The sequence below is a fragment of the Micromonospora sp. CP22 genome (assembly GCF_009712475.1).
In the GTDB taxonomy this organism is placed as follows: domain Bacteria; phylum Actinomycetota; class Actinomycetes; order Mycobacteriales; family Micromonosporaceae; genus Micromonospora.
The window spans coordinates 172,433-213,027 of record NZ_VCJO01000010.1; the positions used below are offsets into that span (position 1 = coordinate 172,433).

At 71.1% G+C, this 40,595-nt stretch carries 25 protein-coding genes (1 of these 25 cut by a window edge); 8 read left to right on the forward strand and 17 right to left on the reverse strand.

Features of this window, described 5'->3' with window-relative positions; translation table 11 throughout:
* The 3 genes from FF096_RS18085 to FF096_RS18095 form a co-directional block, all read left to right on the forward strand.
* A protein-coding gene (locus FF096_RS18085) for an aminotransferase class III-fold pyridoxal phosphate-dependent enzyme (protein ID WP_309223524.1) crosses the window boundary here: on the forward strand, window positions 1–2,260 show its 3' portion. The gene continues 38 nt to the left of window position 1, outside the view; the window shows 2,260 of its 2,298 coding nt (coding positions 39–2,298); its start codon lies off the left edge, out of view; the stop codon is at window positions 2,258–2,260.
* A gap of 3 nt (window positions 2,261–2,263) precedes the next feature.
* On the forward strand, window positions 2,264–3,856 hold the full coding sequence (locus tag FF096_RS18090) for an FGGY-family carbohydrate kinase (protein ID WP_309223525.1): 1,593 nt from the start codon (window positions 2,264–2,266) through the stop codon (window positions 3,854–3,856).
* A 242-nt stretch (window positions 3,857–4,098) separates the two neighbouring features.
* On the forward strand, window positions 4,099–5,754 hold the full coding sequence (locus tag FF096_RS18095; protein ID WP_196222567.1) for a hypothetical protein: 1,656 nt from the start codon (window positions 4,099–4,101) through the stop codon (window positions 5,752–5,754).
* A gap of 28 nt (window positions 5,755–5,782) precedes the next feature.
* Here FF096_RS18095 and FF096_RS18100 read toward each other — a convergent pair whose 3' ends face one another.
* From FF096_RS18100 to FF096_RS18115, 4 genes are all read right to left on the reverse strand, one after another.
* Window positions 5,783–7,261: a cation:proton antiporter gene (locus FF096_RS18100; protein WP_309223526.1), complete on the reverse strand. Its 1,479-nt coding sequence runs from the start codon at window positions 7,259–7,261 to the stop codon at window positions 5,783–5,785.
* A gap of 50 nt (window positions 7,262–7,311) precedes the next feature.
* On the reverse strand, window positions 7,312–7,539 hold the full coding sequence (locus tag FF096_RS18105; RefSeq protein WP_155219874.1) for a potassium transporter TrkA: 228 nt from the start codon (window positions 7,537–7,539) through the stop codon (window positions 7,312–7,314).
* Window positions 7,540–7,636: 97 nt separating this feature from the next.
* Window positions 7,637–9,091, reverse strand: coding sequence for a glycoside hydrolase family 43 protein (locus FF096_RS18110; protein ID WP_155219877.1), 1,455 nt, complete (start codon window positions 9,089–9,091; stop codon window positions 7,637–7,639).
* A gap of 252 nt (window positions 9,092–9,343) precedes the next feature.
* Window positions 9,344–9,610: a DALR anticodon-binding domain-containing protein gene (locus FF096_RS18115; protein ID WP_309223527.1), complete on the reverse strand. Its 267-nt coding sequence runs from the start codon at window positions 9,608–9,610 to the stop codon at window positions 9,344–9,346.
* Between the two features lie 234 nt (window positions 9,611–9,844).
* Between FF096_RS18115 and FF096_RS18120 the strand changes: the two genes are divergently transcribed.
* The gene (locus tag FF096_RS18120; protein WP_309223528.1) at window positions 9,845–11,311 is read left to right on the forward strand and encodes a hypothetical protein; all 1,467 of its coding nucleotides are present in this window, start codon (window positions 9,845–9,847) and stop codon (window positions 11,309–11,311) included.
* A gap of 17 nt (window positions 11,312–11,328) precedes the next feature.
* Here FF096_RS18120 and FF096_RS18125 read toward each other — a convergent pair whose 3' ends face one another.
* Window positions 11,329–11,778 (reverse strand): MarR family winged helix-turn-helix transcriptional regulator, encoded by a 450-nt coding sequence (locus tag FF096_RS18125; protein ID WP_155219879.1) that lies wholly within the window; start codon window positions 11,776–11,778, stop codon window positions 11,329–11,331.
* A 57-nt stretch (window positions 11,779–11,835) separates the two neighbouring features.
* Here FF096_RS18125 and FF096_RS18130 point away from each other — a divergent pair, with 57 nt between their 5' ends.
* A complete protein-coding gene (locus FF096_RS18130) occupies window positions 11,836–12,945 on the forward strand; it encodes a GNAT family N-acetyltransferase (RefSeq protein ID WP_155219883.1) in 1,110 nt (369 codons plus the stop codon).
* A 3-nt stretch (window positions 12,946–12,948) separates the two neighbouring features.
* Here FF096_RS18130 and FF096_RS18135 read toward each other — a convergent pair whose 3' ends face one another.
* The 3 genes from FF096_RS18135 to FF096_RS18145 all read right to left on the reverse strand — a co-directional run bounded on the left by FF096_RS18135 (window position 12,949) and on the right by FF096_RS18145 (window position 17,674).
* On the reverse strand, window positions 12,949–15,801 hold the full coding sequence (locus FF096_RS18135) for a LuxR family transcriptional regulator (protein ID WP_155219886.1): 2,853 nt from the start codon (window positions 15,799–15,801) through the stop codon (window positions 12,949–12,951).
* 126 nt (window positions 15,802–15,927) lie between these two features.
* The gene (locus FF096_RS18140; RefSeq protein WP_155219889.1) at window positions 15,928–16,566 is read right to left on the reverse strand and encodes a nitroreductase family protein; all 639 of its coding nucleotides are present in this window, start codon (window positions 16,564–16,566) and stop codon (window positions 15,928–15,930) included.
* A 52-nt stretch (window positions 16,567–16,618) separates the two neighbouring features.
* Window positions 16,619–17,674 (reverse strand): PaaX family transcriptional regulator C-terminal domain-containing protein, encoded by a 1,056-nt coding sequence (locus tag FF096_RS18145; protein WP_309223529.1) that lies wholly within the window; start codon window positions 17,672–17,674, stop codon window positions 16,619–16,621.
* 286 nt (window positions 17,675–17,960) lie between these two features.
* Between FF096_RS18145 and FF096_RS18150 the strand changes: the two genes are divergently transcribed.
* Window positions 17,961–19,322, forward strand: a complete 1,362-nt coding sequence (locus tag FF096_RS18150) for a PHB depolymerase family esterase (protein WP_309223530.1) — start codon at window positions 17,961–17,963, stop codon at window positions 19,320–19,322.
* Window positions 19,323–19,413: 91 nt separating this feature from the next.
* Here the strand turns inward: FF096_RS18150 and FF096_RS18155 are convergent, their stop codons facing one another.
* Window positions 19,414–20,097 (reverse strand): TetR/AcrR family transcriptional regulator, encoded by a 684-nt coding sequence (locus FF096_RS18155; RefSeq protein WP_309223531.1) that lies wholly within the window; start codon window positions 20,095–20,097, stop codon window positions 19,414–19,416.
* A gap of 218 nt (window positions 20,098–20,315) precedes the next feature.
* Here FF096_RS18155 and FF096_RS18160 point away from each other — a divergent pair, with 218 nt between their 5' ends.
* Together FF096_RS18160 and FF096_RS18165 are read left to right on the forward strand one after the other, a co-directional pair.
* A complete protein-coding gene (locus FF096_RS18160; RefSeq protein WP_309223532.1) occupies window positions 20,316–21,719 on the forward strand; it encodes an MFS transporter in 1,404 nt (467 codons plus the stop codon).
* Between the two features lie 354 nt (window positions 21,720–22,073).
* Window positions 22,074–22,910, forward strand: a complete 837-nt coding sequence (locus tag FF096_RS18165) for a TetR/AcrR family transcriptional regulator (RefSeq protein WP_155219891.1) — start codon at window positions 22,074–22,076, stop codon at window positions 22,908–22,910.
* 132 nt (window positions 22,911–23,042) lie between these two features.
* Here the strand turns inward: FF096_RS18165 and asnB are convergent, their stop codons facing one another.
* From asnB to FF096_RS18205, 8 genes are all read right to left on the reverse strand, one after another.
* The gene (gene asnB / locus FF096_RS18170; RefSeq protein WP_155219894.1) at window positions 23,043–24,884 is read right to left on the reverse strand and encodes an asparagine synthase (glutamine-hydrolyzing); all 1,842 of its coding nucleotides are present in this window, start codon (window positions 24,882–24,884) and stop codon (window positions 23,043–23,045) included.
* A 46-nt stretch (window positions 24,885–24,930) separates the two neighbouring features.
* Window positions 24,931–25,719 (reverse strand): thioesterase II family protein, encoded by a 789-nt coding sequence (locus FF096_RS18175; RefSeq protein ID WP_155219897.1) that lies wholly within the window; start codon window positions 25,717–25,719, stop codon window positions 24,931–24,933.
* 9 nt (window positions 25,720–25,728) lie between these two features.
* On the reverse strand, window positions 25,729–27,444 hold the full coding sequence (locus FF096_RS18180; protein ID WP_155219900.1) for an ABC transporter ATP-binding protein: 1,716 nt from the start codon (window positions 27,442–27,444) through the stop codon (window positions 25,729–25,731).
* Window positions 27,441–29,192, reverse strand: a complete 1,752-nt coding sequence (locus FF096_RS18185) for an ABC transporter ATP-binding protein (protein WP_230462709.1) — start codon at window positions 29,190–29,192, stop codon at window positions 27,441–27,443. Before FF096_RS18185 ends, FF096_RS18180 begins: the two co-directional genes overlap by 4 nt.
* Before the next feature lie 157 nt (window positions 29,193–29,349).
* Complete coding sequence (locus FF096_RS18190) at window positions 29,350–30,477, reverse strand: Gfo/Idh/MocA family oxidoreductase (protein WP_155219907.1); 1,128 nt, start codon at window positions 30,475–30,477, stop codon at window positions 29,350–29,352.
* Window positions 30,474–34,796 (reverse strand): amino acid adenylation domain-containing protein, encoded by a 4,323-nt coding sequence (locus FF096_RS18195; protein WP_309223533.1) that lies wholly within the window; start codon window positions 34,794–34,796, stop codon window positions 30,474–30,476. The genes FF096_RS18190 and FF096_RS18195 overlap by 4 nt, the downstream gene beginning before the upstream one ends.
* On the reverse strand, window positions 34,793–39,346 hold the full coding sequence (locus tag FF096_RS18200; protein ID WP_155219913.1) for a non-ribosomal peptide synthetase: 4,554 nt from the start codon (window positions 39,344–39,346) through the stop codon (window positions 34,793–34,795). The genes FF096_RS18195 and FF096_RS18200 overlap by 4 nt, the downstream gene beginning before the upstream one ends.
* A gap of 218 nt (window positions 39,347–39,564) precedes the next feature.
* The gene (locus tag FF096_RS18205; protein WP_309223534.1) at window positions 39,565–40,428 is read right to left on the reverse strand and encodes an alpha/beta hydrolase; all 864 of its coding nucleotides are present in this window, start codon (window positions 40,426–40,428) and stop codon (window positions 39,565–39,567) included.
* Window positions 40,429–40,595: the final 167 nt, after the last annotated feature.

Below are 40,595 nucleotides of genomic sequence, written 5' to 3' on the forward strand. Positions count from 1 at the left end.
GTGCCGCACCATGCTCGCCCGGGGCTACCTCAAGGCCACCGAGGGCAACGTCTCGGTCCGGGTGCCCGGTCACCGGCTGTACGCGGTCACTCCGAGCAACTACGACTACGACCGGATGCGCGTCGAGGACGTCTGCCTCGTGGACTTCGACGGCCGGCACGTGCCCGACGACTCCGGTGTCGGGCTGAAGCCGTCCATCGAGTGCGGGATGCACGCCAACATCTACCGGGAGCGGCCGGACGTCAACGCGATCGTGCACACCCACCAGCCGTACGCCTCGGCGCTGGCCTTCCTGCGCAAGCCGATCCCGGCGCTCACCGACGAGCAGGTGCGCTTCCTGGGCCGCCAGGTGGCCATCATCGACTACGCCCCGTCGGGCACCGGGTTCCTGGCCCGCAACGTGCAGAAGAAGGTGGCCAGCGGGGACAACGCCTTCATCATCGCCAACCACGGGGTGGTCGCCGTCGGCACCGACCCCGACCGGGCGGTGTTCAACATGGCCCTGCTGGAGAAGGTGTCCATCGCCTATCTGCTGGCGCTGACCAGCGAGGCGGGCAAGGTCCACACCATCCCGACCACGATCCGGGAGATCGCCTTCAGCAAGCTGCGAGCCGACGAGAAGCGGATCGCCGCCCAGCTCACCGAGGCGGTCGAGCCGGTGCGGGTACCCGCCGACGAGGAACTGCCCAGCGCCGACGCGGTCGCCGCCGAGATCGCCGCCGACCGGGCGGCGGGCACCCCGGCGGCCCCGACCGAAACGACCGGGACGGTGTCGGACGGGGCCGGCGGCACGCCGGGCGCGGAGTCGGCCCGGCTCGGGTACGCGATCAGCGCGTACCCCGACGTGGACGACGTGATGCGTCGACTCAAGGCGCTGACCGCCCAACCGGTACGCGGACTGCGCCACGACGCGATGCTCGACGTGTTGAACTACTTCGACACCAAGTGCCGGGCCAGCAAGGAGATCACCGACCGGGCCAAGCGTCGGATCCCCGGCGGGGTGCAGCACAACCTGGCGTTCAACCACCCGTTCCCGCTGGCCATCGACCGGGCCGACGGCGCGTACCTGGTGGACCGGGACGGCAACACCTACATCGACTTCCTCCAGGCCGGCGGGCCGACGATCCTGGGCAGCAACTACGGCCCGGTCAACGAGCGGGTCGCCGAGGTGATCCGCGACTGCGGCCCGGTGACCGGCCTGTTCCACGAGTACGAACTCAAACTCGCCGAGATCATCCACCGGTTCATGCCGCACGTGGAGATGTACCGGTCGCTGGGCTCGGGCACCGAGGCGGTGATGGCCGCCGTCCGCGGCGCCCGCGCCTTCACCGGCAAGAAGATGGTGATCAAGGTCGGCGGCGCCTATCACGGCTGGTCCGACACGATGGTCTACGGGCTGCGGGTGCCGGGCACCTACCGGATGAACGCCAAGGGCATCCCGTTCGGGGCGACGGCCCGCACCCGGGAAGCCTTCCCGCACGACCTCGGGCAGCTCAAGCGCAAGCTGATCGAGAACCGGCTGCGCGGCGGCACCGCCGCGGTGGTGGTCGAACCGGTCGGCCCGGAGTCCGGCACCCGGCCCGCGCCACGGGACTTCAACGCCCGTGTCCGCGAGCTGTGCGACGAGTTCGGCGCGCTGCTGATCTTCGACGAGGTGGTCACCGGATTCCGGCTCGGGCTCGGCGGCGCCGCCGGCTACTTCGGTGTCACCCCCGACCTGACCGTGCTGGGCAAGGCCGTCTCCGGCGGCTACCCGATGGCCGGTGGTGTCGGCGGGCGGGCCGACGTGATGGCGGTCTTCGGATCCGGGTTGGACGGTAGGAGCGGGGCGCACATCCAGGTCGGCGGCACGCTGTCGGCCAACCCGCTGTCCTGCGCGGCCGGCTACTTCGCCATCGAGGAGATGGCCCGCACCAACGCCCCGGTGATCGCCGGCCGGGCCGGTGACCGGCTGACCCGGGGCCTGCAACGACTGATCGACTCCTACGGGTTGCCGTACGTGGCGTACAACCAGGGCTCCATCGTGCACCTGGAGTGCAGCGGCGTGATGTTGTTGGACATGCGCAACCCGGTGAAGCTGCTCCGGGAGAACAAGGCCCGCAAGCGGCTGATGGAGCAGATGGGTGCCGCCTACACCGCACACGGTGTGATCACCCTGGCCGGCTCGCGGATGTACACGTCGATGGCCGACACCGACGAGGTCATCGACGACGCCCTCAGCCGATTCGACCAGGTCTTCGCGCTGGTCGAGGGGGTCTGAGCGGTGGCCGCCAGCCCGCCGCAGGTCTTCGCGATCGACCTGGGCACCTCGGCGCTGAAGGCCGCGCTGGTCGCCGCCGACGGCACGGTCACCGGCTGGGCCGAGCGGCCGGTCCCACTGCGGGTGCTGCCCGGCGGCGGCGCCGAACAGGACCCGCTCGACTGGTGGGCGGCGCTCGGGGAGGTCGCCGCCGACCTGGGTCGGGACCACCCCGACCAGATGCGGGCGGTGACCACGGTCTGCGCCTCCACCCAGGGTGAGGGGACGATCGCGGTGGACCGCGACGGCGCGCCGCTGACCCCGTGCATCAGCTGGCTCGACATGCGCGGCGCGCCGCACCTGCGACGGCAGTTCGGCGGCTTTCCCGCGTACCAGGGGATGTCGGTGCGCCGGATCGCCCGGTGGCTGCGGCTGACCGGCGGAATGCCCTCCCCCACCGGCAAGGACCCCGCCGCTCACATGCTGTTCGTCCGCGACACCCGGCCGCAGGTGTACGCGCGGACCGCGACGTTCCTCAACGTGCTCGACTGGATCAACCTGAGGCTCACCGGACGTACGGTGGCCACCGTCGACTCGATCCTGACCTCGTGGGTGACCGACAACCGGCGGCCCGGCGACATCCGCTACTCCCCCGCGCTGGTCGCCGACTGCGGCATCGACGCGGACCGGCTGCCGCCCATCGTCGCCTGCACCGAGGTGATCGGCACCCTGACGCCGTCCGCCGCCACCCACCTGGGCCTGCCCGCGACGGTGCGGGTGGTCGCCGGGTCGATCGACAACACCGCGGCGGCGATCGGGGCCGGCACCACCGGGGACAACGAGCCGCACCTGTACGTCGGGACCTCCTCCTGGATAGCCGCCCACGTGCCCCGGAAGAAGACCGACGTCACCGCCGGCATCGCCGCCGTGCCCTGCGCCATCGGCGACCGCTACCTGATGACCGCCCTCCAGGCCACCGCCGGGGCCAACCTCACCTGGCTCCGGGACAAGATCGTGGAGTACGACGATCCGTTGCTCGGCGCCGGTCGACTCAGCCGCGACGAGGGAACGATCTTCGACGCCTTCGACGCGATCATCCCTACGGTGCCGCCGGGCGCGAACGGTGTGCTCTACACCCCCTGGCTCTACGGTGAACGCGCGCCGGTGGACGACGCGACCCTGCGCGCCGGGTTCCTCAACATCTCCCTCGACACCAACCGCTCGGACCTGTTGCGGGCGGTCTTCGAAGGGGTCGCGTTCAACACCCGCTGGCTGCTCGGCGCGGTGAACCGGTTCCTCGGCGCGCCGGTGACCTCGATGGCCGTCACCGGCGGCGGGGCGCTGTCGGACTCGTGGTGTCAGATCTTCGCCGACGTGCTCGGTGTCGAGATCCGTCGGGATGCCCGACCGCTGGCGGTCAACGCCCGGGGCGCGGGTTGGATCGGCGCGGTCGGCACCGGGCAGCTCAGCTTCGCCGACATCCCGGGGCTGATGCGTACCGACCGGGTCTTCGCACCGGACCCGGCGCACCGCGCCCGCTACGACGAGATCTTCGGCGTCTACCGGCAGGCGCACCGCCGGCTCGCCCCGCTGTACCGGCGGCTCAACCGCAGCTGACGATGCTCCCGAAAGTTTCGGTAGCCATCGACGATGGCTTTTATCCAGTTGTCGATGCGAGGCTAGGAGGTCGGCGACGGAGATCGGCAGGAGGATACGTGCAGGCGATACGTCGAGGTCTTGTCGGAACGCCGTCCGCCGACCCGCAAACCGGTCCGGAACCAGAGGAAACGGAAGCTCCGCCGCGCGACGGGAAAACGTGGTTCACCAAGGCGGCTCGGCTGCTGCGTCACGAGTGGACGATGGCGAGCTTCGCGGGTCTGCTGCTGGCCGTCGTGCTCACCTGGCCGACGTTGCGGCATCCGTGGACCACCATTCCGGGTGACATCGGCGATCCCACGTTGCAGGCGTGGCAGGTCGCCTGGGGCGGGCACGCCCTGGCCACCAACCCGCTCGGCCTCTGGCACTCCAACACCTTCTTTCCGGAGCTGTACACGTTCGCCTACACCGACAACCTGATCGGCTACGCGCCGGCCGGATTGTTCGGCAACGGCATGGAAGCGGCGGTGTTCCGCTACAACCTGCTCTACGTCCTGGCCCACGCGCTCGCCTTCGTCGGGGCGTACGCGCTGGTGCGCCAGCTGGGTGGGATCAGGACGGCGGCGGCCGTGGCGGGCGTCGCCTGGGCCTTCGCTCCGTGGCGGCTCGCCCACAGCGGCCACCTGAACATCCTCTCCATCGGCGGCATCGCGCTGTGCCTGGCGATGCTGGCTCGCGGTCACGGCTGGTCCCTGCGCGAGGGTCACCGGCCCGCGCTGCACCGTCCGGGATGGATCGTGGCCGGGTGGCTGGTCGCGGCGTGGCAGCTGACCCTCGGTTTCGCCGTCGGCCTGCCGCTGGTGTACTTCCTGGCCGGTACCGTGCTGGTGGTCCTCGTGGCGGTGGGGTGGACCCGGTGGCGCACCGGCCGGTGGCTCCTGGGCCGCCGGATGGTGTTGGCCAACCTGGTCGGCGGCGTCGTCTTCAGTGTGGTGTGCGTCTGGTTGGGGACCGCCTTCCTGCGGGTGGTCGAGTTGAATCCGCAGGCGCGCCGAGACCTGGCCTGGACGCAGATGTTCTCCCCGCCGCTGCGCGGCTACTTCGTCGCGCCCGCCGACTCGTGGCTGTGGGGCGACTACTTCGAGGCCGCCCGCGCCCAGTTGTCGTGGCCACCGGAGATGGCGCTGCTGCCCGGCGTCACGCTGATCGTGCTGGCCGCGGCCGGGCTGAGCTACTCGGCGTTCCGGGTCCGCCACCGGGTGGTGCTCGGGCTCGGCGTGCTGGTCACCGGTGCGCTCGGCCTGGGCAGCAACCTCGTCGGCGAGGGCGACCCGGGATACCTGACGCTGTCGCGGGTGCTCCCCGGCTGGGAGGCGCTGCGCACCCCGGGGCGGCTCATGGTGTGGATCAGCCTGCTGCTCGCCATCCTGGCGGCCGGAGCGATCACCGAGTTCGGTCGGCAGCTTCCCAGCCTCCGGTGGCCGAGGATCGTCGGCCGGGTCCTGCTGGTGATCCCGCTGCTGCTGGTGCTGGTCGAAGGGGTCAACCGCACCCCCCACCCCGACGTGCCGACCGCCCCGGCGGCGATGCGCTCCGCCGCCGAGCCCATGCTGATCCTGCCCAGCGACGGGGTGACCGAGGCCCACATCATGCTCTGGTCCACCGACGGGTTCCCCCGCGTCGTCAACGGTCACATCACCTTCGTACCGACCAGTCAGGAGCAGATCCGCGCGGCCAGCGCGACCTTCCCCGACCAGGGCAGCGTGGCGTTCCTGCGGCAGGCGGGCATCCGGTCGGTGGTGGTCCTGCCGCACCTGCTCGCCGGTACGCCCTGGGACGGCGTCGCCACCCGACCCTTCGACGGCCTCGGCATCACCCGGGAGGAGGTCGACGGCGCGCTGGTGTACCACCTCGGCTGAGGCGGGACCCGGCGGTCGGCGCGCCTGCTCACTCCCGGGGAGCGCCCATGGGTTCGCGGACGAGGCTGCCGTCGATGTAGCAGTAACGCCAGTCCTCACCCTCCTCCAGCGACCGGATCAGCGGGTGGCCGGTCTGTCGATAGTGCTCCTCCGCGTGGTTGTTGACCGAGTCGCTGCAACAGCCGACCGCCCCACAGGTCAGACACATCCGCAGTTGCACCCAGTCGTCGCCGCTCTCCACGCACCGCGGGCACGCCTCGGCGTCGGACTCGGTGATGTAGACCCGGTCGAGGTGGGTGCAGGCGGTGCTCATCGTCTCCTCGCGCACGTACCGCCAGCCGCCGTGCAGCAGCCGGTCCGGAATGACCCGGGCCAGGTAACGCGAGTTCGCCGCGAGCAGTGGGCTCGCCACGGCCAGGATCAGCACGTACAGCGCGACGAACGGGCCGAGCCGCCCGTCGAGACCGGCGGCGAGGGCGAGCGTGGCCAGGATCAGCGAGAACTCGCCCCTACCCAGCACGGTCAGGCCGACGTTGGCCGCGCCGCGTTGGTTGAGCCCGAACAACCGGCCGGCGACGAGGCCGGCCAGCACGTTGGTCACGAGGGTCACCAGCACCGCCAGCAGCACCGGCACCGCCACCGAGCCGAAGCCGCCGACGTCGATGCTCAGCCCGAAGACCAGGAAGAAGACCGCCGCGAAGACGTCGCGCAGCGGCAGCACCAGGCGTTCGACCCGTTCCCGGATCGGGGTACGGGCCACCACCAGACCGATCATCAGCGCGCCGATCGCGTCGGAGACGCCGATCTCGGCCGACACCCCGGCGACGAGCACGACCAGCCCGACCATCAGGATCGCCAACAGCTCGTCCTCGTTGCTGTCGATCACCTTGCCGACCAGACGGGCACCGAAGCGGGCGACGGCGAAGAGCACCACCAGGTAGGCGAAGCTCAGACCGATGTGCAGGGCCAGCTCCCCGGCGGAGCCGGCGCCGGCCAGCACCGGCGAGAGCAACGCCAGGTACAGCGCGAGGAACAGGTCCTCGATCACGATGATGCCGAGGATGACCGGCGTCTCCGCGTTGGCCAGTCGACGCAACTCGATGAGCAGCTTCGTCACGATCGCCGAGGAGGAGATGCCGAGCGCCCCGGCGATCACCAACGCCTCGTAGCCGCCCCAGCCCAACGCGAGGCCGAAGAGCAGACCGGCGCCGATGTTCAGGCCGATGTACGCTCCGGCGGCGATGAACAGCCGCCTGCCGCTGCCGAGCACCTGGTCGACCGGGAACTCGACGCCCAGGTGGAACAGCAGCAGCACCAGGCCGAGCGAGGCGAGCAGGCTCAGGTCCTCGGGATGGGCGACCAGCACCGGGCCGGGTGTGCCCGGCCCCAGCAGGATGCCCGCGAGCATGAAGAACGGCACGGTGGGCAGGTTGATCCGGCGACCCGCGCGGGCCAGCAGGCCCGCGATCAGCACGAGGGCCCCGAAGCCGACGAGGTCAGCATGCACGGTGAGGACTCCTGAGGCGGTCTGAACCGTAGACGCGCGGGACGCGAAGGCTACTCGGTGAAGTACGTGCCTGCCAGCAGGGCGCCCACCTTGCGCGCCTGCTCCTCCGACATCTCGATCACGGCCACCGGATCATCGTGCCCGGCGGCGAAGACGTACAGGTCACGGTTGCCGTCACGGCGCACCACCACGGAGATCCGCTGGGTGTTGCTGCCCAGATCGACGTCGTACCGCTTGCCGATGCCCGGCAGGTCCTGCACGTAGATGCCGCTACCCATCGACCCTCCCCGTACGGTCAGCGATCACTGCGCAATGGTACGAGCCCACCGACCGAACGCTCGTCGCCGCGCCGACCGGCCCGGCGACGCCCTCGGGTCACGAGGTGATCCGGAACGTGGCGTCGTTGCGCGCCTGGGCGTCGTTGATCGGATCGAGCCGCAGCAGGTAGTCGTAGTGCCGGATGTACCGGTCGGGGTAGTTGTACGACCGGAACGACGACCACGACGAGTTGCCGAGACCGGCTACCTGCCGGAAGGTGGCGTCGGCGGCGAAGATCGAGCTGCCGTCGTTGGCCGCCAACACGAAGTCGAAGCCGTAGTGCCGCAGGTAGTGGCCGGGGTAGTTGACCGACTCGAACGACACCGCGCTGGCGTCGGCCAACCCGGGCACCACCCGGAACTGGGCGTCCTGGGCCGGGCTGACGTTGGCGTCGATCCGGACGTCGTAGTTGGCGTGCCGCACGTACCGGTCCTGGTGCGTGTACGCCTGGATGCGGTTGGCCGGCGTGGTGGCGCCCCACCGCCCCAGCACCGCGTTCTCCTCGGCGGCGGTGAGGCTCAGGATCGACCCGTGCCGTTTGCGGCTGGCACCCAGCTGGTAGTCCGTCCGGGTCCGGAAGTTGGTGACGCTGCCCAGGTTCGTGGAGGTGACCGGCAGGTAGCCGCGGCCGGTGGCGTACTGGTCGAGCCAGAGCGCCCACTCGTTGCGGCCGTTGAACTGCATCCACATCGGCCCCTCGACCACGTTGCCGCCGCCGGTGCCGTTGGAGATGCCCAGGTGCGAGAGGTTGCCCAGCGTGGTCCACGACCCGAGGATCGAGTTGCTGGCCTCGATGGTGATGTGCCCGTCGGCCGACGCCCGGTAGTAGCGGTATCCGCCCACCGCGCCCGGCACCTCGACGATCTGGGTGTCGATGATGCCCTGGCCCCCGCCGGGGCGCTCGATGTAGAGCTGCGGCGCGGTGAAGCTGCGGAAGTCGCTGGTCCGGACGTACCAGATGCGGTGCTTGGTCACGCCGTTGCGCGCCGAGTTGGTCGCCCAGTAGACGACGTAGTCGCCGGTCGCCTCGTTGTAGATCGCCTCCGGCGCCCAGGCGTTGCCGGCGCCGGGGATGGCCGCCGCGACGTTGAGCAGCCAGGGAGCGGACCAGTTAACCAGGTCTCGGGACTCCCACACCACCAGCGAGGTGCTGCCCCGGTTCGCCGCGTCGTTCCACGATGTGCCGCTGGCGATCCGCAGGTCGGTGGCGACGATCCAGTACCGGTCGCCGGAGGGCGAGCGGAGCAGGGAGGGATCGCGTACGCCCCGGGTGCCGATCGTGGACAGCAGCACGGGTGAGCCGTTGTTCAGGTCACGCCAGGTGAGCCCGTCGCGGCTGTGTGCGAAGTAGACCTGCTCGCCGATGGCCGACTCCCCGGTGAAGTGCGCCATCAGGTAACCGGTGAAGGGGTCGAGCGCGGCGGCCTCGGCACGCGGCGTCTGCACCGCCGACAGGAGCAGCAGGCAAAGGGCGGCGAGCAGGGCACTGGCCCTGGTCAGCACTCGGGACATGTCCGACTCTCCGTCCGTCCGCGCGATGAACGTTAGCGCTAACATCGCGCCACCGACACACCCCAGCTCACTATTTCGGGGGTGTTACGCATCCTCCCCCTCCCATCGACCCCCGTCAACCCACCCCCACCCCACCCCACCCCACCGCGCCCCCACCCCACCCCCACCCGTGTTGATCAAGAAGTTTTCGTCTCCGACACGCGCTCGCCGAGACCAAAACTTCTTGATCAACACGATCGGGCGGGTGGGGGGTCACAGTTGGGTGGGGGCGGGGATGCCGAGCAGGTGCAGGCCGGTACGCAGGGTGTCGCCGGTGAGCCGGCACAGGGCGAGCCGGTTGGCCCGCCGCGTTCCGGTGGCCCGCAGCACCGGGCACCGCTCGTAGAAGGTGGTGAAGGTCTGCGCCAGCCGGTACAGGTAGCCGCAGAGGCGGTGCGGCTCGTAACCGGCGACCACCTCGGCCAGCACGTCGGCGAACGCGATCCGAGCGCGGCCAGATGCCGAGAGTGTACGCCTCACCCGACGGTGGCGTGGGTGAGGTCGACGTGCCCGTTCCCGCCGTGAGCGGTGGGGAAAACCCTGATTCCCCCGCAGCGGACGCTGTCTAGGGTCGACCGCATGGACCGTCCCGGTCCGCACCCCTGCGACCGGCCCTGACGTCGCGGTCCGCGTCGGACCGACGATGGCTGGGCGTACGGCCCAGGTCGGCGGCCTCGACCTGACCACACCGTCCGCGATCCGACGAGGAGTCCCGTGCGCAAGGTTGTCTCGGCTGCGCTCACCGTGGTCCTCGCGCTGGCCGCCACCGGGTGCGTCGGCGGGTCGCCGGGCGATCCGGACGTCGCCGAGGATCCGTACGGCGAGTCGGCGTTGCGCTACGGCATGGCGCCGGTGCCGCACCCCGAGCTGACGTACCAACCGGACGTGGTCCTCGTCGGTGGCGGCGGGCGCTCGGTGCGGTCGGTCACCGCCGACGGGTTGACCTGGCGGCTCGACGGCGACGCGCCCCGCGCCGACGACCTGGCGCCCGGGAAGGTCATGTTCGTCACCGGCCGGGGCGTCGGCCGGGTGCTCGACCTCCAGCGCGACGGCGGCGACCTGCTCGTCACGATCGGCCCGGTCACGGTCACCGACGTGATCCGCGACGGCACCCTCGAACAGCGGGACATCACCATCGAGAACCCGGTCGCCTACCAGGCGGGTGAGCCGATCTGGGCGATGTCCGAGGAGGAGGCCGAGGCGCTGGGCGCCACGCCGTCGGGCCGCGTCGGGCGGGCCGGGCCACCGCGACTCGCCCCGCCGCCACCCCGGCCGAACCAGCCACCACCGGTTCGCGGCGGCGGCGAGGTCAGGTCGGTCGTCGCCAACTTCTCCACCGGTGTCAGCCTCAACGGCGGCGCGGAGGTCAGCTTCCACTACGACCGCGACGGCACGAAGCTGTCCGGCCGGGCCGCGCTCACCTTCGCCCGGCCGAAGGCGGACTTCCACCTGAACGTCCGGGGCGGCAAGGTGACCCGGGCGGATCTAGCGATCAAGGGTGGCTTCGGCATCCGCTACTCGTTCGAGGCCGGTCTCCAGGACGGGCAGAACGTCAGCGCGGTGCTCCCCATCCCGGTGGATTTCAGCGTGCCGATCGGCACCGTGCTCGGCGTACCGCTGGCCCTGACCATCAGCCAGACGCTGAAGGTCACCACCGCGTTCGGCGCGAAGCTGGGAACGATCAAGGGCAAGGGTGAGTTCTCCCTCGCCGGCTCGCTCGGCTACGGCTACGCCAAGGGCACGTTCGGCCCGCAGGTCAGCAAGAACTTCCAGCGTAAGGAAAGCCTGATCAACTCGTTGAGCGGCGTCCCGGTCGGGGTGATGGGCCTGCTCATCGAGCACCAGGTCCGTTTCGACGTCGGCTTCAGCGCGTTCGTGCTCAAGGCCGGGCTGTTCTTCGAGGTGTCCACGGCCTACGGCACGACCATCGGGTCGGCGTTGGGTTCGCCGCTGGCGGTCTGCCGAGGCGTGGGCATCGGCGTGCGTGCCTCGTACGGCATCGGCTACACCATCCTGGCCCCGGTGGTAAAGGTGATCAACAAGTTCCTCCGGCTGGTCAACATCAAGCCGATCAACTCGTCCGGCAAGCTGGGGCCGCCGCCGTACGTCATCCACCGCAACGAGGAGATCATTCCGCCCGGCACGAAGCTCTGCGGCACCCCGACGGCGGCTGGCGGCTGACCGCGGCGCGCAGCCTCTCAGTCGGGCAGGTCGGCGATCCGGGTCGAGAGTTCGCGCAGCATCGAGAGTTCTTCGGCACTCACGTGCTCCAGGAAACGGGATCGCACCGAGACGACGTGGTGCGGGGCCGCCTGTTCGAGGACGGCGAAGCCGTCGTCGGTCAGGTGCAGCAGACAACCGCGGGCGTCCTGCGGATCCGGCTCCTTGTCGATGAGTCCCCGCGCCTGCATCCGCGCGGCGTGGTGGGACAGGCGGCTGCGCGACCACTGCATCTTGCCGGCCAGTTCCCGCAGCGCCCATCGGCGGTCGGGCTTCTCCGACAGCGTGCTCAGCACCTCGTAGTCCGCGGCGGACAGTCCCGAGTCGCGGGCCAGGTCCCGGGCGATCCGGGCGGGCAGGGCGATGAGCAGCCGCCGGAAGGCCCGCCACGCCTGCTCCTCGTCCGCGCTCAGCCAGGCGGTGTCCATGTCAGCCACCCTACCTGTCGTTGACATGTCACTGAAACTGCGCCTACGGTCGTTGACATGTCATCGAACGACCTCCGCGTCCTCGTCATCACCGCCAGCACCCGCCCCGGCCGGCTCGGACCCGCGATCACCGACTGGTTCGTCCGGACCGTCCGGTCGGACGCCGCGTCCGACGCGACCACTGTCGACGTCGCCGACCTGGCCGACATCGCGCTGCCGTTGCTCGACGAGCCCGAGCATCCCGCCAGTGGCAGCTACCAGCACGAGCACACCCGCCGGTGGAGCCGCACCGTCGCTGCCGCCGACGCCTTCGTGGTGGTTACGCCCGAATACAACTTCGGGATGCCGGCGGTGCTGAAGAACGCCTTCGACTTCCTCTATCACGAGTGGGCATGGAAGCCGGTGGCCTTCGTCAGCTACGGCAACACCTCGGCCGGCACCCGGTCGGTGCAGATGGCGAAGCAGGTCGTCACGACGCTGCGGATGATGCCGATCGGCGCGTCCGTCGCCCTGCGCATCGCGGACAGCGTCCATGACGGTCGGGTGGTCGGATCCACGGCGCTCGACGCCGCCGCCCGCACGCTGCTGGTCGAACTGAGCCGGGTGGCCCGCGCGCTGTGTCCGTTGCGCGGCGGGAACGACCCGACGGACGCCGACGGGCCCGTCACCGGTCTCACGCTCCGCGAGGCCCAGGCCGACGACATGGCGGAACTGCTCGTCCTCCAGCGGTGCTGCTGGGTCCAGGAAGCCATCGCCAACGACACCCTCGACCTGGCGCCGCTCCGGGAGACCCTCGACGACCTGCGGGCGTCGACGACGACGTGGCGGTGGTGGTGCGTACGTCGCGACGGCCGTCTCGTCGCAGCGGTGCGGGCGAGGGCGCACCGGCGGGCCTGGCTGATCGGTCGGCTGATGGTGGCGCCGGACCAGGCGGGCAACGGGATCGGCTCCTGGCTGCTGTCGTACGCCGAAGGCCAGGCCCCCGGGGAGACCACGCACTGCACCCTGTTCACCGGCCACCGCAGCACCCGCAACATCAGCCTGTACGAACGCGCCGGCTACACCCGCACCGCGACCGACGACACCCCGGCGGGCAGCGTACGGCTGTCCAAGCCACGCCATGGCCGGCTGGCCGGCGCTGTCCACCACCGTGCCGGTGTGGTGTGACGGCTACACCGGCGACCCGTGGTCGCGGGCACCGTCGGTGAGTCGACGGGCCATCGCGGTACGGGAGCGGACCTGGAGCTTGGCGAAGATCCGGTTCAGGTGCGACTCGATGGTGCGCGGGCTGAGGAAGAGTCGCGCGGCGATCTCCTTGTTGCTCAGACCGGTGGTGGCCAGACCGGCGATCTCCCGTTCCCGGGCGGTGAGGACGGCGTCGACGGCCGGCCGCTCGGAGCGGGTCAGGCCGACGGCCCGGTGTCCGTCGAGCACGGACACGGCCCATCCGGCGCCGCTGGCCCGATAGCCGGCCTCGGCGCGGTCCAACGCCGCAGTGCCCGGGGCACGCCGACCGGCGACCAGGTGCGCGGCACCGGCAAGGTGGTGCGACGCCGCCTCCTCCACCGGGGTGCCGGCCGTCGCGAAGCTGGCCGCCGCGCTCTCCGCCAACGCCGTCGCCCGGTCCGGCACTCCCATCCGGTACGCGGTGAACGCCCGCGCGAACCGGGCCAGCCCGATCTCGTACGGCAGATTCGCGGCGGTGGCCCGTTGCTCCGCCCGCTTACCGGCTTCGGCGGCGGTGGTTCGCTCACCGCGCCCGGCGGCGACCACGGCCGTGACCACATCCCGCGCCACCAGCACCGGAGGATGTCTCGACGGCGGTGTCGCCGGCTCGGTGAGCAGGTCGGCACAGCGGCCCCAGTCGCCCGCGACCGCCCTGGTCAGGGCCAGCTCCACCCGGTTTATCCGCCACCACGCCCGGGACCGTGGCGGCCCGACCGTCGCGCCCGACCGGTCGCCGCTCGAACCAGCGGTCGGCTCGACGGCGCAGCCGGTACCGGTGGTCGGCTCGACGGCGGCGAGCGCGGCGGCCGGGCCGGCGGTCCACAGCACCGGGCGCAGCCGGACCGCCGCCGCCATGGCACCCATCTCCGTACTGCCCACCCGCTCGGCGGCCGCCTGCGCCTCCTCCGCCGCCAGCACCGCGCGGGCCAACCGACCGAGGCGGGTGTGCACCAACGACTCCATCACCAGCAGGTACGGCGAAGCGCTGGTCGGCCCGAGGCCGTCGAGGATCCGTCTGGCCCGGGTGAGATGCCGATCCGCGTCGGCGAGGTTGCCCACCTGGATCTCCACCAGTGCCAGCGGCGAGACGATCTCGGCGTACGGGCGCAGGTCCGCGTCGCTGGTGGCGTCCACCGCCACGACGGCCTCGGCGAGCTGGTCGCGCGCTGACTCGGCGTCGCCGAGGTAGAGGGTGGCGAGTGCACGCAACGTCCGCGCCGCCGCCACGAGCACCGAACGACGCTCGTCCAGCAGTTCCAGCGCGCGCTGCGCGTGGTGCACCGCCGAGGTCGGCTCCTCCCGGAACGCGTCCACGGCGGCCAGCTCCACGTGCAGCTTCGCCTCGTCGGCCGGGTCGAGCCCGCCCCGGCCGAGTCGCGCGCCGAGGGTCGCGGCGGCCTCGGCGAAGTCGCCGAGTTGCCGGGCCACCGCCACACTGAACGTCTCGGCCCGCGTCCGGACCGGGCCCCCGGTGCGGCGTAGCACCTGGAGCACCTCGCGGCTGCGGACCAACTCGCCGCTGCGGCCGAGGGCACGGGCGTACCACATCGCCACCTCGGCACGCCGCTCGTCGTCCGGGCCGGTGTCCGGCATGATGCGCAACGCGGTGCCGAGCCAGCGGGCCGCCTGAGCGGGCGCCTCGTGCGCGAACGCGACCCCCGCGTCGACCAACGTGGCCACGGCGGTCTCGTCGCCGTGGCGGGCCGATCGTTCCGTGTGGTGGGCCACCAACTGCCGGGAGGCCCGCCGCCCGCGCAGATAGTCGGCGGTGCGGGTGTGCGCTTCGAAACGCCAGGCCGCGCCGGTCAACGCGTACGCCGAGGCTCGCATCAGCGGATGCCGGTAGCGCAGCCGCCCACCGTCGGCGTCGAGCAGGCCGAGCCGCCCGAGTTGGTCGACCGCCGCGGTGACCACCGGCATCGGCAGGTCGGCGACGTGTCTGACGAGGTCGATCGTGGTGTGGTCGCCCACCACCGCGGCGATGTACGCCACCTGCCGCACCGGTAGCCGCTGGGCGGTGATCTCCGCGGCGAGACCGGCCAGCACCGACCGGCGCGATCCGGTGAGGCAGTCGACGTCGACCGGGTCGTGCCGACCGGCCAGCGCCGCGACACCGTCCAGTTCGTCGTCGCCCAGCCGGGACAACGCCTGGATGTACAGGGGGTTGCCGAGACTGGCCCGCATGATCAGCTCACGACGGCGGCGGGGCACCCCGGCCAGCAGTACGTCGAGACTGGCCGCGTCCAGCGGTGGGAGGTCGATGAGGGTGGCCGCCGCGCCGAGCCGCGCGATGGCGTTGACCAGCCGGGCCGGTGGGGAGGCGGTGCGGAACGTCACCGCGAGCAGCAGCGGGGTCAGTGGCGGCTTGACGATCAGGTGCTCGGTCAGCTCCAGCGACGCCGAGTCGGCCCAGTGCACGTCGTCGAGCAGCAACGCGACCCCGGGGTGCGACGCCTGGGTGAGCACCGACCGCACCATCGCCGGCACCGACGGTTGCCCCGGGTCCGTCGGCCCGACGCCGACCGGTTCCACCACCTCGGCGTAGAGCCCGAAGGGCACCCCCTGCTCGTACTGGGTGGCCCGGCCGACACGGACCAGCAACCCGGCGTCGGCGGCTCGCCGCGCCAGCTCACGGAGCAGCCGCGTCTTGCCCAGCCCCGCCTCGCCGCAGATCTCGACCACCACGCACCGTCCGCCGAGCACGGTGGCCAGCGCGGCGTCCAGCGACTCCAGCTCGGCCGCCCGGCCCACCAACGCCGGATCGCCGCCGAATCCCACCTCTCGGCTGACTGCCATCTCGCCTCCCCACGGGGAGTGTCACAGCGACAGCCATCGGTAACCATCGACTATCGGCCCCGAACGTCTGTCGGCATCGTCGATGCCGTAACCGGGCGGTGGCGTACCGGCGAGGTGACCCGTACGTCAGGTGGTACCCCACTGGCCACGGTGGACGACCGTGCTGACGTCCCGGCGACGCGCGGCGACCGCCGGGTTCTGCGGTGGCAGGTCCTCGGCCCGGTACCCGACACAGATGCCGCCGATCGGCGTGTACTCGTCGGGGATGCCGAACTCGGCCTTGAAGGCGGCGGTGTGCGCGGGTACGTCCACCTCGGGCCGGAAGTCCTCGCCGGCGGCCGGCGTGATGCCGAAGAAGCACGCGCCCAGCCCTTCGTCGACGGCCGTGAGCAGCATCATCAGCGCCGCCATGCCGGTGTCGACGTACCAGTAGGGTGCCGGCCAGCGGGCCTCCGACCGGTCGGTCCAGCCCTTGTCCGCTTCGGCGTACCGGGCGAGGTAGGCCGCCTTGTGCGCGAGCGGCACGACCACCAGCGGCGCGTTCTGCATGGTGGGGGTCTGCGCCACGCGGGTCGGTACGAACGGCCAGAACCTGGCCCGGTCGTCCGGCTCGGTGAGGGCGAGGAAGGCCCAACCCTGTGAGAAACCGGCCGACGGCGCCCGTAGTGCGCTGGCCAGGATCCTCTCCACGACCTCGGGGCTGAGTGGCCGGTCGGCGTAGTGCCGCACCATGCGGCGACGACGGATAACCTCTGCGAACTGCATGCCGGTGATCTTGCCACCGTCGCCGCCCCGCCGACCACCCGTCTCCGGAGCGTCAGGCCAGCTCGTCCGGGGTGGCCCGCCCGTCGCAGCCGACGGTCGGTTCCAGGTTCCGGCACGAGGCGGGTTGCCCTGCCTCGGCCGGGTGCGCGCCGTCACCACGGATACCGGCGATCAGGTCGGCGGTGGTGTGGGCGCGGATGCCCAGCGGCGCGCTGTCGGTGAACCGGCGAACGACCGCGCGGACGTGCTGCTCGGCGGGCTGGGCGAGACCGTCGTAGACGGCCGCGAACAGTTCCCGGGCCGGCTGCCTGAGCCAGCCGGGTGGCAGCAGTTCCACCGGCAGTTGCGGGTCCAGGGTGGGAAAGCGACGGAAGGTGTCCATCACCTCGGTACGCGCCCGAACCGCCGCCGAACCGTCGACCTGCCCGGACCTGACCAGGGGCAGCAGCGGCGTCCAACGCTCCAGGAACTCCTCGTAGTGCCGGCCGATGGCGTCGACGTCCCAGGCCTCGATCGGGGCGCGCTCGCTGATCGAACCCAGCGCGTCCTGGCGGCCACGGAAGACCGTGACGGTGCCGAGGGTCAACTGTTCGAGCTGCGCCCGCGCCTGCGGGGTCAGCTCGTACGGCGAGATCCACAGGCCGTCGTACAGCGGCGCGTAGCCGAGCCAGCGGAGTTGGCCGCGCAGGGCCCGGCGCTGCGCGCTGCGGTCCTGGGGCAGCGAGAAGGCCACGATGGTCCAGCATCCGTCCCACGGTGCCGCCGCGGCGGCGGAGGTGAGGATCCAGTTGCCGCCGGTGGAGAGGTTCGCGGCGGCGGCGCGGCTGAGCCGGTAGGAGCTACGACGTCCGTGTCGACTGCCTTCGAGCACGCCACGGCGGGCCAGCCGACTGATCGCGGTACGGGCACCGGCGGTGGAGACCCCGGATTCGGTGAGCAGCGCGACGATCGCGGCGGAGGGAAGCGCGGCACGGGTTCGCAGGGTGTAGTCGGCCAGCAACGTCATGGCGAAGCCCTGGGGCGAGTTGCCCACCTGCCGCCGTGGCATCCGGAGCGTGTCGCTCTCGTCGTCGGAGTAGATCTCCTCGATGTGGAACGGGCTAGTCACGGGCGCTCCGGACCTGACTCGGGGACGGGGTATCGACTGTAGATCGACGCCGATTCGCCGGTTCCCCACCAGGCCGGAACGAAGGTCCCAGTTGATCGAGGTGCGTCAATTGACACTTCCTGGACCCGGGAGAACAATATCTGCTACACGACGCCACCCGGAGCCGGGCAGGGCAAGCCAGACGTGGTGGACATGCCGTGATCACCACGCGGGGAGTTGGGCGAACCCGCGAGCACAACGCACAGACCGTCCCCAGCCTGCACCACAGGTGTGCGAAGGAGTCGCCGTGAAAATCAGAAGGAAACTGCTGCTCGGCGTGGCCATGTCACTGGTCGCGGCGGGCCTGGTGGTGCCCACCTACAGTCCCGCGTACGCGGCCTCGCTGACCGAGGTGACCAACTTCGGTGACAACCCCGGCCGGATGCGGATGCACATCTACGTGCCGGACAACCGCCCGGCCAGGCCGGCCACGGTGGTGGCCATGCACGGATGCGGCGGCTCCGGCCCCGGCTTCTACTCCGGAAGCGAGTTCGCCAGCCTGGCCGACCGCCACGGCTTCATCGTGATCTACCCGTCCGCGACCCAACAGGCCGGTTTCGGCAACTGCTTCGACACGTGGTCGGACGCCGCCAAGCGCCGTGGTGGTGGCAGCGACCCCGTCTCGATCATGTCGATGATCCGGTACGCGCAGCAGCAGCACAGCGCCGACCCGGACCGGGTCTACGCCACGGGCAGTTCGTCCGGCGGCATGATGACCAACCACATGCTGGCGCTGTACCCGGACGTCTTCAAGGCCGGCGCCGCTTTCATGGGGGTGCCGTACAACTGCTTCGCCAACGCGGCGGACTACCCGCCCGGCAGCAGCCAGTGCACCGGCGGCAACATGAACCGGACCCCGCAGCAGTGGGGTGACGCGGTACGCCAGGCCTACCCCGGCTACTCCGGTCCGCGTCCCCGGGTGCAGCTGTGGCACGGCACCAACGACACGCTCGTGCCGTACTCGCTGTTGCAGGAGGCCGTCGAGCAGTGGACCAACGTGTTCGGGCTCAGCCAGACGCCGACCTCCACGGACACGCCGCAGGCCAACTGGAACCGCCGCAGGTTCGCCGACACCAGCGGCACCGTTCAGGTCGAGGCGTACAGCATCCAGGGTGCCGGACACAGCCTGCCCTCCGGTGGGATGGCGGCGGTCGCCGTCCAGTTCTTCGGCCTGACCAACCCGAGCCCGACCACGCCGCCACCGAACCCGACCACCCCGCCGCCGAACCCGACCACGCCACCGCCGAATCCCACCACCCCGCCGCCGAACCCGACCACGCCGCCGCCGGGTAACGCCGCCTGTCGGGTGACCATCGATCTCAACGCCTGGAACAACGGCCTCACCCAGAACATCACCATCACCAACACCGGCAGCGCCGTCAACGGCTGGTCGCTGGTCTTCACCCTGCCCAGCGGCCAGACCATCACCGGCGGATGGAACGCCGACTACAGCCCCTCCACCGGGCAGGTCACCGCCCGCAACCTCTCCTACAACGCCAGCATCCCCACCAACGGATCGGTGACGATCGGCTTCCAGGCCACCCACACCGGCAACACCGCGAAACCCACCTCGTTCACCCTCAACGGCGCGGCCTGCACGGTCGCCTGACCCCACCAGCGCTCCCGGGGAGGCATGCTCGCGTGCCTCCCCGGGAGCACGCTCGTCGGCGGCGTACCCATGGGCGCCCCGGAGGGGCCCGCTACCTGGCCGCGACTCCCTGGGCGAGCAGGCCGTCGACCAGGGCGCGCAGGCCGTCGACGAAGGTGTCGCGCGGGGCGAGCACGGCCCAGCGGTCACCGAGCGCGGCGAGGTGCGGCAGCTTCTTGGCGTCGATGCTGCCGAAGAAGTCGCCTCTGCGGTTGATCGCCTCCTGGCCGCCCCGGCGGGCGGTGTGTGAACGGACGAGGATCTCCCCGACCGTGTAGTACCAGATGCTGCGGAAGACGTAGACCGCGTGCTCGGGGGTGCAGCCGTAGTCGACGGCACCGGCCACGACCGCCTCGACCAACCCCAGGGGTGAGTCACTGAGCCGGGCGATGAACCCGTCGGTGGTGAGGACGTCGGCCGCCCACGGCCACGCCGCGAGCGCGTCGTGGATGGTGGTGGCGGCGGCGATGACCCGTTCCCGTGGATCGTCGGGCAGCTCGGGATAGGCGACCTGCTCCCCGTACTCGTTGATCAGCAGGAAGAGCAGGTCTTCCTTGTCCTGTACGTGGTGATACAGAGTCGTCGCCCCCACGCCGATCTCGGCGGCCAACTTGCGGATCGTCAGCCTCTCCCACCCATTGCGATCGATGAGACCTCGCGCGGCGGCCAGGATCTGGGAACGGGAGGTCGTCGGCGGTCTGCCGGCTTTGAGTCGTGGCGCGTTGACTTGGGGCACCGCCCCATCATGCCCCCTCTGCCAACCGGGTTGCTCCGAGGTAACGCGCTAGACAGCCATCAGCGACGATGTTAATTTCAGAACGCGTTCGAAAAGTCGATCGCCATCCTCATCAGTCACGACAGCAGAGGACCGGGTTTGCGGTGACCAACAAGGCACTACTCAACGAACAATCACCAATCGAACGAGGGGCCAGCCCAGGGCTCACCCTCGCCGCAGTGGCCGTCGTACAGTTCATGGTTTCGCTGGACCTGTCGGTCGTGAACCTCGGTCTGCCCGAGATCGCCACCAGCCTCGGCTTCAGCGAACTGGGCCTGACCTGGGTGATCCACGCCTACGCCCTGGCCTTCGGCGGGCTCCTCCTGCTCGGCGGCAAGATCGCCGACCGGTACGGCCACAAGCGCATCCTGCTCATCGGGCTCTTCGTGTTCGGCATCGCCTCCCTCGCGGGTGGCTTCGCCGAGGAGCCCGGTCATCTCGTCGCCGCCCGGGTCGCCCAGGGCGTCGGCGCCGCCCTGCTCGCCCCCGCCGCGCTGGCCCTGCTGACCGCGACCTTCCCCAGCGGCAAGCCCCGGGTCAAGGCGTTCGGCGTGTGGGCCGCGATGAACGCCGCCGGTGGCGCCCTCGGCGTCCTGATCGGCGGTGTGCTCACCGAGTACGCGGGCTGGGAGTGGGTGATGTGGGTCAGCGCCCCGATGGCCGCGGTGGCCGCGGCGCTGACCTGGCGCGGCATCGCCAAGGACGTGCCGGTCCGGCCCGACGGCCGCCCGGACGTGCTCGGCGCCCTGCTGGCCACCGGCGGTATGACGCTGCTGGTGCTCGGCATCGTCCGCACCGACCGGTACGCCTGGAGTTCGATGGTCACCCTCAGCACCCTGGGGGCGGCGCTCGTGCTGCTCGCCGCGTTCGTCTACGTCGAGCGGAACACCACCCGTGACCCCCTGGTCCGGGTGGGCCTGCTGGCCAACCGTTCGGTCGCGGGCGCGAACAGCTACAACCTCATCTTCGGTGCCACCATGGCCTCGGCCTTCTACTTCGTCTCGCTCTACCTCCAGCGGGTGCTCGGCACCAGCCCGGCGGAGACCGGTCTGAAGTTCCTGCCGCTGGCGATCGGCGTCGTCATCGGCTCCGTCATCGCCATCAAGCTGGGTTACAAGGTCCCCGCGCGGACGCTCATGGTCACCGGAGCGTTCGTGAGCGCGGTCGGCTTCGCCGGGTTCGGCCTGATCAGTGCCGACGGCTCGTTCCTCGCCGACGTCCTCGTGCCGTCGGTGATCGCCAGCGTCGGTTTCGGACTCTGCCTGGGGCCGATGGTCTCCACCGCCACCCACGGCGTCGCGCAGCACGAGACCGGCACGGCGTCCAGCCTGTTGAACAGTTCCCGGCAGCTCGGTGCCGCGCTCGGGCTCGCCGCGCTCAGCACCGCCGCCTTCGAGTACTCCGGCAAGGAGGGCACGCCCAGCGCGCTCAGCGACGGGTACGCCTTCGCCCTGACCCTCGGCGCCGGTCTCTGGATCGTCGCCGCCGTCATCGCGCTCGTCGTGCTACCTCGGGTCAACCCGGCTACGCAGCCCGCGCCGGACGACCGCGAGTTGGTCGACGTGCCGGAGAAGGCGGTCTGATCGGAACTCGGTAACCACGCAGAAACCGCGCATCGCGATGTCGGTCGACACGCCGCGACGAGGACCCGGCACCCCCCTTCGGCGGATCCTCCGTCTCTGAGAACACGCTTCGAGACACGCGGCACTGCGTCGGCGGCCGGTACGTCATGAGCGGCTCACTCGGTGCCGGCCGGGGTCGGCCCGCGACGGAACACCCCGTCGCGCGCCGGCCCCGGCCGGGCAACACACCGTCGCCGGACTCGCGTGCCCGCACACGGTCGTCCCACCGGCCCCGGAAGTCCGGCCCGGGCCCGGCCCCGCGACCCGGCGGCCCGCCTCCGCAACGTGGAGCGTGCCGCATCCGAAGGATGGAAAATGCCCACAGACGTACCCCGCAGGCGGGGCGTCGGTCGACCACCACGCCTGTCCCTGGAAACGATCATCGAAACGGCCACCCGGATCCTTCAGGACGAGGGCCTCGAACGGCTGTCGATGCGGCGCCTGGCGCACGAACTGGGCAGTGCCCCGATGGCGCTCTACCACCACGTGGCCGACAAGGACGAACTGCTGGCGCGGGTGATGGAGTCGCAGGCCCAGTGCATCCCCCGGCCCGACCTGCCCGCCGAGCCTCGGGAGCGGCTCATCGCCGCCTCGGTCCTGCTGTACGACCTGCTCGCCGAACGTCCCTGGATCGTCGAGGTGCTGACCGGCGACAACCTGATCGGTCCATCGGCGCTGTGGATCGTGGAGGAGATGCTGGGCGCGGCGGCCGACTACGGCTACTCCCCCGACGAGGCACACCACGTCTACCGGACGATCTGGTACTACATCGTGGGGAACCTGATCATCCGGGTGACCCGCTCCCGACGCCCCGCTCGCACCGCCCACCAGGACGAGATCGTCGCCCAGTTGACCACGGCCACCCACCCTCAGCTGAGCAGGATCGCCGACCGGTGGGCCGACCTGAACGCCCGCGAGCGCCACCACGAGGCGCTGGTGGCGATCGTCGACGGGCTGTTGCCCGCCCGCCCGGCAGCGGCACCCGCCTGCCGCACGGCGGACACCTCAGGTGCGGCGACCACGAACACCAAGCTCGAACGGCAGGGCGGCAGCGAACCGAGTCACCTGGAACTGTTCATCTCGTTGTGCTTCCCGCCGTACGGTTCTCCCCCAAAGTTCAGCATGAACTGGTCCCCCGCCACCCGGGCCTAGGCGCGTGTTCGAGGAGGCTCGCCCGTGGCGAGCCTCCTCGACATCGGTGCTGCGAGCCACGACCGGTCCCGGTCGGTCGCCACGTGCGCGTACCCCGACCACGCGGGTGGTCGGGGTACGCCGTCGCTGACGCTAGAGCTGCAACTGGGGCGAGTGCAGATCCAGCCAGGTGTGCAGGTCGAGGGTCCGTTCCAGCGCACCGCGCATCGCCACCGGCATCCGCGCCGGGTCCTGCGCCACGGCCTGCTGGGCCCAGTTCCGGTCGATCAGCGCGAACACCTTCGCGTCCCGGTCGGCCACCAGTTCCTTCACCTGCTGTTGGAGGATCCCCGCGTACGCCGGGTTCTGCGTCGACGGGTACGGGCTCTTGACCCGCTCCACCACCGACCGGGGCAGCACGTGAGCGGCGGCCTGACGCAGCAGGCTCTTCTCCCGACCGTCGGACACCTTCATCGACCACGGCGTGTTGTAGACGTACTCGACGAGGCGGTGGTCGCAGAACGGCACCCGTACCTCGAGTCCCACCGCCATCGACAGTCGGTCCTTGCGATCGAGCAGGGACCGCACGAACCGGGTCAGGTGCAGATGACAGGCGATCCGCATGCGTCGCTCCGCCGCGGACTCCCCGTCCAGATGCTCCACCTCGGCGAGCGCCGAGGCGTACTGGTCCGCCGTGTAGGCGGCGACGTCGAGCCGCTCCCGCAGGCCCTGCTCGATGTGATCGGTACGCCCCGGCAGGGTCAACGGTGGGATGACGGTCATCCAGGGGAACGTGCCGGCGTTCAACGCCGCCTCGTGATGGAACCAGGGGTAGCCGGCGAACACCTCGTCCGCCGCCTCCCCGGACAACGCCACGGTGGAGTGTTGCCGGATCGCCTTGAACAGCAGATACAGCGACAGGTCGAGGTCACCGAAGCCGTTCGGGATGTCGCGGGCGGCCACCGCCGCGCGGCGCACCGCGGGGTCGGACAGTTCGGCGGGATCGAGCACCACGTCCCGGTGCGCCGACCCGACGTGGGCCACCACATCGCGTACGAAGGGCGAATCCGGGGTGTCCCGCATCTCGTCGGGTACGAAGTTGTCCTCCTGGCCGACGAAGTCCACCGAGAAGCTGCGGACCTGCTCGCCCCGTAGGCCGAGCCGCTGCCCGGCGATGGAGGTGATCGCGCTGGAGTCCAGGCCACCGGAGAGCAGGACGCACTGCGGCACATCGGAGATCAACTGGTGGTCGATCACGTCGGTGAGCAGGTCACGTACGCGGCCCACGGTGTCGTCGAGGCTGTCGGTGTGCTCGACCGCGCGCAGCCGCCAGTAGACCCGCTGCCTGATGCCCCTGCGGTCCACCGTGACCAACTCGCCGGGCAGCACCTCGTGCATGCCCTTCCACAGCGCCCAGCCGGGTGCCTTCGTCTGGGCGAACAGCTCGCGCAGCCCGTCGGTGTCCACCACCTTGGGCGCCAGCGGATTCGCCAGGATCGCCTTGGGCTCGGAGCCGAAGAGGACGCCGTCCGACGTCGGGTAGTAGAAGAGCGGCTTGATGCCCATCCGGTCCCGGATGAGCACCAGCTTCTGGTCACGCTCGTCCCAGATCGCGAAGGCGTACATGCCTTCCAGGTGGTCCACGACGCTCTCCGACCACTGGAGATAGCCACGGAGCACGACCTCGGTGTCGCTCTCGGTCCGGAACGTGTGCCCGAGTGCCCTGAGCCGCTCGCGCAGCTCCCGGAAGTTGTAGACCTCTCCGGAGTACACCAGGGCCACCTCACCGGCCGGCGTGCTCGCGGTCATCGGCTGCACGCCGCCGGTCAGGTCGATGACGGCGAGCCGCCGGTGGCCGAGCGCGGCGTGCGTACGCACGAACACCCCACGGTCATCCGGCCCCCGGCAGGCCATGGTCTCGGTCATCGCGTCGAGCGTCGCGCCCTGACGCGTCAGATCAGCGTCGAACGATACCCACCCGGTAATGCCACACATCTCGTCCTCATTCCACTCGGTCGTAGGCGATGCTCGTCGGTCCGGGTCAAGGGGTGGACGGCCACGGCACCGCCGACGTGGCGGAGATCGCGCGGGCGCGCGCCGTGAGGAGCTCGACCACCGCGTCGCGGTGCTCGTCCAGGTAGAAGTGGCCGCCGCTGAAGGTGCGGAACTCACACCCGCCGTCGGTGGCGGCGCGCCACCCGGCGGCCTCGTCGGCGGTGACCTCCGGATCCCGGTCGCCGTAGAGCACGGTGACCGGTGACCGCAGTCGCACACCCGGCAGCGGCCGATACGTCTCGCTCAGCCGATAGTCGGACCGGATGACCGGCAGGAACGCCTGGATGAGCACCGGGTTGTCGAGGATGTCCAGGTGCGTCGCCTCGGTGCGGCGCAGTTCCTCGATCAACTCGTCGTCGTTACCGAGGTGCACCTCACCCGGGCGGGCCAGGTGCGGGGCGGGATGTCCGGACACCACCAGCGCCGCCGGCGGGTCGCCCGCCGCCGTGAGGCGGCGGGCGACCTCGTAGGCCACGATCGCACCCATGCTGTGCCCGAACAGGACCGTGGGCGTCCGCGTTCCCTCCACCGGCAGGTCCGCCGCCACCGTGTCGACCAGGTCCCGCATGTCCGCCGGGGCCGGCTCGGCGAACCGGTCCTCCCGACCCGGGTACTGCACGGCGAGGAACTCGATGTCCCAGGGTGCCGAGGTGGTCCACGGCCGGTAGTAGCTCGCGCTGCCCCCACCATGGGGAAACAGGATCACCCGAGCACGGGCGTAGGGCCGGGGTGCGAGCCTGCGGAACGCGCCCGGTGACAGCTCATCGGCCGGCATTGTGGCAGCTCACTCGCTCGCGCCGGAGACCATGGAAAGGCTCCAGAAGTCGGCGTAGCGACCACCGCGACCCAGCAGCTCCTCGTGGCTGCCCTCCTCGACGACCTTTCCGTCGTCGACGAAGACGACCCGGTCGGCGCGCTGGATGGTCCGCATCCGGTGCGCGACCATGACCACCGTCCGACCCGCCATCAGGCGTTCGATGCCGTCGTGGACGGCCGCCTCGTTCACCGGGTCGAGCGCCGAGGTCACCTCGTCGAGCAGCACGATCGGCGCGTCCTTGAGCAGCGCCCGCGCGATCGACACCCGCTGACGCTCACCACCGGACAGCGACGCGCCACCTTCACCGACGTTCGCCGCCCAGCCGCCGGGCAGCCGCTCGACGACCTCGTCCAGCCGCGCGGCGGTCGCCGCCGCCCGCACCTCGTCCTCGCTGGCGTCGGGGCGCCCGAGCCGGATGTTCTCCTCGATCGTGCCGTCGAACAGGTAGACGTCCTGGAAGACGATGGCGATCTGGGACATCAACACGGCCGGGTCGATCTCTCGCACGTCGACGCCGCCCACCCGTACCGTGCCGGAGTCCACGTCGTAGAACCGGGCGATCAGCTGGAGCAGGGTGGTCTTGCCGGCACCGGAGGGACCGACGACGGCCAACCGCTGCCCCTGCGGCACCGACAGCGACACGCCGTCGAAGACCGTACGGTCGCCGTGCCGGAAGCTGACCGCGTCGAACTCCAGGTCGAACCGCTGCGGTCGGACGGGCTGAGCCGCCTCGGGAAGCGGCTCGGTACGCAGCACCTTGTCGAGCCGGTCCAGCTCGGCGCGGGCGGTGCGCAGCTTGCCGCCGATGTCCGACAGGGACAGCAGCGGGTCCGCGCTGCGGGCCGCGAGCACCAGGATGGACAGGACCTCCGCGGTACCGATGTCGCCGTCGAGCGCGAGGTAGGTCCCCAGGACCAGCACCGTGGTGAAGACGACCTGCACGATGAGCGTCAGGCCCACCGCGCCGGGCAACACCGACATCGTCTGCCGGCGGGAGGCCCGCTCGACCCCCTGCAACGCGTCGTCGAGCAGACCGAAGCGCTCGCTGCTGCGGCCACCGGCCCGCAGGACCGGCTGGGCCTGGAGGTATTCGATGACCCGGGCGCTGGCCTCGTTGTTACGAGCGGCGTTGTCGGCGTCGTTGGCGGCCATCAACCGCGCCGTCCACCTCTGGGTGAGCACCACGAGCGGTGCCGCCACCAGCGCGGCCAGGCCGAGCTGCCAGTTGAACACCGTGATCACGGCCACGATCGTCAACGGCGTCACACAGGCGGAGATGAACGGCCCGAGCAGGTGGGCCGACACGCCCATCGCCGCGAGCAGACCACGGCTGGCCATCACGGACACCTCACCGACCCGAGCGGCGTTGTACCAGCCGATCGGGAGTCGGGCCAGGTGCTCGCCGAGACCGTGGTACATGCCGCGCAGCATGGTGGTGCCGACCCGCATGCCGGACAGGTCGCTGGTGTACCGCAGGACCGCGTAGACCGCGACGCCGACCCCGAACGCGATCAGCCACGGCCAGGCGTCCGACGGGGTGCTGCCGAACAGTGCCCGCAGCACGGGCACCAGCAGCGCGTAGAGCAGACCCTCCAGCACGGCGGTCACCGTCATCAGGGCGACCGTGCGGCGCATCGGCTTGGCGTACTCGTCGCCGAGCACCCGCAACAACATTCTGATCATCGGGAAAGGTCTCCTTGCAGTACACCACCGCGGGCTTCACTGTCGTCGGCGACAACCGACTGCTGGGTCCGCCAGAACGCGGCGAACTTTCCGTCCTGGGCGAGCAGGTCGTTCGGCCTGCCCTGCTCGACGACCACCCCGTCCTCCAGCATCACGACGAGGTCGGCGTCGGCGATGGTCTCCAGGCGGTGGGCGATGACCAGGACGGTCCGGTCACGCAACGTGGCCAGGGTCTGTCGTACCGCCTGGTCGGTCTGCGGATCGGCGAAGGCGGTCGCCTCGTCCAGCACCAGGACGGGCGTGTCGGCGGCCAGGGCACGTGCGATGGCGATGCGTTGCGCCTCGCCGCCGGAGAGCTTGACCTCCTCGCCGATCACGGTCTCGTAGCCCCGGGGCAGCGCGCGGACGCGGTCGTGGATGTGCGCCAACTGCGCGGCACGCGTCACCTCCTCGGGCGTCGCGTGCGGAACCGCCAGCGCGATGTTGTCCGCCACCGACGCGCGCAGCAGCCGGACGTCCTGCAGGACGAACGAGACGCGACGGTAGAGCTCCCTGGTGTCGATGTCGCGCAGGTCGACGCCACCGAGGCGCACCGAGCCCTCGGTCGGGTCGAAGAACCGGGGCAACAGCTGCACCAGAGTGGACTTCCCACTACCGGACGGCCCGACCACCGCGGTGAGTGTGCCCGGCTCCAACACCAGGTCGATCCCGCGCAGCACCTCGGGGCCGTCGTCGTCGTAGCGGAACCGGACGTCGCACAGCTCCACCCGGTTGTCCTGCGGGGCGGCCGGACGCTCCGGCTGCGGCAGGGTGCCCGCGCCGAGGACCTCGCGGATGCGGCCCACCGCGCGACCGGCGGCCTGCATGTCGTCGAAGCCGTGGCCGAGCGCCGCGACCGGGGCGGTCAGCCCCAACCCGAGCAGCAGGAAGGGCAGCAGGTCGACCGCGGCCATATCGCCGGAGGTGATCCGCACCGTGCCGCCGATCAGCACCACCAGCAGCACGAACGGTGGGGACAACGCCAACTGCATGCCGGCGGCGACCGCGGAGACACCGCGTACCCAACGGGTGAAGATGTCGACGAACTCGTCAGCGGCGGTGAGGAACTTGCGGTGGGCACGCTCGGAGCCGCCGAACGCCTTGACCACGGCGATGCCCTGCACGAACTCCACCACGGAGGTGGCGATGCGGCCCATCGCCGCGTCGAAGTCCTGCTGCTCACGGGTACGCGCCGGAGTCATCAGCAGCGGGACGTGCGCGATGGCCAGCAGCACGGGGATCAGCGTGATCAGGGTGAGCCGCCAGTCGACGGTGAGCAGGTAGACCAGTGACACCAACGGCACCACGAAGGCGGAGACCAGCTCGCCGGGCGCGTGGGCGATGAAGGGGTGCACGGCGGTGACGTCCTCACCGACCACCTTGGCCAACTCGCCACTGCGACGGCGGGCGAGCCAGCCGATCGGGGCCTCCCCGAGGCTGCGGGCCAGCGCCCGGCGCAGCGACAGCTGCACCTTGCCGTCGAGGATGTGACCGAGCCCGGACGACGCTCCGGTGAACACCAGTCTGATGAACAGACCGATCGCACCGATGACCACCACGGTCCACACGCGGTTAGAATCGACTGGGCCGGGCGACAGGAGCGCACGACCCACCTCGATCACCGCGAACAGCGGCGCCAGCCCCGCGACGGCGCCGATGACCTGTAAGACCACGACCACCGCGAAACTCGGCGCATGGGGACGCAGCAACGGCCCCGTGCTCACCGGCTGCCGTGCCGTGGGAGTGCCTCCCGGTGACGGCGTGGACTGCTCTCCTGCCTCAACGGATTGGGTCGCACTCATCGCTCTCCCGTCCCTATTTTCAAACGTGTTCGAGAATCACTCTACCCTGGCCCCATCCACCGATCTACGGTGAACCGGCAGGGTGTGGACGAACAGCGACCGGCTCGGTGCGAAGATCGGCGACCCGCAGCGGGTCGCCCGGGTCCGGGACGGCGACCTCGGGATAGCCGAGGGCCTCGGTCAGCTCCTTCCAGGCGGTGGCGACGGCCAGGTGCCGCTGGCCGCCCCGCAACGGGTCGACCCCCGAGTCGACCCGTTCGCGCAGGTCGTCGAGGGCGGTCAGCACCCCGTCCCCCCACAGCTCACGCACCACACCCGACCAGGTGGGCGACTGCGGCGCACCTACGTAGTCAGCGGTGGGTCCGAGCACGTCCGACCACCGCGTGTCCGCGTCCGCCGATCCGGAGAGGAAGATCCCCTCCGGATCGGCCGGCGCGCGCAGCACCGGACTCCACAGCACCGGGCCATGGGTGTTGGCCAGCATCACGTTACCCGCGTCGGTGCCCACGGTGATCCGGTGCAGCAGCAGGCTCGTACTGTCGTCGCCCGCCTGCATCCGGTTCTCCACCCGCAGCGTCAGCGGCACCCCGGCGACCTGTCCGTCCACGCTGGCCAGCGGGCGTCCGGCGCGGTCACCGACGGCTGACAACGACCACGGACGCAGCCCGTCGAAGACCTGCGCGAGGATGTCGATCAGGTCGAAGCAGACCTGCACCGCGCAGATCGCGTCGACGAAGACCGGCTTGCGCAGCCGGACCAGCGTGCGGGCGGCCGAGATGAACTGCCGCACCGGCTCCACGTGCGGGTAGAAAGTGTTGACCACGTACTGCGCTTCGGCGCGGCGCGCGGTACGCAGACAGTCCGCCAACTCCGCCGGGTGCACCGGGTGTTCCTGCAACACGTGGATACCACGGCCGAGCAGTTCCTTGGTCAGCTCGACGCCCGGCCCGCCGCCGACCGCGGTCGAGACCACCACGCAGGCGGCGTCGACGTCCTGCGGCAGGTCGGCGACCGAGGAGTACAGCGGGACGCCGTACTCCTTCGCCAGGGTCACCGACCGGGTGCTGCCGCGCGCCAGGATGCCGGCGAGTTCGTACCGCTGTGGCGCGCGGGCGATGGCCGACAGGTAGACCTGACCGAACCGGGTGCCGCAGACGACGACCCGCATCGGCCGGGGCGGGGAGTCGCTCACTGGTCCACCACCGTCGCCGCGATCACCGTCGCCACGTTGGGCGGTCGGAGGCAGCTGACGTGGTCGCCGGGGACGTCGACGACGGTCAGCTCGCCGAGACAGACCTCCGGCCAGAAGCGGGCCGCCTCGGCGCCAGCCCCGGGAAGCAGGTCCCGGGCCGCCGTGGGACGCACCAGGGTGATGTCGCCGGCGTACGGCTCGGGCTCGTGCCGGGCCACCGCCTGGAGGGTCCGCCCGAAGACGGCGTGCGCCGTGGCGACCCGCGCTGGGCCACCCCACGCCGGGTCCGTCGCGGCGACCGCCTCGTGCAGCTCGCGGTGCAGCTCGCCGACGGTACGCCGACCGAGGGCACCGAACCGCTCGGCGACCTGGGTCAGCTGCTCGTCACCTTCGAGCGAAGCCATCGCGCCCGCCGGCACCACGCCCGACGATCCGGCCAGTACGGTGGTGACCGCCCGGTCCACCGTCGCCTCGTCGGCGGGCCAACCGAGGGCCGCCGGATCGATGCCGGCGGACCGCCCGAAGGCGTAGTCCGTCACCAGTCCGTCGTCCACCTGGTACGGCACCCGCTGTCCGGACACGACCGTCAGGCGTACTGTCGTCCCGGCCTCACTCAACGCCCGAGCCACCTCCAGGGCGACCGAAGCGCCGAGGCAGTAGCCGATCACGTCCACGTCGTCGAACCCGGCGGCCCGGATCTCGCCCGCGTAGCGCACGGCCAACTGCTCGACCAGCGTGGCCGGGTCGCTGTCCGCGCTGACGGCGTCGTCGGGTGCGACGAGCCCGAAGACCGGCCCGGACGCGCCGAGCCCGGCGGCCAACGCCCGCAGCGCCGTCAGGCTGCCCGTGCCGTCGTGCACGAGCAGTCTCACCGGCCCCTGGGCGGAGCCACCGAGCGGGACCAGAGCCGATCGCCGAGCCGGCTCGGCCACCGCCGGGGCCGGTGTCGTCTCCGCCACCAACCGCGTCGCCAGTCCGGCGACCGTGGGCTCGTCGAGCAGGGCACGCAGCAGTACGTCGAACGGGAACCGGGCGGCCTCGGGCAGCTGTTCGCGTAGCTGGCCGACGAACCGCGCGGCCAGCAGGGAGTTGCCGCCCGCGTCGAAGAAGCCCAGCTCGCGGCTGGCTGGCTGGCCGCCGAGCACCTCGCTCCACAGGTCGGCGATGCGCTGCTCGACACCCGGCCGGGGCGGTTCGGACCGCCCGTCGGGCACTGCGGTCGGCGTGGGCGCGGACTCCAGCAGCCGTTTACGGTCGACCTTCCCGTTCGCGGTCAACGGCAACGCCTCGACGACGCGTACCCGCGCCGGGACCATGTAGGCGGGCAGCCGGTCGGCCGCCCAGGCGACGACCTCGCCGGGGTCGACGGTGCCGCCGGGCCGCTGCGGCACCACGAACGCGACCAGCGCGCGTTCGAGGGTGTCGCCCGCCGCCAGGACCACGCAGCCGCCGACCGCCGGATGTTCGCCGAGCACCGCCTCGATCTCGCCGAGTTCGATCCGGTGGCCACGGATCTTGACCTGTTGGTCGGCCCGGCCGAGAAACTCGATCTCGCCGTTGGGTAGGTACCGACCGAGGTCACCGGTGCGGTACAGCCGTTCCCCCGTCTCCGGGTGGTGGATGAACCGCTCGGCGGTGCGGACCGGGTCGTTGAGGTAGCCGTCGGCCAGCCCGACACCGGCGATGAAGAGTTCGCCGGGGACCAGGTCGGGTCGGTCGCGCAGCGCGGAGTCGAGCACGTGGAATCGTTGGTTCGCCAACGGCACCCCGTACGGGATGCTGCGCCAGTGCGGCTGCACCGTCCGGATGCGGTGGTAGTTCGACCAGATGGCCGCCTCCGTCGCCCCGCCGAGACTGACCAGTTCGGCGCCGGGCACGTGCCGCGCGGCATGGCCGGGTAGCGACAGCGGGATCCAGTCGCCGGACAGCAGCGCCAGCCGCAGGCTGGACAGGTCGGCCGGCTCCACGTCCAGGTAGTGCATCAGCATCTGCAACTGCGCGGGAACCGAGTTCCACAGCGTGACGCCGTGCGCGGCCACCATCGCCGCCCAGTGTGACGGGTCACCTCGACGCGCCGGGTCGGGCAGCACCAGCGCGGCACCCCGGGCGGGTGGGCCGAACAGGTCGTAGACGGACAGGTCGAAGCTCAACGCGGCGAGGCCGAGCACTCGGTCGGCCTCGGTGACACCGAACCGCTCGTTGATGTCGTGCACCGTGTTGGCGGCGGCCCGGTGGCTGATCATCACGCCCTTGGGCGTCCCGGTCGACCCCGAGGTGTGCATGACGTAGGCGAGCCCGGTCTGCTCCGGCCCGGGTTCGTCCGGGATCTCCGTCACGGGCACCGGCGGCGTCCCCGCCACGTCGACACCGGTGACCTCGGGCGGGAGCAGGTCGACCGGGGCGCCCGCGACGACCGCGAACCGGGCACCGCTGTCGACCAGGATGCGGTCCCGACGCACGGCGGGCTGGGCGATGTCCACGGGTACGTACACCCCACCGGCGAGGAGCACCCCGAGCACGCCCACGGCCTGCTCTCGCGACTTGTCGATCAGGACGCCGACGAGGTCGCCGGGTCGGCATCCCCCGGCGCGCAGTCGGGCGGCGACCCCGGCGGCGCGGGTCAGCCAGTCCCCGTACGTCATCGAGCCGGTGGCATCGACGACGGCCACCCGGTCCGGATGCGCGCGGGCGTAGTCGACCAACGGCTCGTGCAGCAGGCCGTCCGGCACGGGCGCGTCGGTTGCGTTCGCGGCGGCCCGGCGTTCCCGTTGCGCCTGCGGCAAGGGCTGTGGGTCGACCGCCGCCCACGACGCGTCCTCGGCGGCCAGCCGGTGCAGCAGGTCCACGAACGCGGTGAACATCTCGTCCACGAGATGATCGGGGAAGACCCCCTCGCGGACGTCCCAGTTCATGTCCAGCCCGCCGAACTGGTCACCCACCTGGCAGTCGATCCACACCTGCGGGGTCTGGCTGATGCCGTACACCGGTCTCGGCTTGCGGCCGGCGACCGACGGCTCGCCGCCGCCGACTCCGACGGCCCCGGTGAACACCACCGGCAACACCGCCGCGGCGTCCCGTCCGCGACGCCGGGCGAGTTCGCGCAGCACCTCCACGCCGCTGAACAGGCGGTGGTCGAGGTCGTCGAAGACCCGCTCGCCGAGCGCGCGGGCCCGCTCGGCGAAGCTCGTGCGCTGCGCGCGCTCCACCGCGAGCACGCTCAGCGAGGTGAAGTCGCCGAGCAGGTGGTCGACGTGCGGATGCAGCGGCATCCGGTTGAGCACCGGCAGCCCCACACAGAACCGCTCGCTGCCGCTCCAACGGGCGATCGTCTCCGTGTACGCGGCCAGCACGGCGTTGGCGGGAGTGACCCCGTGCTCGGCGGCGCGGGCCTTCAGCGACCGCCACACCCGGTCGTCGACGGTGGCCGCCAGGCGCCGGAACCGTGCCGGCCCGGCAGCCGGATCCTGGTCGTCGCGCAGGGGAAGGGCCGGTGCGCCGGGCAGCTGGTCGATCCGCTCCAACCAGTACGCCCGGTCCCGGGCGTAGCGGTCGGTGTCACGCAGCCGGCGTTCGGCCAGTACGTAGTCGCGGAAGGTGGCCTCCAGCGGCGGTAGGACGCAGTCCGGCTGCCGGTACCTGCGGTCCAGTTCGGCCAGCACCCGTTGCAGGCTGAGCCAGTCCAACGCCATGAAGTCCACCGAGACGTGCAGCAGGCTCCGGTCGGCGGCCAGGGTGAGGCGCAGCTCGTACATCGGCCGTTCACCGGTGGGATGCACCCGGTGGGACAGTTCGTCGCGCACCCGGGCGACCGTCTCCCCCACCGCGTCGGCCGGTGCCCCACGCAGGTCGACCACCGTGATGCCGGTGCCCGGCGGCGCGGGCAACACGCGTTGGGTGCCGTCCTGGTCGATGACCGTCCGCAGTGCGTCGTGGCGGCGTACCAGGCCGTCCCACGCCTGCCGCAGGCGATCCGCATCGATCTCCGCCGGGTACTCGAACTCCTGGTAGAGGTGACAGGAGACCCCGCCGTAGGCGAACGCCGGATTGCGTCCGAACAGGTACGCCGACTGGATGTCGGTCAGCGGGAACGCCTCGTCGCGCTCCTGGGGGTGGTCCCGCCACACCGGATCGGGCCCGTGGACGGCGTCGCCGCTGGTGTCGGACATGCTGGCCAGCAGTTCGGCCTTGCTCCCGCGCAGCCGGGCGAGCAGCTCGTCGGTCATGCTGCCTCGGGGAGCACGGAACCGCAGCTGTTCGCCCTCCCGCCAGACCTGGATCCCGGCACTGGCGAACTCGTCGAGCAGGTCGCTGGCGCTCACACCGCACCCTCTTCGAAGTCCTCGGCGGTGTCCCAGCCGGCGGGTCGCGGCTCGCCCTTGGCGTCCCGCAACTCGTCGATGAGCGCGCTCAGCCCGGCGACCGTCGCCGCCCGCATCACGTCACGCATGGGCAGGTCGACGCCCCACACCCCGCGTACCTCGGCGACGAACCGGGTGGCGAGCAGACTGTCACCGCCGAGCCGGAAGAAGTTCTCGTCGCGGCCCACCGCGTCCAGTCCGAGCAGCTTGGCCCAGCGTTCGGCGACGAAGATCTCGGTGCCGCCCCTCGGCGGGGCGCCCACGTCGCGTGGTCGGTCGACGGCCTGTTCGAGGACCGTCTGGATCCGCCGCCGATCGACCTTGCCGTTGGCGCTGAGCGGCAGCGCGGGCAACACGGCGATGTGGGCCGGCACCATGTGCTCGGGCAACCGTTCCTCGGCCCACCGGCGTACCCGGTCCGGGTCGACCCCGCCCGCAGTCGCGGGACGGTCGGCGGTCAACAGGATCTCGCCGGTAGCCTCGGTGCGCAGCACCCGCACGTCGGTCAGCCCCGCCGCGGCCAACGCCTGCGTCCAACGGTCGGGGCCGTGGAGCCAGCCGGCTCGACCGTCGGCGTCGAGTCGTCCCGCCCGCGCCTCCAGTGGCAGCGCGCTGACCAGCGCCAGCGGCGTCGGGTGGGCGCGTTCGAGCAGGTAGAGCCGACCACCGTCGGCGAGCAGCAGCCCCATGGTCGCCGCCGCGGTCTCCGGGTCGGACATCCGGTGCAGGACGTTGTTCGCCACCACGGCGTCGAAGGCGTGCACGTGCGGTGCGGCGACCGCGTCCGGGCCCTGCACCGCCACCTGGACGCGGTGCCCGTGCTCACGCAGCGACGCCTCGGCCTTGGCCAGGGTCGACCGGGCCGCGCCGAGCAGCGTGTAGTCGACCGCCGTCCCGGACAGCGCCGCCAGCAGTCGGGCCGCGCCCCGGCCGCTGTCGGTCTGCCAGTCGGCCACCGCGCACGGTGACGTGCCACCGCGCTCCTTCAGGTCGTGGCCGACCGCGGCGAGGCACTCGGCGGTGGCGGGCATCAGGTCGTTGAGCGCCTCCGGGGCCAGCACCGGGTCGTCCAGCAACGCGGTGGCGTCGGCGTCGCCGGAGAGGATGGCCGTGTAGAGCGCCGCCGCGTACTCCAGAGTGGTCGCGACCGGCGCCAGGCGCGTGCCGTGGGCGCTCTCCCGGACCCGCTTGGCCCAGTTCGCGTCCGTGACCTCGGCCCACCTCGCTGCGGGTACGAACCCGCCGGACGCCCGGGACAGCACGTCGCGCTGCGCCAGGTAGTCGCACCAGACGTCCACGACCGGCCGTTGCTGGGCGCAGACGGCGAACGGCGTGCTCCCGGGCTCGACCAGCGACGCGACGACCTCGGCCAGCAGCACCTCCACCAGCTGATGTTCGAGCAGCAGCGGGTCGTCCCCGGTCGGCGTGCCCGTCGGCGGCAGGAACTCGTCACCGGGCCGCCCGGGAGCCGGCGCGGCGGCCGGACGATCGACGTCCGGTGTCGAGGAACGCTCGACCACCGCGGCGACCACCTCGCGTCGACCGTCGGTGACGACGACGGCGACGGCCTGGGCCACCTCGGGGTACGCGGTCAGGCAGGACTCGATCTCGCCCAGTTCGACCCGGAAGCCGTTGATCTTCACCTGCTGGTCGAGGCGGCCCAGGAACTCCAGGTTGCCGTCGGGCCAGTACCGGCCCAGGTCACCGGTGCGGTACCAGCGCTCGCCGTCCACCAGCGGGAAACGGAGCGCGCTCAGCTCGGCGTCGCCCCGGTAGCCCACCGCCACCCCGGCACCGCCGATCCACAACTCGCCCGGCACCCAGTCGGGACAGTCCCGGCCACGGCTGTCCACCACCCGGAACTTCTGGTTCCGCAGCGGCACACCGTACGGGATCGACCGCCAGTCGGCGGGCACCTCGACGACCTCGAAGGAGTTCGACCAGATCGCCGCTTCGGTGGCACCACCGAGCGAGATGAACCGGCACCGGCCGTCGGTCGCACCGGCCAGCCTGCCGGGCAGGTCGAGACCGATCCAGTCGCCGGAGAGCAGGGCGAGCCGCATCGTGGCGGGCAGATCGGCGTCGTCGGCGGCGGTGAGCAGCATGTCCAGCAGGGCGGGAACCGTGTTCCACACGGTCACCCCGTGCCGACGGCACAGCGCCAGCCACTCGGCGGCGTCGCGTCGGCCGGACTCGGGTACCAGCACCGCGGCGCCACCCACCGCGAGCAGACCGAAGATGTCCCACACCGAGAGGTCGAAGTCCAGCGCGGAAACCGCCAGGACACGGTCGGCCGGGCCGACGTCGAACCGCTCGTTGATGTCCTCGACGGTGTTCACCGCCGCCCGATGGGTGAGTTCGACCCCCTTCGGCAGGCCGGTGGAGCCCGACGTGAAGATCACGTACGCGGCGTCGTCGGGGTCGGCGGAGACCGGCGCGGCCAACGGCTCGGCCGCCTCGGCGGCCTCGATGGTGAGGATCTCGGCAGCCGCACCGGCCGGATCCAGCAGCCCACTGCCGTCGAGGACGACCTGGACGCCGCTGAGTTCGAGGATGCGGGCGCGACGCTCGGCGGGCTGGTCCACCCCGATCGGGACGTACGCCGCACCGGCGGCGAGCACGCCGAGGACGGCCACGATCTGCGGTACGCCCTTGGGCGCCAGCACGGCCACATACGATCCCCGGCCCACGCCACGTTCGGCGAGCGCGCCGGCGACGCGGAGGGCACGCGCGGCGAGTTCGTCGTGGTGCAGCACCTCCTGCTCGCCCCAGAGCAACGCGGGTCGTCCGGCCCGTGCGCCGGCCTCGGCGAAGAACCGGGTGTGCAGCAGGTTGTCGGTCATCGTGCGGGTGGTCGAGTTGACCGCCGCCCGCGTGCGTCGGGTCGCCTCGGGCAGGGCGATCTCCGGTACCGTGCTCGTCCACGCGCCGGCGAGCAGGTCGCGGACCAGCGTCTCGTACGCGGACAGCATCGCGTCCAGCATGCCGTCGGGGAACAGCGCCTCGACAGCGTCCCACACCAGGCGTACGGTGCCGTCGGCGGTGCGGTAGATCTGGTGGTCGAGCCAGATCTGCGGGGTCTGGGAGATCATCCACGTCGGCTCGCCGAAACGGGCGGCGAACTCCTCCGGGATCAGCGGAGCCGACAGGTCCACAGAGAACACGACGGGTGCCGCACGGGGTGCCTCCGGATCCGCGCGGGTGAACTCGCGCAGCACGTCGACACCGGTGTACGCGGCGTGCCCGATGTCCTCGTGCATCTGCCTCTGCAGCGTGCGCGCGCGGTCGGCGAAGCTGTCGCCGGAGAGGTCGACCTCCAACAGCACCAGCCCGGAGAAGTCGCCGACCAGTCGGGGCATCTCGGGATGTACGTCGAGATCACGGTCGAACAGCGGCAGGCTGAGCAGGAAGTGCTCGTCCCCGCTCCACCGGCTCAGCACCGTGGCGTACGCGGTGGCCAGCACCGCCGCGGGCGTCAGCCCCGCCTCGTTGGCACGACGCTCCAGCTCCCGCCACTCGGGCACGGTGAGGTCGAAGTAGCGACGGGCGAAGCGTTGCACGGTGAGCGCGTCCGGGTCGACCGCGAGCGGCAGCTTCGGGCCGCCGGGCAACGTCGGCAGTCGGCGCTGCCAGTACGGGCGGGCCCGTTCCCGCTCGTCGGCACGGGTGCCGGCCTGCTCGGTGAGGTACTGGCCGAAGGTGTAGCCGACCTCGCCGAGCGCCTCCGGGTCGTCGTACAGGGCGACCAGGTCGGAGAGCATCACCCGGAAGCTGGCCAGGTCCACGGCCAGCAGGTCGATGTTGAAGTGCAGCCGGTCCACCCCGCCGGGCAGCCGGGTCAGCAGCACGTCGACCACCTCGCCCCGGCCCACCTCCAGGATGCGGTGGGATAGCCGGTCCCGCAGCTCCAGCGCGGCGGTCGCCGCCTCGTCGGCGCTGCGATCGCGCAGGTCGTGCACGGTCAGCCCGGGCCACGGGGACTCCGGCAGGATCCGCTGGGTAGCGTCCTCGTCGAACCGCGCCCGCAGCATCGGATGGCGGGCCAGCAACGCCCGGACCGCCCGTTCGAGTCGCTGGGCGTCCACGGCGGTCGAGTCGAACTCAAGGTAGTTGTGGCAGCCGACGCCGCCGAGCGCGTGGTCGCCCGAGCGACCGAAGAGGTATGCCTGTTGCACCGGGGTCAGCGGAAATGCCGCGTCCGGGTCGTGGCGCTCGACGTCGGGCACCGGCGGGGTGGACGCCGAGGGCTCGGACGCAGCCACGGGTACGCCGACCAACTCGACCCAGGCCGACAGTCGCGGGTCGGTGGCCAGTTGGGTGAACGTCACCTCGGCGCCGGTGGCGTTGAGCCGGCTGGCCAGCCGCATCAGGTGCAGCGACTGGAGGCCGAGTTCGAACAGGTTGCTGTCGTCGTCCGCTGTGGTCAGCTCCATGCCGAGCAGTTCGGACACCGCGGCGCGCAGGGCGTCCCGATCCGTCCCGGCGCCGCAGTCGGTGTTCTCCGATAACATTCTCTAGCTCCCTTGCGCGCTATCGACTCCGCTGCGGAATGTTCGAAATACGTCGACGGGCGGGATGCGAGATTGATGCCGGACTAACTGTCGACATCAACGCCGACACCTGACACCGACCCTAACAGCAGCCCGCAGCGCCGAGCAATGCATCACCACCGCATGGGTGGCCGTGAATATCGTGGGTAACGCCATGAGAATCACACATCGACGCCCACCTACCGGTCGACGCCCATCATTTCGGAAAGGGAATCACCCAGCCGCGTTCCCGGAACACCGAGATCGAAGGACAGATCGAAGTGGTTCCGCGACGGCACGACGAGGTCGGTCACCCGGCCGCCGCCGGCCCGCACGGCGTCGACGAACTCCCGGTGCTGCCGACCGAACTCGTCGGTCTCGTTCTCCCCCCGCGCGACGACCAGCGGCGGCAACGCCGACGGCAGCCGGTGCATGGGGCTGCACTCCCGCGCCGTGCGCGGATCCAGCCCGAGCACCTCGTTCACGTACGTCCGGCGCACCGGCTCGAGATCGTAGACGCCACTGAGCAGGACCGCGCCCGTCACCGCCCGGTCGGGACGCTTCCCGTGCCGCTGCCAACCGACCTCGTCGAGCAGGGACATGACGGCCAGGTGCGCGCCTGCGGAACACCCGCTCAGGTAGATCGACGAGGGGCTCGACGGCAGTTGCGCGGCGTTGCGGTCCAGCCAGCGCACTCCCTCGGCGACCATGTCGACGATCTCCGGCAGCCGGTACCGGGGGGCCAGGCCGTATCCCAACGCCGCGACGGAGATGCCGCGCGGCACCAGGTCCAGCGCCATGAAGGACGATTCGAGTCGACTCAACTCCTGCCAGTACCCGCCGTGGATGAACACCAGCAGGTTTCCGCCCGCCCCGGCAGCCGGGAAATAGTCGAGCAATTGCTCCGGGCGCGGGCCGTAGCGTATGCCGGAATGCACCTCGAGCCGGTCGCGCGCCAGTGCGCTACGTTCCGCGTACTCGCGCAGGAAAACGTTGATGTCCGGAACGCACGAACTCGGCGAGTACTGAATATCCAGGGATCGTTGGTCGTACGTCAGATACACGTCTCTTCGCTTCCGGTGCCGGAACAATTACTGGCCGTCGGCTTCGTCTCCGGCACCTCGATGTACCGGAGACGAAACCGACGACACGCTCTCAGAGCGTGTTTGAGAAGGTCTGTTTTGGACGGCGTGGCGGCGTGACATGCACCGTTGGGGCGGGCAGGGTGGCG

Coding starts and splice junctions, on each gene's coding strand:
- FF096_RS18095 (WP_196222567.1), top strand. CDS start 4,099: ATGGCGAGCTTCGCGGGTCTGCTGCTGGCCGTCGTGCTCACCTGGCCG.
- FF096_RS18105 (WP_155219874.1), bottom strand. CDS start 7,539: ATGGGTAGCGGCATCTACGTGCAGGACCTGCCGGGCATCGGCAAGCGG.
- FF096_RS18110 (WP_155219877.1), bottom strand. CDS start 9,091: ATGTCCCGAGTGCTGACCAGGGCCAGTGCCCTGCTCGCCGCCCTTTGC.
- FF096_RS18125 (WP_155219879.1), bottom strand. CDS start 11,778: ATGGACACCGCCTGGCTGAGCGCGGACGAGGAGCAGGCGTGGCGGGCC.
- FF096_RS18130 (WP_155219883.1), top strand. CDS start 11,836: ATGTCATCGAACGACCTCCGCGTCCTCGTCATCACCGCCAGCACCCGC.
- FF096_RS18135 (WP_155219886.1), bottom strand. CDS start 15,801: ATGGCAGTCAGCCGAGAGGTGGGATTCGGCGGCGATCCGGCGTTGGTG.
- FF096_RS18140 (WP_155219889.1), bottom strand. CDS start 16,566: ATGCAGTTCGCAGAGGTTATCCGTCGTCGCCGCATGGTGCGGCACTAC.
- FF096_RS18165 (WP_155219891.1), top strand. CDS start 22,074: ATGCCCACAGACGTACCCCGCAGGCGGGGCGTCGGTCGACCACCACGC.
- asnB (WP_155219894.1), bottom strand. CDS start 24,884: ATGTGTGGCATTACCGGGTGGGTATCGTTCGACGCTGATCTGACGCGT.
- FF096_RS18175 (WP_155219897.1), bottom strand. CDS start 25,719: ATGCCGGCCGATGAGCTGTCACCGGGCGCGTTCCGCAGGCTCGCACCC.
- FF096_RS18180 (WP_155219900.1), bottom strand. CDS start 27,444: ATGATCAGAATGTTGTTGCGGGTGCTCGGCGACGAGTACGCCAAGCCG.
- FF096_RS18200 (WP_155219913.1), bottom strand. CDS start 39,346: ATGTTATCGGAGAACACCGACTGCGGCGCCGGGACGGATCGGGACGCC.